General features: G+C 59.5%; 46 protein-coding genes (1 of these 46 cut by a window edge). 21 read left to right on the top strand and 25 right to left on the bottom strand.

Annotated elements, in window-relative coordinates; genetic code table 11:
- The 4 genes from H9S92_RS17515 to H9S92_RS17500 form a co-directional block, all read left to right on the top strand.
- On the top strand, nucleotides 1-6,285 hold the 3' portion of the coding sequence (locus H9S92_RS17515; protein ID WP_187467998.1) for a Kazal-type serine protease inhibitor domain-containing protein. It extends 1,545 nt beyond the left edge of the window; only the last 6,285 of its 7,830 coding nucleotides appear in the window; the start codon falls outside the window, past its left edge; its stop codon occupies nucleotides 6,283-6,285.
- A gap of 210 nt (nucleotides 6,286-6,495) precedes the next feature.
- Nucleotides 6,496-7,581 (top strand): magnesium/cobalt transporter CorA, encoded by a 1,086-nt coding sequence (gene corA, locus H9S92_RS17510; RefSeq protein WP_187467997.1) that lies wholly within the window; start codon nucleotides 6,496-6,498, stop codon nucleotides 7,579-7,581.
- Nucleotides 7,582-7,665: 84 nt separating this feature from the next.
- Nucleotides 7,666-8,643 (top strand): hypothetical protein, encoded by a 978-nt coding sequence (locus H9S92_RS17505; protein WP_187467996.1) that lies wholly within the window; start codon nucleotides 7,666-7,668, stop codon nucleotides 8,641-8,643.
- Nucleotides 8,644-8,699: 56 nt separating this feature from the next.
- Complete coding sequence (locus tag H9S92_RS17500; protein WP_187467995.1) at nucleotides 8,700-10,391, top strand: M23 family metallopeptidase; 1,692 nt, start codon at nucleotides 8,700-8,702, stop codon at nucleotides 10,389-10,391.
- Nucleotides 10,392-10,475: 84 nt separating this feature from the next.
- Here H9S92_RS17500 and H9S92_RS17495 read toward each other — a convergent pair whose 3' ends face one another.
- The gene (locus H9S92_RS17495) at nucleotides 10,476-11,510 is read right to left on the bottom strand and encodes a glycosyltransferase family protein (protein WP_187467994.1); all 1,035 of its coding nucleotides are present in this window, start codon (nucleotides 11,508-11,510) and stop codon (nucleotides 10,476-10,478) included.
- Nucleotides 11,503-14,496, bottom strand: a complete 2,994-nt coding sequence (porW, locus tag H9S92_RS17490; RefSeq protein WP_187467993.1) for a type IX secretion system periplasmic lipoprotein PorW/SprE — start codon at nucleotides 14,494-14,496, stop codon at nucleotides 11,503-11,505. Before porW ends, H9S92_RS17495 begins: the two co-directional genes overlap by 8 nt.
- A gap of 217 nt (nucleotides 14,497-14,713) precedes the next feature.
- Between porW and H9S92_RS17485 the strand changes: the two genes are divergently transcribed.
- The 3 genes from H9S92_RS17485 to H9S92_RS17475 are packed head-to-tail and all read left to right on the top strand — an operon-like array spanning nucleotide 14,714 to nucleotide 17,672.
- Entirely contained in the window at nucleotides 14,714-15,616 is a 903-nt protein-coding gene (locus tag H9S92_RS17485) for a M23 family metallopeptidase (RefSeq protein WP_187467992.1), read from the top strand.
- Between the two features lie 44 nt (nucleotides 15,617-15,660).
- On the top strand, nucleotides 15,661-16,956 hold the full coding sequence (locus H9S92_RS17480; RefSeq protein ID WP_187467991.1) for a sensor histidine kinase: 1,296 nt from the start codon (nucleotides 15,661-15,663) through the stop codon (nucleotides 16,954-16,956).
- A complete protein-coding gene (locus H9S92_RS17475) occupies nucleotides 16,953-17,672 on the top strand; it encodes a LytR/AlgR family response regulator transcription factor (RefSeq protein WP_187467990.1) in 720 nt (239 codons plus the stop codon). The genes H9S92_RS17480 and H9S92_RS17475 overlap by 4 nt, the downstream gene beginning before the upstream one ends.
- A gap of 4 nt (nucleotides 17,673-17,676) precedes the next feature.
- Here the strand turns inward: H9S92_RS17475 and H9S92_RS17470 are convergent, their stop codons facing one another.
- The 5 genes from H9S92_RS17470 to H9S92_RS17450 all read right to left on the bottom strand — a co-directional run bounded on the left by H9S92_RS17470 (nucleotide 17,677) and on the right by H9S92_RS17450 (nucleotide 22,378).
- Nucleotides 17,677-19,020: a PD40 domain-containing protein gene (locus H9S92_RS17470; RefSeq protein WP_187467989.1), complete on the bottom strand. Its 1,344-nt coding sequence runs from the start codon at nucleotides 19,018-19,020 to the stop codon at nucleotides 17,677-17,679.
- 165 nt (nucleotides 19,021-19,185) lie between these two features.
- Nucleotides 19,186-19,608 carry a CBS domain-containing protein gene (locus H9S92_RS17465; RefSeq protein ID WP_187467988.1) on the bottom strand — a complete coding sequence of 141 codons (423 nt, stop codon included), beginning with the start codon at nucleotides 19,606-19,608 and terminating at the stop codon, nucleotides 19,186-19,188.
- A 218-nt stretch (nucleotides 19,609-19,826) separates the two neighbouring features.
- Nucleotides 19,827-20,777, bottom strand: coding sequence for an L-histidine N(alpha)-methyltransferase (locus H9S92_RS17460; RefSeq protein ID WP_222936154.1), 951 nt, complete (start codon nucleotides 20,775-20,777; stop codon nucleotides 19,827-19,829).
- Nucleotides 20,778-20,801: 24 nt separating this feature from the next.
- The gene (egtB, locus tag H9S92_RS17455; protein WP_187467986.1) at nucleotides 20,802-22,091 is read right to left on the bottom strand and encodes an ergothioneine biosynthesis protein EgtB; all 1,290 of its coding nucleotides are present in this window, start codon (nucleotides 22,089-22,091) and stop codon (nucleotides 20,802-20,804) included.
- Nucleotides 22,088-22,378: a DUF427 domain-containing protein gene (locus tag H9S92_RS17450; RefSeq protein ID WP_187467985.1), complete on the bottom strand. Its 291-nt coding sequence runs from the start codon at nucleotides 22,376-22,378 to the stop codon at nucleotides 22,088-22,090. The genes egtB and H9S92_RS17450 overlap by 4 nt, the downstream gene beginning before the upstream one ends.
- A gap of 274 nt (nucleotides 22,379-22,652) precedes the next feature.
- Between H9S92_RS17450 and rplS the strand changes: the two genes are divergently transcribed.
- A complete protein-coding gene (gene rplS, locus H9S92_RS17445) occupies nucleotides 22,653-23,003 on the top strand; it encodes a 50S ribosomal protein L19 (protein ID WP_187467984.1) in 351 nt (116 codons plus the stop codon).
- A 128-nt stretch (nucleotides 23,004-23,131) separates the two neighbouring features.
- On the opposite strand, the gene H9S92_RS17440 is transcribed toward rplS, so the two are convergent.
- From H9S92_RS17440 to H9S92_RS17430, 3 genes are all read right to left on the bottom strand, one after another.
- Nucleotides 23,132-23,890 carry a hypothetical protein gene (locus tag H9S92_RS17440; RefSeq protein WP_187467983.1) on the bottom strand — a complete coding sequence of 253 codons (759 nt, stop codon included), beginning with the start codon at nucleotides 23,888-23,890 and terminating at the stop codon, nucleotides 23,132-23,134.
- 105 nt (nucleotides 23,891-23,995) lie between these two features.
- Complete coding sequence (locus H9S92_RS17435; RefSeq protein WP_187467982.1) at nucleotides 23,996-24,442, bottom strand: hypothetical protein; 447 nt, start codon at nucleotides 24,440-24,442, stop codon at nucleotides 23,996-23,998.
- A 74-nt stretch (nucleotides 24,443-24,516) separates the two neighbouring features.
- Entirely contained in the window at nucleotides 24,517-25,389 is an 873-nt protein-coding gene (locus H9S92_RS17430) for a nucleoside phosphorylase (RefSeq protein WP_187467981.1), read from the bottom strand.
- A 138-nt stretch (nucleotides 25,390-25,527) separates the two neighbouring features.
- On the opposite strand from H9S92_RS17430, the gene H9S92_RS17425 reads away from it, so the two are divergent.
- The 3 genes from H9S92_RS17425 to H9S92_RS17415 all read left to right on the top strand — a co-directional run bounded on the left by H9S92_RS17425 (nucleotide 25,528) and on the right by H9S92_RS17415 (nucleotide 27,820).
- The gene (locus H9S92_RS17425) at nucleotides 25,528-26,184 is read left to right on the top strand and encodes a hypothetical protein (RefSeq protein ID WP_187467980.1); all 657 of its coding nucleotides are present in this window, start codon (nucleotides 25,528-25,530) and stop codon (nucleotides 26,182-26,184) included.
- A complete protein-coding gene (locus H9S92_RS17420) occupies nucleotides 26,181-27,095 on the top strand; it encodes a glycosyltransferase family 2 protein (RefSeq protein WP_187467979.1) in 915 nt (304 codons plus the stop codon). The genes H9S92_RS17425 and H9S92_RS17420 overlap by 4 nt, the downstream gene beginning before the upstream one ends.
- A gap of 125 nt (nucleotides 27,096-27,220) precedes the next feature.
- The gene (locus H9S92_RS17415) at nucleotides 27,221-27,820 is read left to right on the top strand and encodes a TIGR04282 family arsenosugar biosynthesis glycosyltransferase (protein WP_187467978.1); all 600 of its coding nucleotides are present in this window, start codon (nucleotides 27,221-27,223) and stop codon (nucleotides 27,818-27,820) included.
- Nucleotides 27,821-27,991: 171 nt separating this feature from the next.
- Here the strand turns inward: H9S92_RS17415 and H9S92_RS17410 are convergent, their stop codons facing one another.
- Nucleotides 27,992-29,032, bottom strand: a complete 1,041-nt coding sequence (locus tag H9S92_RS17410) for an AI-2E family transporter (protein WP_187467977.1) — start codon at nucleotides 29,030-29,032, stop codon at nucleotides 27,992-27,994.
- 474 nt (nucleotides 29,033-29,506) lie between these two features.
- Between H9S92_RS17410 and icd the strand changes: the two genes are divergently transcribed.
- A complete protein-coding gene (gene icd / locus H9S92_RS17405; RefSeq protein WP_187467976.1) occupies nucleotides 29,507-30,736 on the top strand; it encodes an NADP-dependent isocitrate dehydrogenase in 1,230 nt (409 codons plus the stop codon).
- A 170-nt stretch (nucleotides 30,737-30,906) separates the two neighbouring features.
- Here icd and H9S92_RS17400 read toward each other — a convergent pair whose 3' ends face one another.
- From H9S92_RS17400 to H9S92_RS17370, 7 genes are all read right to left on the bottom strand, one after another.
- Nucleotides 30,907-31,596, bottom strand: a complete 690-nt coding sequence (locus tag H9S92_RS17400; protein ID WP_187467975.1) for a sulfotransferase — start codon at nucleotides 31,594-31,596, stop codon at nucleotides 30,907-30,909.
- Between the two features lie 27 nt (nucleotides 31,597-31,623).
- Nucleotides 31,624-32,292 (bottom strand): hypothetical protein, encoded by a 669-nt coding sequence (locus H9S92_RS17395; RefSeq protein ID WP_187467974.1) that lies wholly within the window; start codon nucleotides 32,290-32,292, stop codon nucleotides 31,624-31,626.
- A gap of 180 nt (nucleotides 32,293-32,472) precedes the next feature.
- A complete protein-coding gene (locus H9S92_RS17390) occupies nucleotides 32,473-33,393 on the bottom strand; it encodes a sugar phosphate isomerase/epimerase family protein (protein WP_187467973.1) in 921 nt (306 codons plus the stop codon).
- Between the two features lie 127 nt (nucleotides 33,394-33,520).
- Complete coding sequence (locus H9S92_RS17385; RefSeq protein WP_187467972.1) at nucleotides 33,521-34,054, bottom strand: hypothetical protein; 534 nt, start codon at nucleotides 34,052-34,054, stop codon at nucleotides 33,521-33,523.
- A 197-nt stretch (nucleotides 34,055-34,251) separates the two neighbouring features.
- Nucleotides 34,252-34,626: a group III truncated hemoglobin gene (locus tag H9S92_RS17380; RefSeq protein WP_187467971.1), complete on the bottom strand. Its 375-nt coding sequence runs from the start codon at nucleotides 34,624-34,626 to the stop codon at nucleotides 34,252-34,254.
- A gap of 222 nt (nucleotides 34,627-34,848) precedes the next feature.
- Nucleotides 34,849-35,649 carry an N-acetylmuramic acid 6-phosphate etherase gene (murQ, locus tag H9S92_RS17375; protein ID WP_187468008.1) on the bottom strand — a complete coding sequence of 267 codons (801 nt, stop codon included), beginning with the start codon at nucleotides 35,647-35,649 and terminating at the stop codon, nucleotides 34,849-34,851.
- A gap of 111 nt (nucleotides 35,650-35,760) precedes the next feature.
- Nucleotides 35,761-38,070: a T9SS type A sorting domain-containing protein gene (locus H9S92_RS17370; protein WP_187467970.1), complete on the bottom strand. Its 2,310-nt coding sequence runs from the start codon at nucleotides 38,068-38,070 to the stop codon at nucleotides 35,761-35,763.
- A 103-nt stretch (nucleotides 38,071-38,173) separates the two neighbouring features.
- On the opposite strand from H9S92_RS17370, the gene H9S92_RS17365 reads away from it, so the two are divergent.
- From H9S92_RS17365 to H9S92_RS17340, 6 genes are all read left to right on the top strand, one after another.
- Nucleotides 38,174-40,144 carry a Na+/H+ antiporter NhaC family protein gene (locus H9S92_RS17365; RefSeq protein WP_187467969.1) on the top strand — a complete coding sequence of 657 codons (1,971 nt, stop codon included), beginning with the start codon at nucleotides 38,174-38,176 and terminating at the stop codon, nucleotides 40,142-40,144.
- A gap of 159 nt (nucleotides 40,145-40,303) precedes the next feature.
- Nucleotides 40,304-40,825, top strand: a complete 522-nt coding sequence (locus H9S92_RS17360) for a hypothetical protein (protein WP_187467968.1) — start codon at nucleotides 40,304-40,306, stop codon at nucleotides 40,823-40,825.
- A gap of 55 nt (nucleotides 40,826-40,880) precedes the next feature.
- A complete protein-coding gene (locus tag H9S92_RS17355) occupies nucleotides 40,881-41,927 on the top strand; it encodes a hypothetical protein (protein ID WP_187467967.1) in 1,047 nt (348 codons plus the stop codon).
- Between the two features lie 28 nt (nucleotides 41,928-41,955).
- Nucleotides 41,956-42,261 carry a BrnT family toxin gene (locus H9S92_RS17350; RefSeq protein WP_187467966.1) on the top strand — a complete coding sequence of 102 codons (306 nt, stop codon included), beginning with the start codon at nucleotides 41,956-41,958 and terminating at the stop codon, nucleotides 42,259-42,261.
- Nucleotides 42,245-42,670 carry a hypothetical protein gene (locus H9S92_RS17345; RefSeq protein WP_187467965.1) on the top strand — a complete coding sequence of 142 codons (426 nt, stop codon included), beginning with the start codon at nucleotides 42,245-42,247 and terminating at the stop codon, nucleotides 42,668-42,670. The genes H9S92_RS17350 and H9S92_RS17345 overlap by 17 nt, the downstream gene beginning before the upstream one ends.
- An 89-nt stretch (nucleotides 42,671-42,759) precedes the next feature.
- On the top strand, nucleotides 42,760-45,861 hold the full coding sequence (locus tag H9S92_RS17340; RefSeq protein WP_187467964.1) for a M1 family metallopeptidase: 3,102 nt from the start codon (nucleotides 42,760-42,762) through the stop codon (nucleotides 45,859-45,861).
- 468 nt (nucleotides 45,862-46,329) lie between these two features.
- On the opposite strand, the gene H9S92_RS17335 is transcribed toward H9S92_RS17340, so the two are convergent.
- Nucleotides 46,330-47,856, bottom strand: a complete 1,527-nt coding sequence (locus H9S92_RS17335) for a GH3 family domain-containing protein (protein ID WP_187467963.1) — start codon at nucleotides 47,854-47,856, stop codon at nucleotides 46,330-46,332.
- A 317-nt stretch (nucleotides 47,857-48,173) separates the two neighbouring features.
- On the opposite strand from H9S92_RS17335, the gene H9S92_RS17330 reads away from it, so the two are divergent.
- Both H9S92_RS17330 and H9S92_RS17325 read left to right on the top strand, forming a co-directional pair.
- Complete coding sequence (locus H9S92_RS17330) at nucleotides 48,174-48,854, top strand: hypothetical protein (RefSeq protein WP_187467962.1); 681 nt, start codon at nucleotides 48,174-48,176, stop codon at nucleotides 48,852-48,854.
- Between the two features lie 140 nt (nucleotides 48,855-48,994).
- Complete coding sequence (locus H9S92_RS17325; RefSeq protein WP_187467961.1) at nucleotides 48,995-49,900, top strand: nucleotidyltransferase family protein; 906 nt, start codon at nucleotides 48,995-48,997, stop codon at nucleotides 49,898-49,900.
- On the opposite strand, the gene H9S92_RS17320 is transcribed toward H9S92_RS17325, so the two are convergent.
- The 3 genes from H9S92_RS17320 to H9S92_RS17310 all read right to left on the bottom strand — a co-directional run bounded on the left by H9S92_RS17320 (nucleotide 49,897) and on the right by H9S92_RS17310 (nucleotide 53,856).
- Nucleotides 49,897-50,709 carry a sulfurtransferase gene (locus H9S92_RS17320; protein ID WP_187467960.1) on the bottom strand — a complete coding sequence of 271 codons (813 nt, stop codon included), beginning with the start codon at nucleotides 50,707-50,709 and terminating at the stop codon, nucleotides 49,897-49,899. The genes H9S92_RS17325 and H9S92_RS17320 overlap by 4 nt on opposite strands.
- Before the next feature lie 403 nt (nucleotides 50,710-51,112).
- Nucleotides 51,113-52,537 carry a DUF92 domain-containing protein gene (locus H9S92_RS17315; protein WP_187467959.1) on the bottom strand — a complete coding sequence of 475 codons (1,425 nt, stop codon included), beginning with the start codon at nucleotides 52,535-52,537 and terminating at the stop codon, nucleotides 51,113-51,115.
- 626 nt (nucleotides 52,538-53,163) lie between these two features.
- Nucleotides 53,164-53,856 (bottom strand): hypothetical protein, encoded by a 693-nt coding sequence (locus H9S92_RS17310; protein WP_187467958.1) that lies wholly within the window; start codon nucleotides 53,854-53,856, stop codon nucleotides 53,164-53,166.
- Nucleotides 53,857-54,137: 281 nt separating this feature from the next.
- On the opposite strand from H9S92_RS17310, the gene H9S92_RS17305 reads away from it, so the two are divergent.
- Nucleotides 54,138-55,418, top strand: coding sequence for an asparagine synthetase B (locus H9S92_RS17305; RefSeq protein WP_187467957.1), 1,281 nt, complete (start codon nucleotides 54,138-54,140; stop codon nucleotides 55,416-55,418).
- Nucleotides 55,419-55,450: 32 nt separating this feature from the next.
- Here H9S92_RS17305 and H9S92_RS17300 read toward each other — a convergent pair whose 3' ends face one another.
- From H9S92_RS17300 to H9S92_RS17290, 3 genes are all read right to left on the bottom strand, one after another.
- Entirely contained in the window at nucleotides 55,451-55,822 is a 372-nt protein-coding gene (locus H9S92_RS17300; protein ID WP_336621979.1) for a 3-coathanger stack domain-containing protein, read from the bottom strand.
- A gap of 257 nt (nucleotides 55,823-56,079) precedes the next feature.
- Nucleotides 56,080-56,667, bottom strand: coding sequence for a hypothetical protein (locus H9S92_RS17295; RefSeq protein ID WP_187467955.1), 588 nt, complete (start codon nucleotides 56,665-56,667; stop codon nucleotides 56,080-56,082).
- On the bottom strand, nucleotides 56,667-57,671 hold a 1,005-nt coding region (locus tag H9S92_RS17290; protein ID WP_187467954.1), incomplete at its 5' end, for an RHS repeat-associated core domain-containing protein. The genes H9S92_RS17290 and H9S92_RS17295, both read right to left, overlap by 1 nt.

Here is a 57,671-nt window from a genome sequence, read left to right as displayed (position 1 = left end):
TACCCCGGTGCAACCGGCGTCCTCATGCAGGGCCCCGACCGCGTCTACACCTTCCAGAAAACTTCTGCCGGCGATATTCAGATTGGCCTCGAAATCATGACGCCCGGCCTTAATATGGACATCTTCCTGCTGCGCGGCGACTGCAACAACTACCAGGTCGTCGGCTACAGTACCACCTCGAATACCCAGACCAACAACGAAGGCATCGTCCTGGAAGACGCCCCCAACGGAACTTACTACATCGTCGTAGACGCCCCTTTCGCCGGGCCCGGAGGAAACTACCGCCTGGAACTCAGCTGCGGATATCTGGATTGCAGCGATCGCGTCCCCCTCACCTGCGGCGTTACCTACAACGGCACCAACGCCGGTGGCAATGACGACGTGAGCGCCTACAGCTGTGGCCCCACCCTGAACGTTGAAAACAACGGTCCGGAAATTGTCCACACCTTCACCGTCACCGAGCCCGGCCTGGTTACCATCGACCTGACGGGACTAAGCGCCGACCTCGAACTCTTTTTGCTTTCGGAATGTGACCGGGGCAGTTGCCTTCAGTTCAGCCAGAACCCCGGTTTGAGCCCCGAACAGATTGTCCGCTACCTGCCGGCGGGTACCTATGTTGTGGTCGTAGACGGCTACAACGGCGCAGTCTCCAATTACTCCCTCCGCGTAGATTGTACGGCCAGCTGCGACCTCAGCTACCAGGTCCTGAGCCAAACGAACACGGGTTGTGGACAGGCCAGTGGCAGCATTACCGTTCAGGTTACCGGTGGCAGCCCTACCTACACCGCTCATTACGTTGGCCCCGTTTGCCGGACGGCCATCAGCTATACGGGAACTTTTACCTTTAGTGACCTGCCTCCGGGAACGTACACGACGGTCATCGAAGACAGCAACGGCTGTGAAATCACCTTCAACTTCACCATTACTTCGGGCAACGGAGGCCTCACCGGAACCCTGACCCCCACCGATGCCGGCTGTGGCCAGGAGGGCAGCATCGGCGTTTCCCTCAACGGCGGCGTAGCTCCCTACGTCGTTTACGTCAGCGGTGCCAGCAATGCCGTACTCACCACTGCCAACCGCAACTTTACCATCCGGCCCCTTAATCCCGGCGTCTACCAAATCACCATTGTTGATTTGCTGGGTTGTAGTCTGAACCGGACGGTTACCGTCGGGCAGTCTTCCGGCGGCCTTGACGTCGACGTCTGGGGCGAACCCGCTGGCTGCGACGACAACCTGGGCGAAATCGTAGTGCGGGCCAGCAGCGGTACCCTGCCCTTCCACGTAACGGTCCGCGGCCCCGTCAACGGCGGCGCTACCGTCAATGGCTACAACTTCCGCGTGCGCAGCCTGCCCGCTGGCCAGTACACCTTCACGCTGACCGATGCTTTTGGCTGTGTGTTCGAGCAGATCGTCACCATCGCCTCCGGAAACCTCCAGGCCCAGGTCTCCGCAACCGCCGCCAACTGTGCTTCCCCCGGTGCCGCCCGCGTCACGATCAGCGCCGGTACCCCGCCCTACACCATTAATTATACCGGTCCGGTGGCAGGCACGGTAAACACCAGCCAGGCCATCACCGTCATCAACGGCCTGAGCAGCGGCAGCTACAATTTCTCGATCTGGGACGGTGCCGGCTGCGATCAGGTCATCACCGTTTTCGTGGGCGACAACGGCGGCAGCCTCAACCTGCTCGTTGAACAACTGACGGCGGCCTGCGACGGAAACAACTCCAGCCTCCGCCTTTCCGTCAGTGGCGGTATCCCCAATTACACCGTAACGTACACCGGAGCGGCCACTGGCTCCCTCACCATTGGCGGTAACGGTACGGCCAACCTCAGCCTCCCCGCTGGCACCTACACCTTCCGGGCTACCGATTTCAGCGGCTGTACGGCCACCTATAACCTGACCGTCAGTGGCGGGCTGTCCAATGCCGGGCAGCAATCTTTTTCCTTTGGGCTGGGCTGTGGGCAACAAGACAACATCCGCACCATCTTCAACGGCGGCGAAGGACCCTACGGCATTACCGTTACCTCCCCGTGCAGCGAACGGGATACGGCATTTACCCTTAATGGCAACACCTTCGAGCTGTACGACCTGCCCAACTGCACCTACACCATTACGGCCACCGACGCCGGAGGCTGCCTAAGCGTACGAACGGTGACGATTGACGTCGATCCCAACGCCGGTATCCTCATCCTTACTCCGCTCGACGGTGCCTGCGGCGGCCTGGGGGCCATTGACCTGGTAGTTTCCGCCGGGGAATTTCCCTACTTCATCACCTGGACGGGCCCGGTCTCCGGCAGCATCAACCTGGCTTCCCAAATGCACCGCGTCCGCAACCTGCCGGCCGGAACCTACACTTTCCAACTGACCAACGCCGACGGCTGTGAAGATACCCAGTCCGTAACGCTGCTCAACGACGGTAGCCTGGAGGTGATCTCCAGCGTCGTAACCGACGACTGTGGGGTACCCTACCAAATCTGGAACGACATCGAAGGCGGCCAGGCCCCCTACACCGTGGAGGTCATTCGCCTCTGCGACAGCACCCAGGCCACCATCACGATCGATACGGCTGGCTTCGAAATTGAAGACATCATCCCCTGCGATTACAAAATCAAGGTGACCGATGCCAATGGCTGTATGACCATGCAGGTCGTCACCATCTTCCCCTACCAACTTTTCAATGCGCTGGTGACCGACGGCATCTGCGGCCAGCCCGGGCAGATCGTCATCCAGGTGATGAACGAGGCGGCCCAAGGTCCCTACACCGTCAGCTACACCGGCCCCCAGATTGGCACCTTCACCACGCCTTCCGGTACGGCTACCATCGCCGACCTGCCCGCCGGAACTTACACCGTCACGGTCACCGACCGCAATGGCTGCACCGAAACCGAAGTGGTGGTGGTAGAAGACATCCCCAGCGACCTGGAACTCCAGACCGCCCTCATCAACGACGATTGCGGCCAGTACAATCAACTCTGGAACGACATCTCCGGCGGCGAGGGCCCCTACACCATCACCGTCATCCGCCTCTGCGATGGCGTGACCGATACCACCTTCACCCAGAATGGCCTGGAATTTGAGTTGATGGACCTGGAAGAGTGCACCTACAAGATCATCGTCGTGGATGCCAACGACTGTATGGTAATGACCACCACCGAGGTGGAAGGCGGAGAACCCGAACTGTTTACCGTCACCCCCATCAGCGGTCCCTGCGGCCAACCCGGCCGGATTGACCTCAGCTTCACCCGGGGCACCCCGCCTTTCCAGGTGACGTATACCGGACCCCAGTCGGGCAACAACACCGTAAATGGCAACGCCCTTTCCATCAACAATGCCCCCGCCGGAACCTATACCTTCACGGTCACCGACGCCAACGGCTGCACGGAAATGGAGAGCGTCACCCTCGTCGCCACCACCAACGACCTGGTGTTGGAAGCCGCCCTCATCTATAACGAGTGCGGGCAGTACAACCAAATCTGGGTAGACATCTTCAACGGCACCGGGCCTTTCTCCGTAGAAGTCATCCGGCTCTGCGACGGGACTACGATGACCGAATTTGTGACGGGCGACGTTGGCTTTGAACTGTTCGACCTGCCCCCCTGCGACTACAAAATCATCGTCACCGACGCCGCTGGCTGTATGGTTATGGACGTCATAACGGTGTTTCCTGCGCCAATCGACCTGTTCGATCTGGAATCCAGCTCCGGGGATTGTAACGAACCCGGCTCCTTCAACGTCCACATCACCCGCGGCCGCGCCCCCTTCCAGATCACCTGGTCCGGGCCCACCAACGGCAGCATCACAACCTCCGATACCCTCTTTACCCAAGGCGGGCTGCTGAGTGGTAATTACACTGTTTTTGTGACGGACAGCCTGGGCTGCATCGAGACCGGGCAGTTTACGATCAATAACACCACCAGCGACCTGGACCTGGAAACCGCGCTGATTTTCAACGAGTGCAACCAGCTCAACCAGCTCTGGAACGACATCAACGGTGGCGTACCGCCCTTCACCGTGGAAGTCACCCGCCTGTGCACCAACACCACGGATACGGTGTTTACCACCACTGAGCGTGAGTTTGAACTGAACAACCGGACACCCTGCGAATACAAAATCAAAGTAACCGATGCCCTCGGGTGCATGGATATGGAGACGGTGCGGATTACCTCCTCCTCGGCCAATCTCTACAATGTGCGGGTGGACAACAGCTGCGACAGCAGCGGCTTCCACCTGGATTTCATTGCCGGCACGGGCCCCTTCCGCGTGGTGATTTCCGGTCCGCTCACCGCCCAGTTCCTCGACGTGACTGAGTCCCTTTACATCGCCGCGCCGCCGGGTGACTACATGCTGCGCGCCTTCAGCGCCGAGGGGTGTACGGAGACGACCTTCAGCGCCGTGACGGGGGGGGGTAGTGGGGCCATTCCCACGGTTGCTTTTACCTCCCAGGGCAATAGCCTGGTGCGGAGCTTCACCAATGCTTCTTCGCCGGGGACTTACGCCTGGACCTTCGGCGACGGCGGTACTTCCACCCTGCGCGACCCTGAGCACACCTACGCCGGGGCGGGCACTTACAACGTTTGCCTGACGGTGACCAACGCTTGCGGGCCCAATACGGCCTGCCAGACGGTACAGGTGGCCAACGCCAGCAACGTCCAGGTAGTCATTGGCGGAGCCAGCAGTTTTGCGGGCAATTCCGTCCGCATCCCCGTCTCCCTGCAAGGGGTGAGCAACCTGGCGACGATTGCGGGCACTTTTGCCTTAGACCAGCCGGGCCTGGCCACCATCACTCACGTCTCCGCCGGAGCCATCTTGCCGCAGTTCAACCCCCAGAACCGGACATTCTCCTTCGTGTCCAACGGCACGGCCGGGGTAAGCCTGAATGGCAACATTGAAGTGCTCTTCTTCATCCACCTCAACCTCGGCAATACGGTAGGCTCTACCGATATCCAGCTCGTCAACAGTCCCGTAAGCCTGGAGATCAGTTCAGTCCAGAACGGCGTGCCGACGCTCCTGCCCGCCAACTACCTGCCTGGCTTCGTGACCGTAGCCGAAAACCTGCTCGGCCACATCAGCACCCAGGCCTACGACATGGACGATGAGGCGATTGACAACGTCGATTACGAACTCTCCGAAGAGGGTGGCAACTACACGCTGACCCTCCCCCAAGACGCCAACGGGCTGGCCTCTACCCTGGCCGGTCTGAACCTGGGCCAGATGTACTACCTGCAACCCGTGCGGGCGGGTGACCCCCGCAACGGGCTCTCCAGCTTTGAGGTTTTCCTGGCCCAGCGCTACCTCCTGGGGCATCCGGTGCCGCAGATCACCTCGCCCTTGCAGGTGGTTGCCGCCGACATGAATTGCAGCCAGTCGTTCACCAACCTGGACCTCTACCTGATGCAGCGCATCCTCATCGGGGACCTCGATGAAATCCCCGGCTGCGGCCCCTGGACTTTCGTCCCCGACCACCACACATTCCCCGCCGACTGGAACCGCGACAACGTCTTCCCCGCCCCGCGCCGTGCGGAGATTATGCTTTCCAGCGACACCCTGGTGATGTTTACCGGCATGAAGACCGGTGATTTGCTCAGCGATGCCGACCTGGCACGCAGCGTCGGGGACTTGCCGCTCGAACTGAGCTGGCCCGCCGCGCCCACCGCTGGCGAGACCTATCTGCTGCGTCTGCGTCTGCCCGAAAATACCGCCCTGGTGTCTTTCCAAGGGCTGCTGCGGGCGGCAGCGGGCATTGAAATCGTCTCCGTTGCAAGCGCAGATTTGCCTGATTTGCAGGTAGGTACGCGTCTTCTGGAGCGGGGCGAGGCCCGTTTGAGCTGGTACAGCAACACCGGCGCATCCTGGGCGCTGAACGCAGGTGCCGGGATCGTTGAAGTAGCCGTGCGTGTCGGGACGGACTACACCCCCGGCGAGTTGCCGCTGTCCTTCACTACCACCCCTGGTTTTGGCAGTGCGGCCTACGATGCGGACTGGCGTCGCCTCACCCCATCCATTCAGCTGGCGACGGAAACGCTGCCCCGCTTCCTGCTTCTTCCGGCCGCCCCCAACCCGGCGGTGGAGTACGCCGATATCCGCTTCGTCCTGCCTGCTACGGAAAGGGTATCGCTGACGGTCTTCGATGCCTTGGGCCGCCCCGTCATCCAGCGCCAGCAAGTGCTCCCGGCGGGCAACCAGTCCTTCCGCCTTGATCTCCGTACCTTACCCGCAGGCGTGTACCATTACCGGGTAGGAGCTGGTGCCGAGAGCGGTGCTGGCCGCCTGGTGAAAGAGTAAATCCCTGAGCCGGGAGGGGATAGCCACGGTGCTGCCCCTCCCGGCGAAAGGGTGGCCGGGAATAAGGTGAGAAAATGAAAGCTTGCGCGTACGAACACGGGGTAAGGGCGGATCGTATAATCACTGTCCCCTACTTTTGGGGCCAAATTGCCCACGAAAAGGAAGGGGCGGGCCATTTGCCTGCGCCCTCTCCAGCACATACTCCGTAGTATGAGAATTACCAGGCTGCTCCGGTCCCGCGATGAAAAAGTGGGCCTGCCCCGCAAAGTTACGGGTGCCCCGCCGGGGACCATCTTCTACACTGGCCGGCGGCAGATGGAGGATGTGCACGTACACCTGACGAGCTACGATGCCGAGGCGTACAACTGTGCCACCACCATCAACGAAATTCCGGCGGACACCGCCCCTGGGAAAATCGACTGGTACGATATGCGCGGCCTGCACCAAACCGAACTGGTGGGCGAGTTGGGCAGCCGCTTCGGCATGCACCCCCTGGCCCTGGAAGATGTGGCTGATGTGCAGCAGCGGCCCAAGATGGAAAGCTACGAAAAGGGCGTTTTCCTCCAGCTCAAAGCCTTTGCCTTCGACTCCGCAACGCGGCAACTCAGCACCGAGCAGGTTTCCATTTACCTGACGGACAATACTGTCGTCACCTTCCAGGAAGACGCGGGTGACCTCTTCGCCCCGGTGCGCCACCGACTGGAAATTGCCTCCGGGCGCATCCGCAGCCGGGGAGCAGATTACCTGGCCTACGCCCTGGTGGATAATGTCGTAGACCGCTACTTTACCGTCCTCGACCAAATCGAGGAAGCCCTCGATGCCCTCGAAGACAACATCCTCAAACGCCCCGAAGTCCAGACCAAGTCCTCCATCCACGACCTGCGCCTTTCGCTGCTGACCATGCGCAAGAGCACCAGCCCGCTGCGGGAAATGGTGGGCAACTTCGGCGACAGCAACCACTACCTCATTTCTGAAGACACCCAGCTGTTCGTCCGCGACTTGCGCGACCACGTCATTCAGGTCACCGACTTAGTGGAAACCTACCGCGACGTAACCAACGGTCTTTACGACCTCTACGTCAGTGAGATCAGCTTCCGGATGAACAGCGTGATGCAGACCCTGACGATCGTCTCGACCATCTTCATCCCCCTGAGCTTTTTGGCGGGCATCTACGGCATGAATTTTATCAATATGCCCGAGCTCAATACCCGCTACGGTTACTTCGTTTTGCTGGGCGTAATGGGCTTGGCCATTGTGGGGATGCTCTACCTTTTCCGGCGGCGTGGCTGGCTTTAGGCGGCGTGGGCGGGTCCGCATCCACTCCCGATTCAAGCATCTTCGGGGATATTGTTGCGGTACTTTGAGCAAATCCCCGGCTTTTTGCGTTCTTTACCGGAGAAAACCATCCTGCTGCAAATGAACAATCGCTCGCTCACCATCCTGGCCGCCATCCTTGGCCTGCTTTTCCTCATCGCTTTGTTTTGGGGCATCAGTCGCAACAGCGCCGCCGGAGACCTGCAAAGCCAAAATACCGAAATCAGCGCGGAAGTGGACCAACTGGCCCTGCTTCGCGACCGGCTTGAGGCCCAGGTAGACAGCATCGGGATCGCCTACGAATCAGCAGCAGCGGACAACGAAGCCTTGCGCGGACAGCTCACCGAAGCCCAGGAAACCGCCAAACGCGCCCTCTACGACATGCGGCAGGCCCAGAAATCGCGTAAAAACGACAACGCCGTAGCCTACCAGATGCGCCTCCAGATCGAAGACCTCATCAATACCCGCGCCAGCCTCGAAACCAGCCTGGCCGAACTCACCGCAGAGAACCAGGAATTGCGCCGCGCCAACGTTACCCTCCGCCAAGACCTCAGTGACGCCAAAACGGCCAACTACAACCTGGAGAAAAAGGCCGATAACCTGGAAACCATGACCAAAAGCATGGAAGCCGAAATTGAAAAAATGACCCTCGGAGCCTTTAAAGCCACCGCCATTCAGGTCGATCTCTTCAAAGGCAAGGGCGACAAAGTCACCGCCGACGCCAGCCGCATCCGCCGCCTCAACGTAAGTTTCGATCTGACGGATGTCCCCAACGAATTCCTCGGAGTACGGCCCATCTATCTGGTGCTCACCGACCAGTCCGGCACCCCCGTCGTTTCCGAAAACCCCGTGCGGGCCAAGGTCATCGTCAACGGTGCGGCCATGGACCTGATCGCTCTGGAGGGACGGGACGTAAACGTGGAGAAAAATCAACGCATCAGCTTTACCCACGAGCTGGACCAAAAGCTGGCCGGCGGTTTCTACCGGGCACAGATTTTTACTGACCTGGGCATGCTCGGCGCAGCCAACGTCCAGTTGCGCTAAGCGCAGGGGCGAACCTTCTCTCTTAGTTGTTGATTGCCATTCTTCCATTTTCACTCTTGCGCGCACTTTTATTTTTCCTGCTTTTACTAGGGGCCGGACTAGGTGCCCAGACGACTTACGCGCCACCGCTGCGGGGGCCATTGCTCATTACGGGAACCTTCGGTGAATTGCGGAGCAACCATTTTCACGGTGGGCTCGATTTCCGGGGGGCGGTGGGTACGCCGGTGTACTGCGTGGCCGATGGTTTCGTCAGCCGCATCTCCGTCAGTGCCGGCGGCTATGGGCAGGCGATTTACGTGGATCACCCCGATGGCCGTCGCAGCGTGTACGCCCACCTGGAAGCATTCCGCCAGGACCTGCTCGACACCGTCCGCGCCCGGCAGTTTGCGGAGGAGGAATTTGCCCAGGATTTGCGCTTCGACAGTACGGCCTTTCCCGTGCGACTGGGCGACCAGATCGGGGAGGTCGGCAACCGGGGATTCAGCTTCGGACCCCACCTGCACTTCGAAATCCGGGAAATTGCGGAAGACGTACCCCTCAACCCCTTTTCCCTCGGCTTTCCCATCGCCGATACGCGGGCACCCCAGATCCGCAACCTGCGCATCTACGAGCTGGACAGCAGCAGGCACGAACAACGTACCCAAACGCTGGAACCCACCGAACTCCCCGACAATCGCTATACTTTATCCGATACGGTGGTGGTACACGCGCCCCGGATCGGACTGAGTCTCAAGGCCTACGACCGGCAGAACGGCCTACCGAACTGGAACGGCATTTACGCCGGGGAGCTGCTGGCCGACAGCGTGCTGGTCCACCAGTTCGCCTTCAACCGCATCCCCTACGACCGGACACGCTACCTCAATGCGATGACCGACTACGCCGACTGGGTAGCCAACCAATCCTGGTACCATCGCTTCTGGGCGCTTACCCCCGAGGCGCTGTTCAGCAGTGACACCACCCGCCTGGGGGCTTTGGACGGGAGCCTCCAGCTGCGTCCCGGCCAACCCCAGTCCATCCGGATGCGGGTGCTGGACTACGCCGGCAACCTTGCTGAACTCTCCTTCACCGTGGTCTTCCAACCCAACACCAGCCCGGTTCCTCCCCGCCCGCACCAGTATTTCCTGCCCGCCGGTGAACCCAGCCTCATCGAAAACGGCGACTTCCGGCTCTACCTCGGCCCTAAGGCGCTGTACCGCGACTGCTATTTCCGCTACGCCCGCCTGCCGGATACCTCGGCGGGGCACCTCAGTGACGTCCACCAAATTCATTCCCCCCTTACCCCCCTGCACGGCCAAGCCACCCTCCACCTGCGACCCCGCGTACCCGTACCCGAAGCCCTGCGCGCCCACGTCTACCTGGGGCAGTGCGACGATGCAGGCAACTACCAAAGCCACGGCGGCGAATGGGAGGAAGACGGCCGAATGCGGGCCGACATTTCTACCTTCGGCGACTACGCCCTGTTTCTGGATACCATCCCGCCCTGGGTGGACATCGAGTATTTCAACACCGACCTCCGCCGTGCGGTGGGCTTCAGCCTGCAACTGAAAGACAACGTGCGGGGCGGCCAACTGCATTACCGCGGAACGATCGACGGGAAATGGGTGCTGCTGGAACACGAAGCCAAAAGCAATCGCCTCAACTACAGCTTCAACACCCAGGACCCCGGCCCAGGAGAGCACCTTTTCGTCCTCACTGCCGACGACAGCCGGGGCAACACCCTGCGCTGGGAACGCCGCTTCCGCCGCTGATTAGGGTCAGCTTGAGGGTGTCCCCCCCCGAATGTCCACGTTTCGGGGGGATGTCCTCAATCGGGAGTTTCGCTGCGCAGTATTTTATGCTCCGAATGGGGGCGTATAACCCACTACGGAGGCGAGATCTACGGCCGATTGGGCGAACGCGGCTATTGCGTCCCCCCTTTGCACCTGCGTCCGCGCCAAAAACTCCTGCTCGGTCTGCCCGGGGGTAGGGATGAAAATGCACTGGCGGCCGGGCAGGCGATCGAGGTCGAGCAAGGTGCTGTAGCCCGGGCGGCAGATGATGAACTCGGCTGCGGGCAGGTGTTGTTCCAGGAAAGCGCGGTTGGCAAAATCGTGGATGGTGACGTTGGCGGTGCTCCGTACCCGGTCGGCAGTGGGGATGCCCCGGACCAGCAAATGCGGTCCCGGAAGGCTGGCCAATTGTCCCAGCAGGATGGCCTCCAGGCGGGTGCGCATGGGCTCGGGCCCGCTGAGCAAACTGAAAGTACGCCAGGTTTTGGGCGGCGGCGTGGACGGAAAGTGCAGCCGGCTGAGGGGGCCAATGTAGCGCACCTTCTCGTAGCCGCAGGCGTCGGAAAGGCGCCCGCTCAGGCGCTGGTCGGCGCTGTCCGGCACCCAAAACTCGCTGAACCGTTGCAGGTAGCGGGTGTAAAGCCCCGAGAGGGGGGCGAAGTTAAAAATCGGGTGCAGCTGGTGGGTGAGCAGGATAGAAGGGACGCCGGGAACGTAGCAGCCGAAGCGGGAATCAGAGATGATGCGGTCGATGCCCAGCGTACGCACCAGGCGGGCAGTCTGCCGGCGTTCGCGCCACACGGTACGCAGCCAGCGCGGTGCCTGCAGCGCTACGTTCAGGGGCATATTTTCGGTGGGGTAACTGACGCCGTAAGCGGGCAGTTCGTATACCGGCGTGCCCGGGCGCTCCTTTTCCAGAAAACGCAGGGCGCTGCCGCAGGATGCAAAGAATACCTTATCGCCAGCCGCCTCCAGTTCTCCGGCCAGGGCCAGACTGCGGGAGGCGTGGCCCAGGCCCCAATCCAGGACACAGAGCAGGGTGCGAAAGGAGCTGGGGCCTTCGCCCGGTGGAGGAGCGCCCAAGCGGCCCTTACTCATAATTCTCCCGGAACCAAGGCTTGTAGTCTTCGATGGAGCGGGCCTTAAGGACTTCGCGGTAGTTGCTCTGGGAAACGGCGAAGAGATCGTAGCTGTACTTGCCAGCGTCGAGGAACTCCTGTTCTTTTTCCCTGGCCGTCTGGAAATACTGCATGGCCTCGGTGCCGGTGAGGTACTTACGCAAGACGAGGACGGGCGTACTGTTGTTGTCACCTAAGTAAACGTTGGTAACCCGCAAGCGATCGAGCTTGTAGTACTTGTTGTTGAACTCGGAGACGGCCACTTTGGCGGCGTTCAGGTCGGTATCCTCCTTATCGAATACAATGATGAGGTAGTGGGCCTCCTTCATGGACTCCTTAAAGCCGCCGCCGATGCTGACGTTGGCCTGGCCGGGGATGGAGGAACCGGTTTCTCCCAGAAGGCGGAGAATTTCCTTGGCGCGGGTTTGCTCGGGGGTATTATCGAACTGGGCCACCACCTGGCGGAGTTCGGCGATGTAGGCCGGGCGACCTTGCAGGTTGCCGGTGGCCATGGCCAGCAGGAGGGCGTAGCGTGGTTTGAGGGGGTGCTGCCCCAGGAGGGTTCCCCGGCCCTTGGCGGCCAGATCGAAGGCTAGCTGGTATTCCCCGCGTTCGAAGGCAGCGTAAGCCACCTCGTAGTCGCGCATGAGTTGGTCTTCCTTGGCCAGCAGGGTACTGGCGTAGGTGGGGTCGTTGGCGAGTTGATCAAACTTTGAACCCCGGTACTTGCCGGAGAGCAGCTTGGCAAATTCGGCGGCCTTGGTGGCGTTGCCCATTTCCCGGTGAATGAGGAATTGGTAGTACCAGCTTTCGGCTTCGGCGTTGGCGGCGGGGTAGCGCTCGTTGAGGGTCGCGAAGGCTTCGAGGGCCTTGTCGTTGTTCTCCAGCTTATCGCGGTACTCGCGACCCAGGTTAAACCAGTTTTCGGCGAGCTGGATGCGCATGGTCGTCTGCGCCGTCTCTTCGGTCGGGATGCCTTGCAGAATACCCTTAATTTCGTCTTCGGTGATCATCGATACCTCCTCGGCGCTGGGGTCGCCTTGGGTGCCGTCGCCCTCCGCTTCAAAAAGGCCCGCGTCGGTGCGTTGGCTGCGGCGCCAGTTGTCCTCCAGGTTGCGCTCACCCCAGCGGCGCTCGAAGTCGCGTTTGCCTTTTTTGACGGCGGAAGGGTTGTAGGCGAAAAAGTCGCTGGCCCCCACCGAGTTACTGGCCAGGTTGCCGCGCTGGCCCGCACTGGCTACGGGATTAACCGGCGCGGCAGCGGCGGCGCGGCGGGCCTCGAAGAGGTCTTTGGCCCACTTATCCCGCTGGGCAACGGGCAGGGTGCCGATGCGCAGGAGGCTATCCTTGAGCTGGATGTCTTGCAGGTAGCCGGCGATGCCCGTGAGTTGGTCGCGGCGGCTGGCCAAGGGGGCGTAGCGCTCGTCCGTTTTCCCCATTACCGTGAGGGTGGAGTCGTAGTACAGCTTGGCGGGCAGGTAGTCGCCGTCAGCGTAGGCGAGGTCGCCCAGCATCTTGTAGGCTTCCAGTTGCTGGATGGGTCCGGCGCTGGCGCTGGCCAGGGCGCGTTGCAGGTAAGCAGCCCCGGTGGCCGCATCGCCGCTGCGCAGGGCGAGGGCAGCGATGGAAAAGAGGATCTGGCTTTCGTAGGGCAGGTTCTTTTCCTCCTTGGCCATCCGTTCCAGCTTCTTGATGGCCTCAGCTGCGGAGCCGGAACCACTGAGGAATTCGTTTTGGGCGAGATTAAGCCGGGCTCCCAGCTCCAGCTCGTAGGCGGGCTTGGCGGCGATGGCTTTTTCGAAAGCGGCAGCGGCACCGGCGGGCTGGCCGAGCTCCTGTTGGAGTTGGCCCGCAATGTAGTGGAAGCGGGCGCGTTCGTTGCGCTCTTCGGCAACCTCTGCCGCTTCTTCGAGGTAGGGGATGGCCTGTTCTGGGTTGTTTTGCTCCAGATACAGGTAGGCCTGGACGGCCATGGCCTTGCGGCGGACGTCGGGGAAGGTCCCCCGGTCCGCCCGGAGGTCTTCCAGGATGATCTGGGCCTGGTCGAAATTATCCCGTTTGATCAAAGACCAGGCGAGCCAGAGGCGACCTTCCTGAAAGGCGGGGCGGTGCTTGATCAGGTAGCTGTCGGGCTTTTTGCCGTAGGCTTCCGTGCCCGTGCCCAAGTCTGCGGCTTTGCTGAAGATGGAGATCATCCCCACCGGGCCCAGTGCTTCTTCTTCCGCTGCGGGTTCTTCTTCGGGTTCGTTGCGCAGTCCGGTGGTGTCGCGCACGATGGGGGCCAGTTTGATGCCGCGCTTGCGGGCCTTGATGCGTGCTTTGCGTTCCTTCTCCCGGCGTTTGTTTTCGGCTTTGCGTTCTTTCTCTTGCTGGCGGCGGATTTTTTCCTTCTCCTTGCGGGCATCTTCCCGGGCGCGGAGGCGCTCTTTGCGTTCCTGTTCGGGGTTGGTTTCTACGTCGCGGCGGCTGACGAAAGCGTCTTCCTCGGGTTCGGCCGCTCCCTTGCGGGCTTTACTCTTTTTGCGCTGGGGGCGGGGGCGAAACTCGTTGACCAGGAAGCGGAAGGTCTTTTCGGCACTTTCGTAATCCTGTTTGATGAGCTGGGCTTGCCCGATGAGGAGGTAGCTATCGTCCACCCAGTTGCTGTAGGGGTGCTTCTTGACCACCAGGGCAACCTTTTCGATGGCCTTATCGAGGTCGCCGTTGACGGAGCTCGTGTTTTCCACCTCCAGAAAGGGAAACATCTTCAGGCGCTGCGTGTAGTTGTCCACGTGCTGCTCCTCCAGGGTCAGGAGGGTGGCGGCCATGAGTTCCTCGGCGTTGAAGTAGCCGTTGTAGTGGGAGTTCATGTTGTGCCAGAGCTTGGCCATGGGGCCTTGCTCGTCCCGCCGCTTGGTGGAGGAACAACTGGAAACGAGCACCTGAAAGGCCAATAGAAGAAGGAAAAAGCGCGTTAAATGCTTCAAGATGTGATGACTTTGGGCTCACACTACGGCGGGGTGGGGAATACCCCGGGGTGAGGAGTTGGGACGGGGGCAAACCCTGGAGGCTTATATTTGCACTTCGCCAGGATGGGGAAAAAGCAGCGCAAAGGTACGGGAAACCAGGAATCTACCTTCCACCCTGAACGCTCGGCACCCCGCCCGAAGTGTGGCATTAATACTAAAAATCAAGACCTTCCGCATGGAAGAACTACAAGGCAAACAGAACTGGTGGCAACGCTTCCGTACGACGAGTAAGGACGAGTACCAGCTCGTGGTCCGGGACGTGAAGAGTTTCCGCGAAATTGGTTCCTACAACCTGACCCCGCTTAACCTCTACGTGGCCATTTCCTCGCTGCTGTTTTTGGTGGCCGTAGCGGTCTTTTTGCTGGTGGCTTTTACTCCCTTGCGGAAGTACATCCCGGGTTACGGTGACGTAGTGCAGCGGCAAGAAATTAACCAGATGGAAGACATGCTGCAAGACATGGGCGCGCAGCTGGAGTCGCAGGCCCTCATGATCGAAACGATGCGCCGCAACATTCATGGCGAGGTAGTGACCAGTGCCGACGTAGAGGGCGAAGGCGGCCAGGTAGATACCCTTTCCACGAAGCCCGTTCCTCCCTCGGAGGCGGAGATTCGCCTGCGCCGGGAAATGGCCCTGGAGCGGGTAGGGCAGAGCAGCCGCGGCCCCTCTGGGCTGGTTCCCACCCCGGGCAGTGCGGAAGTTCCCCTGGCGCAATTGTTTATGGTAGCGCCCGTAACGGGGGAGATCAGCGCTGGCTTCAACCCCAGCGAAGACCACCTGGGCGTAGACATTCTCGCACCGCAAAACACGGCCATCAAAGCCAGCCGCGATGGGATTGTGTTCATCAGTGAATACACCAGCTCGAACGGCAACGTCATCGGCATTCAACACGACAATAACCTGATCACTTTCTACAAGCACAACTCCCAGCTCCTCAAAAAGGTGGGCGACCAGGTGAAAGCCGGCGAAGCCATCGCCATCATTGGCAATACGGGCAAGCTCTCCTCGGGGCCCCACCTCCACTTCGAGGTCTGGCACAACGGTAAGGTACTGGACCCCGTGGAATACCTGCGGTTTTAGGCAAGTGGTTATTGACTGACGACTGTTGAATCCTTCGGGGCCCGTTGGCTTCCCGGACTGCGACCTCCTTTGCGCTTTCAACCGGCATTGCACCTGCGGCCGCGCCCGTCAACGAATTCGACGGACTGAGAACGGATCCCTCGAAAAGCGTGGCCTTGCTGTGCTTCCCTGCCCGGAAATTGCCTTATTTTTCGCGGATGAAGAACGCTGGCGCGCCATGGTGGATAAAGCGGAAAGAAGTACTGGCTTTCTTGGCCTTCTACGGCCTTTCTTCACTGGTGCTGCACACGGTATCCTGGATTTCCTACGGAGGAGTGGCCAATGGGCACGCAGCCTGGTTGAATTCCGAAGAGTTCTGGGCCAGCTCGGGCGCCAAATTTATGGCCAACTTGCTGCTCACGCTACCCATCGCCTACCTGGTCCTCCTGCGCTACCCCCACTGGGCGGGCTGGAAAACCGGCCTCTTGCACCTGCTTTATCTTCCCTTTTTCGTGTTGATGTCCTACTGGCTGGTCATACGCGTGAAAGGATACTTTGGGTGGGTCAATATTTTCGGTGGCCGCAACGTCATCTGGCTCCTCTATATGGACGCTTTATTTTACCTGTTGCAGTTCGGCCTGATGCACGCTTACGTTTTTCAGCGGCGGCTGCAGGGGGAAATGGCCGAAAAGGCAGACTTGCGTGAAGCCGCGCTGCAAAGCCAGCTGACGGCCCTGAAGGCCCAGCTCAACCCCCACTTTTTGCACAATCTTTTCAATACCATCAACGCCTCCATCCCGCCCGAAAACGAACGGACCCGGGAGCTGGTCATCAAACTATCGGACCTCTTTAGGTACCAGAATAAGGCCTCGCAGCGGGAATACACCACGGTGGGGGAGGAACTGGCTTTTATCCGGGCGTACCTGGACCTGATTGAGGCGAGGTTTAAAGAAAAAATTCGCACTGTCTGGGCCATCGCTGAAGGCGTGGACCGCTACCCGATTGCGCCCATGTTGCTGCAACCCTTGGTGGAAAACGCCGTGACCCACGGCCTGGGGCCGCAGGTTGGGGCAGGGGAACTGAGCGTCCGGGTGAGCTGGGAGGGGGAACTCCTGGCCTTCGAGATCCGGGACACCGGAGTGGGGCTGGCCGCGGAAGACCGCGAAAAAATTTTTACCCGGGGCCTCGGGCTGGCCAATACCCGCCTGCGCCTGCAAAGGATGTACGGAACTGACTTACACCTGGCCAACCTTTCCCCCAGCGGCCTGGGCGTCAGCTTTCGCATCTCCGTGGCCACTGCTGCAGAGGGGCTGCCTGCAGTGTCCTTTCACCGGGCAACGGAAAAAAAACTGCTCCAATGACCGAGGTAGTCTTGATCGATGATGAAGCCGATGCGCGGCAGTTGCTGCGGCAGTACCTCGGGGAGCTGCCCGGTTTTCGGATTGTGGGCGAAGCCGCTGACGGCCCTGCAGCCGTAGAAGTCATCAACGAGCGGCGTCCTGATTTGCTGTTTTTGGACGTGCAGCTGCCCGGGTGCAACGGCTTTGAGGTACTTACCCGCTTGAACGAACTGCCGCAGGTGATTTTTTCTACGGCCTACGACGACTATGCGCTGCGCGCCTTTGAGGTGCATGCGTTGGACTACTTGCTCAAACCCATCGGCCGGGCCCGCTTCCAGGCGTCCATTGCTCGCCTGGAGCACGTAAATTCCGTGGCCAACCTGACCGAAAGTCTGCTGGGCAAGGCCGCCGACTTTCCCGCCAAGGTCATCCTGCACAAGGGGCAACGCCGGGTGCTGGTGCGGGTGGAAGACATTCTCTCCATTGATGCTTACGGCGATTACTGCAAAGTTCACCTGGCCAAAGAAACCCTCCTGGCGGGATCGGGCATCAGTGATCTGGAGCGCAAACTGAATCCAAGGCAATTTTTGCGGGTGCACCGTTCCCATTTGGTGAACCTGGACCACGCCAGCGAATTGGAACGCAGCGGTCGCTATTGGCACCTGCGCCTGGGAAACGCGACGCGGGTGCGTGTCAGCGACGCCTACCTCGGGGAAATACGGCGACTGATGCTTTAGGCTTTCAATCGACGGGGATGGAGGCGGTCTCCAGATAGTAAATGTTCCAGATGCGTTCTCCGTCGGCACTGCGGCCTTCCCCCCGGTCGCTGCTGAAGTAGAGGTATTTGCCGTCGGGGGAAAAGGCAGGGCTGCTTTCGTAGTGGCCGGAGTTGATGACGGGGCCCAGGCTTTTGGGGGCCGACCAGCCACCGGGCGTGCGCCGGGCGTAGTAGAGGTCTTCACCGCCGAAGGTGTCGGGGCGATCGGAAGAAGCGAAGATGAGGTATTTGCCGTCGGGGGATACCACTGCCCCCAGGTCATAGCCCGGGGAGTTGATGGGGGCGGGAAGTTCCGTTGGAGGCGCGAGGGTGCCATCGGGCAGCCGCGGGGCCACGAAAATATTGGTGCCCCTTTCGTTGCTGCCCTTAGACCAATAATAGAGGTTGCCTGCGGAGTCTTCGGTGGGGCAGGTCTCGTAGTTTTCGGGCCAGGACGTAGTGGCCGCCATAATCTTGTTGATAGAAGGGGGAAGGGGAGTGGGGGCCGACCAGCCGCCGGGGGTTTTCTGCATCACCCAGAGGTTCATATCAATTTTCGCCGTGGTGGGCCGCCCGGGGATGGGCCGGAAGCTGGCGAAGTAGAAGCGCTCACCGTCGGCGCTGATGAAGGGTGCCTCGTCCGTCGCCGTGGAAAATGGCGCGATGCTGGGTACGCCCCAGGTACCGTTGGTCTTGGTAGAAGTGTATATTTTCTGGGCCACGGTCCCGGCGGCGCGGCGGCAGAAGTAGAGGGTATTCCCGTCGGGCGTAAAGGTGATTTTCCATTCGTTGTTCTCCGGAGTAGTGATCAGGCCGGGCAGGAAAAGAATGGGTTCGTTGATGACGCGTTCGCCATTCTGGTAGTACTCCGTGGCGGTGGGCGTACCATTTTGGTCGTAGCGGCTGAGTTGGCCGTGTAATTTGCCCCGCAGGTAGGCCGCCTCTTCGGCAAGCGCCCCGTTGGGGTGATAGGTCCGGCTGAGACCCGTGGGGAGATCGTTTTCGTACACCAGTTCAACCCGCAGCTGGCCATTGGGGTAAAAGTATTCCCATTTGCCATTGCCCAGGCCGGCCGACCACTGGGCCCGGTAGCGGAGGTGGCCGTTGGGGTACCACTCCCGCCACCGACCGGAAGCCTGCCCATTGGTCACTTCTTTCCAAACGGCCGGCGAACCATCCCCGAAATCATCAGCAACGATGCCCGTAAATGCTACCGAATCATTTAACTCCTCGGAGCGCAGCGTGGGAACTGGGCCTAACTGCGCGAAAAGGGGAAAAGCCGAAAATGAGAGAGAGAACAGGAGGTAGAAGAGGAACCTGCGCGACATGGCGATGATGTTTTGGTACGGAGACCAAAGAAAATCCTCCCGGCTGCCAGCGAAAAGAATTATCCGCTGAAACGGTTTATCAGGCGGTGAATCCGCAGTGCACGCACTTATCCCCCTGCCAAAGCAAACTCCGGCCAGCACCAACCCATCTCCCTGCGAGGCCCACTAGACCAGGCGGTCGGCGTAAAGAATGGGCTCGGGGTACTCCTTCTTGAAGCTGTAGCGGATGATGTCAAAGGCAGTAACTACCCCCTTCAATTCGCCGGCCAGGTTAACTACGGGCAGGGTCTTGAACCGGCGGTCCATGAACAACTCTGCGGCCGTACCTACCTTGTCTTTCGGGGCGAGGCGGACGACGTTGGTGGTCATCACGTCCCGGACCTTATCCCCGGCACAATCGGGGTTGTTGCGGCAGTTTTTCCACAGGTCGAAGGAGGTAATGAGGCCCACCAGCTTACCATTTTCCACTACGGGCAACTGTTGGAGGCGCTTGCGTTCCATGATCGCAAGAACGTCGTTCACCGTCTGCTCGGGCGAGACGGTGGTGACGGCGGTAGACATAACGGTGCGGACTTCTTCATTCATCATAGGTTGAATCTTTTGCGGTCCTTCGGGGTGCGTCTAAGGTAAGTAATAATTTTCCTTATTGCAAACCGCCAAAGAAATTATTGCCGCCAGAAAAAATTCAGCCCGCCGTTCTTTAAGACAAGCGCTTAGTGGGCCAACCTGTAAGTATCGTTCTATTAAGTCGACGTCAGCGCCGCGCTGGCTAGAGCTGGGTGTAACAGGACTTGCAGGTTGGCCCACTAGCTTACCCTCCAGACGCTATCGGCAAACCAGCCCCGGGAGTCTTCCAGGTTCTGAACGAAAGTATAGCCCGCTGCGGCGGCCAGGGCGCGGATTTCTTCGCGGCTGTACTTCTGGCTGATTTCTACGCAGATGGCTTCGTAGGCTTCGAAGGTGATGGAATGGTCCAGGTCGGGCAAGTGAACCGTCTGCGGCCCGTCGGCCACCAGAAAGCTGCGCGCCGCTCCGCCGGCGGGGTCGTAGGTTTCCCAGTGTTTCCAGGCGCTGAGTTGGAAGTCGGCCCCCAGCTCGCGGTTGATGCGCGCCAGGAGGTTGAGGTTGAACGCGGCAGTGTGCCCGGCCGGGTCATTGTATGCGGCCAGGATGGTGGCGGGGTCTTTCTTCAGGTCGAAGCCCGTCAGCAGCAGGTCGCCCGGCCGGAGGAAGCTGCGCAGGTGGCGAAGGAATTTCTCGGCTTCGGCCCGGTTGAAGTTGCCAATGTTGGCCCCGGGGAAGAGCACCAGCCGCAGGTGATCGGTCTTGCTTTGGCCCAGGCGGTTGAGGGCCGTAAAGTAATCGGCCTGGATGGGCTCGAAAGGCAGCAAGGGCCAGCGGTGGTGGATCAGGTCACCCAGCAAATCAATGGCGTTGGCGCTGATGTCGATCGGCCGGTACACAAAACGCGCACCCGCCGCCAGGAACTGCTCGATCAGGTGTTGGGTCTTGGAACCGTCGCCGGCGCCCAGTTCGATCAGGTCGAAGGGGCGGCCAGCAATGATGGACAGCAGGGCCGGACCACTCCGCTGGAAAATTTCCCGCTCACAGTCGGTCAGGTAGTACTCCGGCATCGCCATGATGGCCTGGAAGAGGGCGTCGCCGCGCTCGTCGTAAAACCACTTGCTGGAAAGGCGCTTGGGCTGCTCGCTCAGGCCTTCGATGACTTCGGCGGCAAAGGGGGAAAGGGTGGGCACGGGAATTGTTTTTGGCATGGGGGCTTAAAGCGGTGCGTCTTTGGCCAGGCGCAGACCGGTAAACTGCCAGCGCTTATCGGCCTGGAAAAAATTGCGGTAAGTGGGGCGGATGTGGCTCTGGGGCGTAGCACAACTGCCACCCCGCAAGACCATTTGGTTGATCATGAATTTGCCATTGTACTCTCCCAAGGCTCCCTCGGGGCGGGGGTAGCGGGGGTAGGGGAGGTAGGCGGAGTTGGTCCATTCCCAGACCGTGCCCAGCAGCTGGGACTCATCTTTTGCGGGCGCTTGGGGGTGCAGCTGGCCGGCATCCGACCAATTTTGCCCTGCGTGTACTTCGGGGTCCAGCTGGCGGCAAGCCACCTCCCACTCAAATTCAGTGGGCAGGCGGCACCCGGCCCATCGGGCGAAGGCATCGGCTTCGTACCAGCTGAGGTGGGTAGCGGGCTGGGCCGGGTCCACCACCTGCAAGCCGCCGCGCAGCTGGTAGTGAAACCAGTTGCCTTCCGCATCCTGGTTCCAGTACAACGGCGCTTTTACATCCAGGCCGCGTGCCCACTCGATGCCCTCCATTTGCCAGAGCTCGAAGCGTTCGTAGCCCCGGTCTGCCATGAAATCCAGGTACTCGCCGTTGGTAACCAGGCTCTTTGCCAGCTGAAAGTCATCCAGGTAGACTTGGTGAACGCCCAGCTCATTGTCCCAGCAAAAGCCCGGTCCCCGGTGGCCAATCGTGTGCAACCCGCCCGCGATGGTGTGGAAAGCTGGCGCTGGCGTCCCTCGCCCTTCAACGGGCCCGGCACCTGCGGCCGCGCCCCCGTAAGCGGGATAAAGCGGGTTGGTGCCGAGGATGTATTTGATGTCCGTTACCAGCAACTCCTGGTGCTGTTGCTCGTGGTGGATGCCCAACACGATGAGTTCGCTGATCTGGTCCAGGGCCGGGTGATCGCTGCCCAGCAACTCCAGCACGGCTGCATCAACGTGCTCGCGGTAGGCCAGTACCGTAGCCAGTTCGGGCCGGGTCATGTTGCCGCGGCTGCTGCGCAGGATACGCGGCCCCTGGCTCTCGTAATAACTGTTGAAAAACCAGTTCAGGCGCTCGTCGAAGCGCACGTAGCCTTCCACAAATTCGGCCAAAACAAAATTTTCGAAGAACCAGGTGACGTGGCCTAGGTGCCACTTCGGCGGACTCACGTCGGGGTGCGGCTGCACCACGTAGTCCTCCGGCCGGAGGGGCTGGCAGAGGGCCACACTCTGGCGGCGCACGGCGCTGAAATGGGCTTGCAGGGAAGCAGTTTCGGGTATTTGCCTGGTCATGTTCGCTCACTTACGGTGACGCCTTTCCAGAAGGCTACCCGGTCGCGGATTTTTTCGGCGGCGGGGAAAGGATCGGCGTACTGCCACACGGCATCGGGGTTTTCCTGACCATCCACCACCAGGTGATAGTAGCTGCACTCGCCCTTCCAGCCGCAGTAGGTGGTGGTGGTGCTGGGCCGCAGGTAGTCTTGCTGCACGCTCTCCAACGGGAAGTAGTGGTTGCCTTCCACCACCACCGTATCGTCACTTTCGGCCACGAGATGACCATTCCAACTGGCTTGCATCATTGTTTTTCTTCTGTTCGTCCATTCAAACGCAGACGCGGCACTTGGGTTCTCGCAGCGGGCAAGATGGGCCGCAGGGGAGGGGAATTCGTCGTTTTCCGACACATCATGTACGCCCAAAACGGCCTCCGTTGGTTGGGCGCGGCCGCAGGTGCTCCCCCCCGGCCCCCCAACGGGGGGAGTCAGGATAAGGAGCAATGCAAAAAGCGCTTGTGTATTTCCCGGGAAAGATTTACCTTTGCGGGCCGCAAGAAAGCGAGTCTAAAATTTGTTAGCCATGGACGCTATTTCCTTTATCCACGAGCAGATCAGCAAAAAGCCCGAATTCCCGGCTTTTCGCGCCGGCGATACCATCATCGTCGACTATAAAATTGTTGAAGGCGATAAGTCCCGGATCCAGCAGTTCCGGGGTGACGTCATCCAGATCAAGGGTGAAGGTCTTACCAAAACCTTCACCGTTCGCAAAATTTCCAACAGCATTGGCGTAGAGCGGATCTTCCCAATGTCCTCCCCCAACATCGCTGGCATCTCCATCGTCAAGCACGGCAAGGTGCGTCGTAGCCGCCTGTTCTACCTCCGCGACCGCGTTGGCAAAAAGGCCCGCATCAAGGAGCGCCGCATTAACTAAAAGAAGGTCCCTGGATTTTCTTCCCAGAAGCCCAATTGCCCCCGCCCAGGCAGTTGGGCTTCTTACGTTGGCCTCGCGTGGCCGGGAAAACGAGCCTCCCGGAGTGTTTCTTTTGAAGCACCGTCCGTTTAAGCCAGTCGCCGCGCTCGGCTAAAGTTCCAGGCCCCCATGCCCACAAAAGTTACGGCTACCGCTGCCGCCAGGAAGCCCAGCGTAGGAATGCCCTCCCAGTGGCGGGTGGCGAGCGCAACGAAGGCCCAGACCACCACTGCGGCGTAGGCCGCATCCCGGAACACGTAGCTCGTGTAGCCGGCAATCAGCGCGGCAATGATGATCATAATAACCGTCCAGTTCACCGCCGCGAGGCCAAAGCCCTGCCAGTCGTAAAAAGCCAGCGCAGCCGAAACGTTCAGCACCGTGGCCAAGGTCACCCAGGCGAAATAGAGGCTGAATACCAGCCATTCCACCCAGTAATTATAGGGGGCACCCGCCGCCGCAATACGGCCCAGCAATTGATTGATGCGGAACAGCGAAAAGAGCATGAACACGATCACGAGGACCGTAAGCCACTGCCAATCGTAGGAAGCAAAGACCAACCAGACGCCGTTGGCCACCACGTTGGCCGCAAACCACTGCCGCAACGGAATCCAGGCGGGGTGCCCATCCCGCCGCTTGAAGAGCTGGAAGATGGGAAAGACGATCAGCCCCAGGTAGATCGGTCCCCAGATCGCAAAAGCGTAGGGGGGCGGAATGATGAGCGGATCAACGTCGTTGGAGGTACTGCCCACGGGGTTGGGGCCAAACCAGCCAGCGGAAGTAAGGCCATAGAGGGCCAGCATGATGAGCATGGCGCCGAGGGCAAGGTAACGGGAAGTGGAGTGTGACATGGGTGCGGGTTTGTGCCAGTGGCAGGTGGAGCGGTGTACCTGTTGGCATTCACCATTGCTAACCACCACCGTTGCCCGCATGTTCTATCGTGCCAGGGCGCGACCTTATTGGTTGCCCGACCAGTGCTGCCCCAGTCCGTAACCCGTGAAGACCACGGGCGTGGCGTGTTCCAGATCGGGCAGGCGGGGCGCTGCCGAAATGGTCAGGGCCACGTAGAGGGCGCTGTCGTCGTCGAGAACCAAAATGGTTTCCCCCGCAAAAACGACGGTTGCGTTGGTGATGTGGAGGGGAAAGAGATGGTCCAGTTCATCCGCCTTATCCCGCTGTAGAATGATGCGCAGCTCCTTACCATTGGCCACGAATGCTTCGAGTTCTTCCCGTTCGTTGATGCGCAGGGAAACGGGGGCGTGCTCCACGCGGATCCAGTCGCACATGGCGTGGTCAGCGTTGTATTCGTTAATGTAGTTGGTCAGGGCGGCGTGCGCTTCCTGCCCGCTTAAGGAAGGAGCTACGAAGCACAGGCAACAGAGGGAAAGGAATAAGAAACGCATGATGTAAGCTTTCAATCCGGACTAGTCCAATAGAAAACGTACGGTAGCGCTAAAAATTGTCGGCTCTTCCGGGCCTAGGTGTCCTGTAAGATCAGCTCCAGGCCTTTGCTGATGAGGGCATCAACGGTCTTGGCGGGCTGGCGGCTGAAGGTGCCGGCGGCGCGGTTGGCCAGGAGGGCGGAGAGGGAAACGGCACGGTGACCCAGGGCGGTAGCCAGTCCGTAAATACCGGCGGTTTCCATCTCGATGTTCGTCAGGCGCAGCTCCTCGTCTTGCCAGGTACGCAGCGCCTCCAGGAGGCGGGGAGAGAGGCCCGAGGCCAGGCGGATGCTGCGTCCCTGCGGAGCGTAAAAACCCGCCGCCGTGAGGGTCATGCCCGTAGGCAGTCCCGTCGCCGCGAAGGCCGGAGGCAGGTCTGGCCGGACGATCAAAACGGGCACGGGCAAGCGTACGCCTGCGTCTTCCAGGTGCTCGTACAGGCTGATGGCGGCCGGGTCAGGGCTGCCTTGGTGGAGATAAAACGGCAGCAAGCCATCCATCGCCAGGGCGGCTGTGGAGAGCAAAAAACTGTCGAGGGGCAAGTCGGGCTGGAAAGCCCCGCTGGTGCCCAGGCGGACGAACGTGAGGCGGGTAAGTTCGCTTTTGATCTCCCGCCGGGCCAGGTCTACGTTGAAAAGCGCGTCGAGTTCATTAAAGACGATGTCGACATTATCGGTGCCAATGCCCGTGGAAACGACGGTGAGGCGGCGGCCATCCAGCGTTCCCGTGTGGGTGACGAACTCCCGGGCCTCCACCCGCAGCTCCACCCGGTCAAAGCGGTCGGAAACGGCCCGCACCCGCTCGGGGTCGCCGACGGTAATGATGGTTTCGGCCACTTGGCCGGGGAGCAGGTCGAGGTGGTATAGGCTGCCGTTGGGGCGGAGGATGAGTTCGGAAGGGGCAAGCAAGGGGAATCGGTTTTGAGAAATGCTAAGGTAGGGCGGCTGCTCTGAACCACCCCGCCAGCCTACGATTCTGCGGAGCTCCGCACGCCCCAAAACCCTGGAGCCGGGCTACCGGTTTACAAGGGCCAAGCACACCACTTCTTGCCGTACTTTTTCCGTCGCCTCCAGCTCGTTTACCGCTTTGCACCGCTGCGCCGCCGTCGCCTGCGGGCGGCCTGGGCGGGTGGGCGGCGGCGGGAGTGGCTCTTTGCCCTCCTTGATCTGCTGGGCTTTTTCGACCTGTGGGAAGCCAGCACCAACACCCTGGGCTGGCGTATCCGCCCGCTGACGACGGGGGAAATTGCCCGGCTCCGTCCGTTTTTCGGGGATGCCGTTCCTTACGACCTGGTGCGCATTGACGAGCACGCCTGGGTGGGGCCGCGCTGGGGGAATTTTTGCTACGTCAGTTTTTTCACCATCAACAGTTGGGGCCCGATGGCGGATCCTACCCTGGTGCACGAGATGGTACACGTCTGGCAATACACTCACCGGGGTGCAGCGTACATCCCCCGGGCCTTGGCGGCGCAGCGTTCGGCCATGGGCTACAATTACGGTGGCCTGGAACCTTTGCGGCGGGCGGCAGGCCTGGAAAGTTTCAACTACGAACAGCAGGCCGACCTGATCGAAGACGCCTTCCGCCTGGCCAGCGGTTACCCCGCCCAGTGGGTGCCCGGGCGGGGGCCGGAGGTGCTGCCCTACTATTACCCCTTCCTGCGGGAGGTGCTGGCTGCCGCTCCACACCCTACCTTTGGGGGATGATCTCCGTTTGCCTGCCGGTTTACCGCTACGACGTTCGCCCACTGGTGGAAGCCCTGCTGCGCGAGGCCAACGCGTTAGCGGCGGGCATTGAATTGCTGGTGTACGACGATGCCAGCCCGGACGACGGCGACTGGGGCAAAGACATCCTCCGGGAAAATACCGCCCTCCGCTACCGGGAGCTGACCGAAAACCTCGGCCGCGCCGCCATTCGCAACCGTCTGGTACAGGACGCCAAAAACCCCTACGTTTTGCTGTTGGATGCCGACGCTGGCCTGCCGCCCCGCTTCCTGGCCAACTACCTGCAGAAAATCCACGCTGTACCACTTCATGACCAGGACCGTCTCGTTGTGGTAGGTGGCCGCCGCTACGCGCCCGGGCCGCCGCAGGATTTTCGCTTGCACCTGCACTGGTGGTACGGCACCCGGCGGGAAAGCCGCGTTGACCCGACCGACTGGCAAAATTTCCACTCCAACAATTTTCTGGCCAGCCGCGACCTGTTGCTGGCTTACCCTTTTCCGGAGGATTTCAGCGGCTACGGCCACGAAGACACCCTCTGGGGCCAGCAACTCCAACGCCACGGCCTGCCCCTGCTGGCGGTGCCCAACCCCGTCGTTCACCTGGGCCTGGAGCCAGCAGCGGTTTTTCTCAGCAAACAGCAGGAGGCCCTGGCCAACCTCCACCGCCTGCGCAACCAAACGCTGCATCCCGAAGGCCTCCGGGACTTTCGCCTGCGTACGCGCCTGACCGATTTCGCCGACCGCTACCCCCGCCTCACCCGCCTGCTGGCCCACTGCCCCGAAGCGGGGCTGCGGCACTACCTCACGCATACCACCCGGCCTGGCCTCTATGCCCTCGATCTGCTCAAACTCCGCTGGTGGCAACAACTCACCAGCCGGGAGCACGGCACGTAGCGGGCGCGGTCGCAGGTGCACGCTCGCGGACAAGGAGCGGGGGGACGCCCCAGCGCCAGCTCCCGCCGGAAACCGATACTCCCCGCCACAGCGTACCTTGCAGGCACTCAAGCCCCTCCTGCCGTATGCCCGCCCTGATTCTGTTCATCAAAAACCCCATTCCAGGCCAAACGAAGACCCGCCTGGCCGCCGAAGTAGGCAATGAAATGGCCCTGAAAATGTACCACGTTCTGACCGACTGGACGCGGCAGCAAGCCCTGGGCCTGGCCAACGCCGAACGCTACCTCTACTATTCCAGCGAAATCACCGTGGGCGACAAATGGCCCGAAACCGATTTTCACAAGCGCCTCCAGCACGGTCCTGGCCTGGGAGAACGCATGGAAAACGCCTTCGCAGAAGTCTTCGCCGCCGGCCACCACCGGGCCATCATCATCGGCAGCGATTGCCCCGGCATCACCACGGCCTACCTCGAAACGGCTTTCGCCGCCTTGCAAGACCACGACCTCGTCATCGGGCCAGCCCTGGACGGCGGCTATACCCTACTGGGCTTGCGGCAACCCGCTCCGGAATTGTTCAAAAACATGGCCTGGAGCACTACCGAGGTCTTACCCACCACCCTCGCCAGGGCCGCCGCCGCAGGCCTGAGCGTAAAACAGCTCCCCCCCCTTTCTGACGTGGATTACCTGGCCGATTGGCAACACTATGGTTGGCCGATGCCGGAGTAGGTTGGTTCATAGTTCATAGTTCATAGTTCATAGTTCATAGTTCATACGTTACCAGCAAACTACTACACCACTAAACTACAATACTACTGAACTACTGAACTACTGAACTACTGAACTACAATACTATTGAACTACTGAACTACTGAACTACAACACTACTGAACTACAGCACTAATCCCGCTTCACATCCCCATCCCTGCTCAGTAAAATGGCGACGCTGCGCGTAGCGGGGAACTGGGCGCAGACGATGATGATGGCCACCGTGATCGGCACGCTGAGCAACATCCCCACAATGCCCCAGAGAATGGACCAGAGGATGAGGGAAATCACGACTACGAGCGGACTGATGTTGAGAATATCCCCCATCAAACGGGGTTCAAGGATATTGCCTACCAGTACCTGAATGGCCGATACGCCAATGACGATGACCAGGAAAGGCGTCAGGGTGTCAAACTGCACAAGCGCTAATAAGCCGGGCAGGAGGGTTGCGGTGATGGACCCTACGGTCGGGATATAGTTAAACAAGAAAATGAGGAAGGCCCAGAAGATGGCGTAATCCACTCCAACGAAGAAAAAAACAATCCAGCTGAGCACCGCCGTGAGGATGCTGGTAAAAGTCTTTACCCCCAGGTAGGTGCGCATGGCGGTGTTGATCTCTTGCAACGTGTGGGAAAGGCGGTTGGATTCGCGGAGGTCGAGGCCCAATGCGCTCATCTTTTTGCCAAAAGCTTGCTGCTCAATGAGGAAAAACAGGGCATAGAGCAAGACCAGCAGCAGGCTTTTGGCGAAGTTCGTCAGTCCGTTTAGGAGCGCCGCCGAGTAAGTCCACAACTGTTCGTCGAGGCGAAGGCCATCAATCGTGGGCGGGATGCCGTCGGGGCGGAAGGTGGCGTAAACGCGGGCAATCTGGGCGTCGATCCGGGGGATGTACTTTTGGCTATCGACCACAAAACCCTGGATGGTAACCACGATGGTATCCCCCAGCGCCCAAAGGGCAAGGCCGATGAAGAGCAAAGACATGCCCAGGGTAAAGGCATTGGGCAGGTGCTTGCCGAAGAGGGGGATTTTCCGGAACTGGTCGTTGAGGGCATTGACTAGATACCAGACCACCAAGGCCATAAAGATGGGTACCAGAAAATTTTTGCCTACCACGATGAGGGTCAGCAACAAGCCAATGGTAATCAGCCAGGCGGCAACGTTAATGATTTTCATGGCGAGGTTCGGGGGGATAGAAACTTCAGTGGCCTGCGAAAAGGATGGCAGGCCTGGATAAAACCCGGACAATCCTTGCGGGCGCTACCGGGTAGGTAACCACGGCAATCGCAAAGAAATTGTCCGTTGGAAGGGGGACAGTAGTTGGATGCAGCGCCCGAATGGTCCACCGGGGAGGAAAGCAGCCGAATTTGCAATAGTTTTGGGTTTAAACGCACCGGGGGGGCGGGGTATCGAAACGCAAAAATGCCCCGAAGCGCTGCTTCGCTGGTGGCGGAACGGACTTGTCCTTTTGCCCACCAGAAAGGTATTGGGAAGATTGTGGCGGGCTGAAAAGGAGAAAGTAGTCCAAATCTTACCTTTCCCCTCCGCTGGGAGCTTGTCCCACTTGTCGGGCGGGCAAATTTTGTTATTTTTGCCCGCCTTTACCGGGCCCAGCGCCCTTCTCATCATCAACAAAATCAGGCACCAGCCATGAGTGGATCCAAAATAAGCATTGCGAACGGCAAACTTCAAGTTCCTAACGACCCCATCCTGCCCTTCATTGAAGGCGACGGTATTGGCCCCGACATCTGGGCGGCCGCCAGCCGGGTGCTCGAAGCAGCCGTTGCAAAGGCCTACAACGGAGAAAAATCCATCGTCTGGAAGGAAGTGCTGGCGGGGCAGAAGGCCATGGACACGACCGGAGAATGGCTCCCCCAGGCCACCCTCGACGCCATCGAGGAATACCTCGTGGCCATCAAAGGGCCCCTGACGACCCCCGTTGGCGGTGGTATCCGCTCCCTCAACGTCGCCCTGCGGCAGCAGCTCGACCTCTACGCCTGCGTACGCCCGGTGCAGTACTTCGATGGCGTCCCCAGCCCCGTGAAACACCCCGAGGAAGTGGACATGATCATCTTCCGGGAGAATACCGAGGACATCTACGCCGGCATTGAATTCGCCGAAGGTACCCCCGAAAATGCCGCCTTTCTGGACTGGCTCAAGGAGAATTACCCCGATCGCTACGCCAAAGTCCGCTTCCCCGAAACCACCGGCATCGGCATTAAGCCCGTTAGCCAGGAAGGTACCCACCGCCTGGTTCGTGCGGCCATCCAGTACGCCATTGATAACGACAAAGACAGCGTAACCATCGTACACAAGGGCAATATCATGAAGTACACCGAAGGCGCCTTCCGCGACTGGGGCTACGAGTGTGCGGCCCAGGAGTTTGGTGGAGAAGAGCTCGACGGCGGCCCCTGGCACGTCATCACCACCGAAGCGGGTAAGCAGATCATCGTTAAAGACGTCATCGCCGACGCCATGCTCCAGCAGATCATCCTCCGCCCGAAGGAGTACAGCGTCATTGCCACTCTGAACCTCAACGGCGACTACATCTCCGACGCCCTCGCCGCCCAGGTTGGTGGCATTGGCATCGCTCCCGGCGCCAACATCAACTACAGCACCGGGGTCTCCATCTTCGAGGCCACCCACGGCACCGCCCCCAAGTACGCCGGCCAGGATAAAGTGAACCCCAGCTCCGTCATCCTCTCCGGCGAAATGATGTTCCGCTACCTGGGCTGGACGAAAGCCGCCGACCTCATCATCAAAGGCCTCAACGGTGCCATCGCCAAAAAACGGGTCACCTACGATTTCGAACGCCTCATGGAAGGTGCCACCCTGCTGAAGTGCAGCGAATTTGGCGACGAAATCATCGCTAACATGTAATCCACTTGCCCCCGCAAGGAAAGTGCTGCCCGAACCTGAGCTGGTTTACAAGCAGTAATTAGAAGAGCTCCTGGCTGCGGCCGGGGGCTCTTTGCCGTTGGGCGGGGGGAGTAGTTCATAGTTCATAGTTCATTAGTAAACCACCGACTACTAGACTATGAACTACTAGACTATGAACTAGGATAATCCCCTACCCGGACGGCCAGCACGGATTCGGGCAATTCCCCCAGCCCCAGGAAGGCGGCGATTTTGCGAAGTTCCTCCGGCGCGCGTGCGTCACAAAGGGCTGCGTAATCGAGGAAGTAGGTGCGCTCGGGCAACAGGTGCTGCCGGGCCAGGGCCAGGTGCTGATGGTAGTTGTGGTGGAACAGGGCCTGGTCTTGGTCCGTTTGGATCATGTCCAGCTTGCGGGCGGAGGCGAGGCATTCCTCGTAGTCGCGCACCACGTACATTACTTTGGCGTCGGGGAGGAAGTGTTGCCAGAAGACGAGGCTTGCCGGATGCCATTCGGGAAACTTCACGCCCCACTCGCGGCGGCCGTACTCCTGGGCGGCGGCTGCGAAGCCAGCACAGAGGGCCTTTAGTGCCCCTGCGTGCAGGTCCAGGTACGTATCGGTGCGGGGCAGTAGATCGGGGATCCAGTGGTTGACGTCTCCCGCCACCACGCGTTCCAGGATCTGGTCGCGCCACTGCTGGTGGTGCGGAGCCATCTGTTGTTTGTACTGAAAGAGTTGCCCGGCCTGAGCCAGGTCATTGGCGGCCGTTTCGCCGAAGATGATGGCTTCGCCGGTGGCGGAGCAGAGGCGCTGGAGGAGCGTGGTGCCCGAGCGGCGGACGGGCGAGGAGATGAAAATGGGCATAGTGAAAGTGGTCGGGCTAAAAGACCATTAAGCCGGCAAGCTGCGCCGCACCAGTTCCAGTGTAGCCAGGCTCATCAGGAGTTGCTCTTCTTTGTCGTTGAGGTCTTTGGGGATAAACTCGAAAGCCCGTTGCCCCAGGGGGTCGGCCTTGGAAGCTTTCCCTGCCGTCAGGGAGCCCACCTCGCGGTTGCCGACGCTGATGGGCAGGTAGTTTTCCCGCGCCTGACCTGCAATCTGGGCCAGGGGTTTGCCCGTGCGCGCACCGAGTAAGACGCCCTTATCGATGGAGCCTACGGGCTGGTCGTCAATCTCCAGCGTGGTTTTGCCGTTTTCCGTCCAGTACACATAATCGTGTTCGGCGGTGCGGGCGTAGAGGAGTTCATTGACCTGTTTGCCGAGGTAGCGGCGGTAACTGTAGCTCACTACCGGTTCGTGGAAGATGGTGGTAAAGGTGCCCTTGGCCGAAGCACCCGCACCGGTTTTTACCACCTGCTTATCCTGAGCGAGGCTGAAAAGGTCCAGCTCTTCTTTGTTCAGGGGGACGAGCTCGGCCGTCCAGGTGTCCATCTCTTCTTTCAACTCCCGTACGGCGCGCGCCCGTTGCTTTTTGCCGGGCATGCGATTGGCCGACCAGGTGCGCAAAAGCAACATGACGGCAACCAATAATACGACGCTGAGAATAGTCAATGGAATCATAGCAGATGGAGGCGCTTGGATAATGGAGTACGCTTAAGCAGCGCTGCTGGTTCTTTAGTTGGTCGGTTTGCGGGCGGAGTTGGTCGCATTCCCGCAAAAAAAAGTGCCGGGGGAAGATCACGACGGACTTTGCCGTTCCGCTTCCCCCGGCACCTGCGACCGCGCCCGGTGCGCTATCGTCTACTCAAAGCCGATTTTTTTGAGGCCTTCGTGGCTGATGGCAATAGCCTCCATCGGGCTTTGGTCGAAGGTCATGTCTTGTTCCACCAGGTAGAATTCCATGCCCGACTGCTCTTTCTGGGCCAGGATGCGGCTGAAGTCGATGCTGCCAGTACCCACGGGGGCGAAGCGGCCTTCGGCGTCCATGTCCTTTACGTGCCAGGCTTTGAAACGGCCGGGAGCTTTGGCAAAGTAGTCGAGGGGGTCCGCACCGGCTTTTGCCACCCAGTAGAGGTCGAGCTGGAAGTTCAGTTCGTCGGGGTTGGAGTTTTCGATGAAGTAATCCATCGGCACCACGCCATTGGCGTCGGGCTTGAACTCAAAATCGTGGTTGTGGTAGAGGCACTTGAGGCCCGCCGCCGCCGTCTTTTTGGCGATCATGTTGATGTTGTTCATCACCGTTTCCATGTCCTGCTTCATGCTCAGGGTCCGCGTGGCGGGGTCGAAGGCGAAAGCGCCCATCGGGGGGACCGGGATGACGAGGTACTCGAAGCCGGCGGCCTTGACGTGGGCGATCGTGGAGTCAAGATTTTCCACGGTGATGCCGCTGTTGTGCGAGCTGATGGGTTTGAGGCCCACCTCGGCGAGGTAGTCGCGGAATTCCGTGGGGCTCATGCCGTAGAATTTGCCGTCCTGGTAGCCCGCAGATTCCACGTAGGCGTAGCCCAGGTCGGCCACTGCCTTGAGTACGCCGCGGGGGTCAGCCGCCAGGGTATCCCGCAGGGTGTAGAGGGCCAGGCCCCCGAAGGTAGTTGGAGTCATTGCCGTAGTGTCGGTTGCCGCCGTCGCGTCGGTGCCTTCTCCCGCGCCGCCGCCGCAGGCGAAGCAGGTCAGCAGGAGCAAAAGCGAAGGAAGAAGGATGGAAAAGCGAAAAGTCTTCATTAGTGAGTGTGTTTTTTTTGCGCAAACGCGGCAGCAAGGTACGGAGAGTCTTGTAGTTCATAGTTTAGTAGTTCAGTAGTATTGTAGTCGGTGGTTCACTAGTGAACTTTGAACTATGAACTATGAACTACAACTTCCTCCCGCCCACCACGCGGCCCGAGACGTCATTATCCCGCAGGCGTTTGAGGGGGATGAGGAGGCTGGCGTAGGCATCGCTGCTGTTGACGCGCCAGGTTTTGCCGGCGTAGGTGACCGTACCGCTGTTGCGGTTCCAGTCGCTGGCCAGCAGGGTGTAGCGGTCGCCGGCCTTGGGGTTGGGGCCGAAGACGAGGAAGTCTTCGTCGTTGCGTTCAAAACTGATGCCCATGCGCTGGGTCTTGGGGCTGAATACGAAAACGCCTGGGGTGTTGCGCTTAAACACCATCTGTTCCACTTCGCGGCCATCAACGATTTTGACCTGCCCGTTGCGGATTTCGGAGTTGCCGTTGCGCAGTTCGCGCGTCAGCACCAGGTCTTCGGAAAGGTAAAACTGGATTCTTTTCAGTTCGTCTTCGCTCCAGTTCTGGTCGTCGATCAGGCGCTGGGTGAGGGGACTAAGGCGGGGCCCACAGCTGGAAAAAAGCAGGAGAAGAAGGGCGAGAGCGGGGAGTAGTCGGATCATCGTTTGCTGGTTTGGTTTACAAAAGACGCGCATGCCTGGCCAGTGTTTAGTGCCCGCCCCGGTCTTTAATGGGAATTTAACGCTTGTTGTTAAAGATACGCAAGGGGCATATTGCGGTGCCGTATTTCTTGTGGGGCGCGGCCGCAGGTGCATGGCAAGTCTTTTTAAGCGCAAGGCCCCCGCCGGAGCAGGTGCTATCAGTGTCCCTGCTCGATTTTCAGTAGCATGAGCCGGGCGATTTGCTCGGCGCGGTCGATGGCCAGGGTAGCCCGTTCCCCGGCAAAGCTGGTGTGCACGCACTGCCGCCACAGCGCCAGCCAGCGTTCGAAGTGGACTGTAGTAAGCGGAGCCCTGGCGGCCAGCTCCAGGTGGATCAGCATAGGGTTGCCCCGGTACACGGGCTGGCCGAGGAGGACGGACTCCCAGAAATTGCCGATCACGGGCAGGTGGGTTTCCAGGTTCAGTGCGACGACCTCGGTAAAGAAATGGCCAATGCCAGCGTCGGCCATGGCCAGGGCGTAGAAGTCGGCCAACAGTTTATCGATGTCTTGGCGGGTGGTCAGGTCGGGCACGGGGAAGTAATTGAATGTGAGGTTGAGGCCTTGGCGATAATCACCACTAATTGGTCTCCAACGGATTTTGGAAGGCAGGAATGTAGTGCTGTAGTTCGGTAGTTTTGTAGTACTGTAGTTCGGTAGTACGGTATTGTCCACTACCCAACTACAAAACTACCGAACTCGAAAGGGGACTTACTTTGCGCTTTGGTCCACCCCCCGGCATCCTGCGGCCGCGCCCTATCCGGCTTCGAGAACGGCCCGGACGCTCCCTCTGAGCAGCAAACGGCGTTCGGCCTCGGCGTAGTCGATGCCCAGGCTCTCGACGATCATTTTGGTGCCGCGGTCCACGAGTTTGGCGTTGGAGAGCTGCATGTCCACCATCCGGTTGTCTTTGACGCGGCCGAGGCGGATCATGGTAGCGGTGGAGATCATGTTGAGGATCAGTTTCTGGGCGGTGCCGGACTTCATGCGCGTGCTGCCCGTGACGACTTCCGGGCCAACTACGGCGACGATGGGGTGGTCGGCGTGCTCCGTGACGGGTGCGCCGGGGTTGCAGGTGATGCAGGCGGTAAGGATGCCCCGTTCCCGCGCCGCGCGCAATCCGCCGATGACGTAGGGCGTGGTGCCCGATGCGGCGATGCCGATGAGGATGTCGCGGTCGTTAATGCCGTGGGCTTCCAGGTCCTGCCAACCCCGGTCGGTGGCGTCTTCAGCGGCTTCCACGGGATGGCGCAGGGCCCGGTCTCCACCCGCAATCAGGCCAACGACCCACCCGGGCGGCACCCCGAAGGTGGGCGGACACTCACTCGCGTCCAGCACGCCCAGCCGGCCACTCGTGCCCGCGCCCGTGTAAAAGATGCGCCCGCCGCGTTGCATCCGGGGGACAATATCTTCCACCAGCGCCGTCAGTGCCGGAATGCACCGCTCTACCGCCAACGCCACTTTCTGGTCCTCGCGGTTGATGTTCGTCAGGAGTTCTTCCGTAGTCTGCCGCTCCAGATGCCGGTAAGGGCCCGCTTGTTCCGTTATTTTTTGCATGGTGATGTGCTGGCTTTTACCCGGTAAAGTTAGTCGATAGTTCACTAGTCGTTAGTTTCCCTATCAACTACTGAACTATGAACTATGAACTATGAACTATGAACTACTGAACTATCGAACTACCACCCGCCGCAAGGCCACCCCGGCAGGGCCACTGGCCCGTACGAGGTAGACGCCGGGTGGGTATCCGCCCAGGGGCCAGCGCAGGAAATCGTTGCCGCTGGCGTTGGGCAGGGTGGTACGTTGCAGGAGCCGGCCGGTGACGTCGAGCAGCTCCAGCGTGGCAACGCCGCCCGCCGGCCACCCGGAGAGGGTAAGCACATCTACTGCGGGATTCGGAAAAACCTGGAAGTCAAAGCTGGGGGGCTCCGCCGCAAAGAGGCCCACGGCAAACTCTTCGGCCAGCGCAGTGCGGTAAAAACTAACGCCGCCCCGCTCGTTGCCCAAAACGAGGTCGAGCAGGCCATCGCCGTCAAAATCCGCCAGGCCGGGGTTGGAAAAAGTACCTACATCCAGCCCCCCGATGGCTTTGGTGAGCAGCTTAAACGGCGCGGTGTGGGCGGTATCAACGCCAAAGCGGTAGGCCTCAATGGTACCGCTGCGGTTGCCGCTCAGTACCAGGGTGTGGTCGCGGTACTGCAGAACCCAGGGGTTGGGGTGGCCCGTGCTGACCCCCGGGGCGTTGGTATTGATGCCCCCGAGTTGGAGCATATTGCCCGGTGCGGTGGGGTCGGGGTTGAAAACGGGGTTGGTTCGCGAACCGACGTTGCGGTAGAAGCGGATGCGGCCATCGAAGCCGCCCACCAGCAGGTCGGTACGGCCGTCGCGGTCGAGGTCGGCCAGAAAAGGCTTGGAGAACTGCCCGGCATCGATGTCTTGCCACTCGAATTGCAGGGGCGCGAAGGTGGCGGGGTTGCCCTGGCCGGCCGTGTTTTCGCCGTAGATCAACCTGCCACTGCGTTCGCCGAGCACTACGTCGTCGTCGCCGTCACCGTCTAAGTCGCCGAAGGCTGGCGCGAAGGCCCAGGTGGTGCTCATGAAGGCGGTGAGCCCGAGGTAGTCGCCATCGGCCAGGGTAAATCCCCCCGCGCCGTCGTTGCGGAAGAGGCGGAGCTGGCTGGAAAGCAGGTTGGTGCCTGTGTAGGCGTTGTTGTTACCGATGACGAGATCGGGGCGGCCATCGCCGTCGGCATCAAAGACGGAGACGTTGGCGGAGGTGCCGAAGTCGATCATATCTTCAATGAGGAAACGCCGGGTCTGGAAGCGGAAGTCGGGGGCGGCGTCGCTGCCCACGTTGCGGTAGAGCCAGGTGACGTTGACGTCCTCGCCGTTGAGGATGATGGAGGGAGAGACGATGAGGTCGCGCGCGCCGTCCTGGTCCGCATCGAGGTGGAAGGCGGCGGGAAAAGAGTTGATGTTGACGGCCACGCCGTTGGTGTTCCAGACGGAGTCCTGGCTGGTGATCCAGGCTTGATCGCGGGTGCCGGTATTGAGGGCCAGCACCAGGGCATCGAAGGAAATATCGCCCAGCATCAGGTCCGTCCGGCCGTTGCCGTCGTAATCGAGGGCCAGCATGGTGGAGCCTGAGTGACGGGGTCGTCCGCTGCCCAGTAAGCCGTCGGAGCAGGCGTCCGGGCGGTCTGCCAGGTCCAGGGCCGTGGTCAGTCCGCTTTCAAAGAAGCCGCCCCAGCACTGGTCTTCGAGGGTGTAGATGAGGGTATCGGCCCCGAAGCCTCGTTCCACGGCTACGTTGCGGTAGTATTCAACGTGGCCCCCCGCAACGGCGAAGGTGAGGATATCGAGGTCGCCATCAAAGTCAACGTCCTCCACGGCGGGGTAGTCAATGCTGGAAACGAAGACGGGGGTACGGACTCCCGAAAAAGGAAAGTAAAGTTGGGGTAAGGGGTCGCCGAAGTCGACGAGGGTAAAGCCCAACAGGCCATCACTGCGGCGGTGGCCCCGGTATACGGCAATGCCATCCACGGCTGCGGCGTAGGTGAAGATGTCGGGCACGTCGTCGTGGTTGTAATCGCGCAGCATCATCCAGTTGGTGATCTCGGGGGGGAAGTGGGCGGTCAGGGCGGGTGCTTCGTCGTAGCGGTCGCCGCCCAGCCCTCGGAGGGCCAGGGCGATGTTGCCGGCTCGGTCGAAAACGAAGAGGTCGTCGGTGCCGTCGCCGTCGAGGTCAGCCAGCTGGGGTTGCGGACTGTTGAGGCCGCCAAACCAGGCCAGGGGGAGGTCGCGCCCTCCCGTGGTGCTGACCGGCGGGTAAGCGGGAATCAGCGGCGTAAGCTGTCCGGTGGCCGGAACCGCCCCCAAAAGGGCTGCCAGCAGAGGAAAGAACTTTCGTACCACCCGCCAACCGGGCCAGGCGAAAGGAATGAAACGGGGCGGAGGCGGGAGTACAATCGTGCTTTTCATGCGGACAAACGTGGAGGGCTTGGGGCCAACTGCTGCGGTGACCAGGGGTAGTGCAACGATACATCACTGCGAGTCCCTATATTGCCACGATTAACCTTACGCTATGTCCCACCCAAAGTTTACTGCGTTAACCTTATTTATTGGTCTGCTGCTCGGCATATCGCCATTAATGGCCCAGGAGGATGCGGCAGATTGGCTGCCCCGGCTGGAGTTTACCCAGGATGGGCTGGCCTTTCCCGCTACGGCGGGGGTGGTCACGATCAATGGCGACACCGTTGCGCTGACGGACCAGAATGGCCGCAAGTACGTGATGATCGAACCGGGTTTGCACCTGGTGAAATCCGGCGGCAACAGCGCTTTGTATCACCTGAGCGGCGGAGTGGGTAGTGGCCCTGAGCGGCTGCGGCGCATTCCGCTGTGGCTCTCGATTTTGCCTCCGCTGATTGCCATCGGCCTGGCCCTGGTGTTTCGGGAGGTGCTCATTTCCCTGTTCGCTGGCGTATGGGTGGGCGCTTTTCTGGCGGGCGGACTGCGCTTTGAAGGTTTTCTCGGCATCATCAAGGCCTTGCTTTATTCCGTGGAGCACTACGTTGTGGAGGCTTTGAACGACGGCGGGCACCTGGCCATCATCGTCTTCAGCCTGCTGGTGGGGGGCATGGTGGCCATCATCAGCCGCAACGGCGGGATGGCCGGAGTAGTGGAGCGCCTGACGAAGTACGCGCGCACGCCCAAATCCGCCCAGTTCATCACCTGGTTGCTCGGGGTGGGCATTTTTTTTGACGATTACGCCAACACGCTCATCGTGGGGAATACGATGCGTTCGGTCACCGATCGTTTCCAGATCAGCCGCGAAAAACTGGCTTACCTCGTGGATTCTACGGCCGCGCCCGTGGCCTCCATTGCCTTTATTACCACCTGGATCGGGGCGGAGCTGGGCTACATTGGCGATGGCATCAAAGGCGTGGTAGGGCTGGAAGACCAGACGCCCTACGCCGTTTTTCTGGAAAGCCTCAAGTACAGCTACTACCCGGTATTTACGTTGGGCTTTATGCTTTTCCTCATAGCCACGCGGCGTGATTTTGGTACCATGTTCACCGCCGAACGACGTGCGCGCAGCACCGGCCAGGTGAAAGCCACCAGCACGGAGGCGGAAGAAGTGGTGGAAACCGAAGACCTCAGCCCCGTAAAAGGTGCTCCGCTACGGGCCCGCAATGCGATTTTTCCCGTACTCACGGTGGTGGTCATGACCATCATCGGGCTTCTCGATACGGGGCTGGCCTCGGTGTACGGCGGGCTGGAGAACCCTCCTGCTTCGGATGGCTGGGGGGCCACCTGGGCGGCCATGGACGGCAGCTTTTTCGGGAAACTCGGCACCGTCATCGGCGCGGCAGATAGCTACGTAGCCCTGCTCTGGGCATCGATCAGCGGCGTAGTTGTTGCCATTCTCCTTACCCTCGGGCAGCGCATCATGAACATTGAGCAAACGATGGGCAGCCTGACTTCGGGTTTCAAGGCCATGTTCTCGGCCATCATGATACTTACCCTGGCCTGGGCCCTGGCCATCACAACGGAAGACCTGCACACTGCAGATTTCCTGGTGGACCTGCTGGGGGGGAGCCTGAACCCTTACTTTTTGCCCCCCATCGTCTTTGTACTGGCCGCCCTGATCAGCTTCAGTACGGGGTCGAGCTGGAGCACCATGGCCATTCTCTATCCCATCGCCATCCCCCTCACCTGGGCAGTAGCCACCGCCAATGGCTGGGAGGCCGAAGAGGCCCACCGTCTGCTCTACAACGTCATTTCCATTGTCCTGGCCGCCAGCGTGCTGGGCGATCACTGCTCCCCAATTTCGGATACGACCATCCTCTCGAGTTTGGCCTCGGACTGCAACCACATCGATCACGTCCGGACCCAACTGCCTTACGCCCTGACGGTAGGCGCGATGGCCATCACCATGGGTTTCCTGTCCACCCTCTTCGGCGGAGGCTGGGTGCTTTGCCTGGGCCTGATGGCTCTGGGGCTGGTTTTGCTTTACGGCATCGTCCGTTGGCGGGGAAGGGTGGTGGAAGATTAAGGGACCGCCCGGGCCGCCCAGCGCGGATCCGTCGATTTGTCTCCGGGGCTGGTCTAGCCATGGGCGGTAAAAGTCGGAAGTCCGCCCCGTGGCCCGTACATTTGCCAGGACTACGAACGTTACTACACCATGTCCAATTTAAGCAGAGCCTTTAATACTATGTCCCACGACGACGATCGCTTCGCCAACGTACTCATGAAAGCCCTGGAGGATAAAAACCTGGAAGGGTTCGATTACCTTGAGTTCAAGCAGTCCGTAGCCAAACTGGAAGAACTCGGCATCGACCACGATACGGCCATCCGTTCGGCCTTTTCGACGGGCAGCACCGTAGGGCTGACGCTGGAAAAACTGATCAAGACCGCCAAGTACTACACGGAAGTGCTCCAGGATGAGAAGTCGAAATTCCTGAACAGCATGGAAAAGCACCTCATGAGCAATGTGGAGGGCAAGGCCAAGCAAACCGGCGAACTGAAGAAAAAAATTGCCAACTGGGAAGCTAAAATTGAGCAACTCCAGGCAGAGGTAGAAAAAGCGAAGCAGGAAATCGCTTCGGCCGATCAGCTCATCAACTCTGCCAAGGACAAAGCCGTTATGAACCAAAAGGGATTCGACGACGCTCTCGACATCATCACCGCCGCCATTCGGGAAGACGTAGCAGACATCACGCGCGTCCTCGGCTAAAGCGGACCCGTCGCCGTCTTTTTCCGCCCGTTTTTTATTCCGCAACGTAAGACCCATGGCCGATTTTCCCACTGAAGCACTGGCAAAAAAATCCTTCTGGAAGCGCCCCGAAGGCATCACTGGCCTTTTTTTTCTGGTTCTCCTGCTGGCGGGCGGTGCCTTTTTGGTGTCGACTTTCTGGACCTTACTCAGCAGCTTCATCGCCACTACCATTGGCCTGGTGGTCAGCTTGGCCGTATTGGCTACGGTGGTTTTCGCCTTCGTTGACCCCCGTACCCGCACCCTGCTGAGCTACCTCTACAAAGGTGCGATGCGGAAGATCACCGGTGTTTTTGTCAACATCGACCCCATCGGCATCCTCAAAAGCTACATCGAAGAGCTGGAGAACAACCTGGTGGAAATGCGTAAGCAGATCGGTGTACTGCGCGGGCAGGTGCGCCACCTGAAAACCCTGGTAGAGACCAACGAATCGGAAATCCAGAAGCAGCTCAAGCTGGCCAAACTCGCCCAGGAAACGGGCAAAAACCAACAGATGATCCTCTCCAGCCGCCGCGCCGCCCGCCTGCGCGAAAGCAACGAGAAATACAATGTCCTGCTGGCCAAGATGGACGTCCTCAACCGCGTCCTCAACCGCATGCACCAGACCTCCGAGGTATTGCTCGAAGATACCCGCGACCAGGTCGCCATCAAGATCGAAGAACGCAAGGCCATCCGCGCCAGCCACGGCGCCATGAAGTCGGCCATGTCTATCATCAACGGCGACCCCGACCAACGCGCCATGTTCGACGCGGCCATGGAACACATTGCCGATGACGTGGCCAATAAAGTCGGCGAAATGGAACGGATGATGGAACTCAGCAAAGACTTCATGTCTTCGGTAGACCTCCAGAACGGCGTTTTTGCCGACGAAGGCCTGCGCATGCTCGAGGAATGGGAACGCAAAAGCGAACTCCTCCTCACTGGCGGCCACCTCAATACCGAAGGGAAAGCCAAAACCAATAGCAGCACCGACGAAACTTTGAACCTGGACGAAATCCCCCGCCGCGAAAAAGACGCGCAAACCCGGGGCAAAAGCGACGGGTACGATAAGTTTTTTGAGTAGAAGGGTAGCACGCCTAAAAACTTAACCCATGCCACAATTCGAATGGGACGAAAATAGAAACCAGTCGAATCTCGAAAAGCATTCCATTGGCTTTGAAAAGGCTAAAGAGGTGTTTGAGGATAAAAATGCGCTCGAATTTCGAGGAACCTTTGGGTCGGAATTGCGGATATTGATCATTGGTAAAACGTTAAGCAGAGTATTAATCGCACTGGTTTACACCATGCGATCAACCGTGGTCAGGATTATCTCAGCAAGGAGTGCGAGCAACAAGGAGGCAAAATCCTATCTTGAGCATAATTTATCTAAACAGTCGCAGGATGAAGATGAACATTGAAGAGGCCATAGCACTTGCCAGGAGCAATAAAAGCTTGCAGGGTGTTGCGATAAAAGACTTGCAAGATGTTCAGGTCAAGGCCGTTGACGCCTTGATCCTGGCCGAACATGGGATAGTGGTGCCAGAACAGAACATCTTCTACGATGATGGAGACATCGCTTACGATCCGGATTTTGATGAAGTTGAATGGAGTCAAGCACCCGTTGAATTGACTTGGGATGAAAAGGCGGAATTGGCCCGGCGGTTGAGCGGACAAGCGGAGGAAGCAGAAGAAATATCGATGCAGATAAAAATTCAGGATGTGGAAGTCCGCAAATGGATACGCGACAATCAAGACAAAGTGGGGGAAATACTGGGGCGTTTTGTGGTGGATATTTACAATGCCACTAAGTTGCTCCAAAAACAATAAATCTGCGGTGTAACAGGTAGCGACCTCCGCCGGTGGTCAAAATTCAGTGGCACCAATTACTGAATTGTCCCCTCCAACCCAACCAGCCGATGAAAGCACCCCATTCGTTGCCGACTGCCCTCGTGACTCTGTTCTTCTGCTTCAGCGCGCTGCCCGGTCTCTTGACCGCCCAGGCGAATACTTATTTCCAGCAGCGGGTGGATTACGACATTTCGGTTGCGCTGGATGACGTCCGTCACCAACTTTCGGCCCAGCTTCGCCTGACGTATACCAACCATTCGGGCGATACTTTGCGGGAGATCTGGCTGCACTGCTGGCCGCGGGCTTATGGTTCCGACGCATCAGCCTTCGCCCGGCAGCAACTGCGCAATGGGCAAACGGACTTCCACTTTGCGTCTGCGGCAGAGCGGGGGACGCTGGATAGCCTCCGCTTCACGGTGGATGGCGTAGCGGCCGAATACACGTTTGGAGATTCCCCCGACCTCCTCTTGCTGCAACTGCCCTCGCCCCTGGTGCCCGGGGGTGTGGTGGTACTGGAAACGCCGTTTCGCGTCCAAATTCCCGCGTCTTTTTCCCGCCTCGGCCACGTGGGCGAGAGCTACCAAATCAGCCAGTGGTACCCCAAGCCCGCCGTTTACGACCGGGCGGGCTGGCACCCGCTGCCTTACCTCGACCAGGGGGAATTTTTCAGTGAGTTCGGTAGTTTCCGGGTACAAATCACGCTGCCTGAAAATTACGTCGTTGGGGCCACCGGTGTACTGCAGGAGGCGGCGGAACGGACCTGGCTACTGGAAAAAGCGGCTACTGACCGGGCGGCCCTGGCGCAACGCACGGACCTTTCCGAGGGCTACGTCCGCGAGCCCTTTCCGCCCTCGGCCACCACGCGCAAGACCCTGACTTACCTGGCCGAAAACGTGCACGACTTCGCCTGGTTTGCCGATAAGCGCTTCAAGGTGCTGCACGATACCTTGCGGCTTTCGGAGGTGGGCGCGGCCGCAGGTGCTCCCCCCCGACCCCCCAAAGGGGGGAGTTCGTTGGCCCCCCAACCCCCCAAGGGGGAGCAGCCGGGGACGACCGACGTCTGGGCTTTCTTCACCGAGAGCCAGGCCGGACTCTGGCGGGAAGCGACCGACTACCTGAAACGGGCCACGCGATTTTACCATCAGCACATCGGTCCTTACCCCTACCCCCAGGTGACGGGGCTGCAATCGGCCCTCAGCGCGGGCGGTGGAATGGAGTACCCCATGATCACCGTCATTGGCCTGAGCGAAGACGCCGCTGCGCTGGATGAAGTGCTGGCCCACGAAGTTGGCCACAACTGGTTTTACGGCATTTTGGCCAGTAACGAACGCGACCACCCCTGGCTTGACGAAGGCGTCAATTCCTACTACGAGCAACGCTACATGGCCGGGTATTACCCCGACCGCTCGTACACCTTGCCCCTCTTCGGTGCCATCGACCTGAACCGCCTCGGTTACCACTTTCTGGCGCGGCAGGGCAAAGACCAGGCCCCGGACACCCGCTCCGACAGCCTCTCTTACCTCAACTACGGCGTGGGGGCTTACAGCAAGCCCAGTCTGGCCCTCCACGAACTGGCGGCCTACGTGGGGACGGAGCGACTCGACGCCGCCGTGCGGGCGTACTACCAGCGCTGGCAGTTTCGCCACCCCGGGCCGGAAGATTTTTTTGCGGTCCTGGCGGAAGAATTGGGCGAAGACTTTGGCCCCTGGTTTGCGGCGGCGCTGACTTCAACGGCTACCAGCGACTGGCGCGTGGGGCCAAGGACTAAGGCGGGCACGACTTCCCTTGCGCACCGCGGACCGCGCCTGGCACCTGCGACCGCGCAAATCAGCAGCCCCTCCGGCTCCCTGGATACCGTCCGCCTCCACCCCCAGCAGCGCACCCTGGCTACCGGCGATGCCCGATCCGTACTCCTGCCCCCGGCCGGTAATCCCCTGGATTTGTACACGCACAACAACCAGCGCGGCGGCAAAAGCTGGCAATTGAAACCCGGGACCAGCGCGGAACGTACGGACGCAAAGCAACTGTTTGTTTCCCCCCTGCTGGGCTACAACGCCCACGATGGCTTGCTGGCCGGCCTGGCCCTGCACAACCGGACACTTGAGCCCCGCCGCCTGGAGTGGATCCTGGCCCCGCTCTACGGTACCCGCAGCAGCGAGCTGGCGGGGATGGCCGGCGCGCGCTACCGCCTGCTGCGCCCAACGCCCGGTATCCAACAAGTTTTACTGAGCCTGGGCACGCAACGTTTCAGCGACTTCACGCTGCCCCAAACCGACCAGGCCTACGCCTACCAACGCCACGCCCTGAAGGCCGAAGTCTTCTTCGCTGACCCTCCGATCACGGGCCGCGAACGCCGCCTTTTTATCCAAATCATCGACCTGCGCCAAGACCGCCCCCGCTTTGAGAACAGTCCGCAACCCGTGGGCACCCAGCGACAGGGCAACCGCTTTTACCGCCTGGGTTATACGCAGCGCCGCGACCGGGAACTGCGGCCCACGGAGTGGTCCGTCGCCCTGGAATACAAAGACCGCGACGCGAGCGTGAGCAGCAGTTTCGAGGCCAGCCACCTGCGGCTGGACGCCAGCTTCCGGGGCGGCTACCAGTACGAAGCCGACCGCTTTTTGCGCTACCGCCTCTACGGGGGCTACTTTTTGGTGAACGACCTGCGCGAGCGGGCCACCTACCCGGCTTCCGCCCTGGCGCTGGTGGATAATGGCATAAGCGACTACCGCTACGACGACCTCTACTTCGGTCGCAGCCTCAACGCCAGCCAAAGCAGCTGGCCGGGCCAGCAGTTGGAACAGCGGCAGGGCGGCTTTCGGGCACCGATCGGGCCAGCCTTCGTTTTTGGGCGGAGCAACGACTTCCTGGTAGCGCTCAACGTGGATGCGGATCTTCCCTTCCGCCCCCTGCCCCTGGGGCTTTTCCTTGACGCGGGTTACTACAGTTTCAAGGCAACGAGCGTGGAGCCGCAGCAGGGCATCTTCAGCTGGGTAGGCGGGGTTTCGATTACGGCGGCCGCAGGGCGGATGGGGTTCTACCTCCCCCTCGTTGCCGACCCCACCACCCGAAACCTGCTGGACCAAAACGGCAACGTGCTAAACCGGCTCAGCTTCCGGCTGGCGCTGGAGGGGTGGTTGCCCTGGCGGTGGGTGGATGGGCTTTTTTAATGAGTGAATGAGCGAATGAGTGAATGAGTGAATGGGCTACCGCACGAGGCAGGCAGGAGTGACCGCCGGGGGCAGCAGCGTAGCTAATGGGCGCTGGTGGATGCAAGGCAAGTTTGGTGCAATAAGATAATTTTTGCTGGTTGTTTTAGTGGCAAATTTTGAGGTAAGGAATTGACCGTCAAGGGTTTTTCGATTTTCTGTATTGAAACCTAGGTGTTTTGGGAGGAACAGCATTTTCCAGAATGCTGTTCCTGCGCTGCTGTCTATCGGCGGTCACTTATTTGCTTGGTCACCCTTGCTTGTTTCGTGCAGCGGGGTCGTTCGGGTGGGGACACCCTCAACCGGGGTGCTTCATGTGCGGTAGCGTGACCCGTGCGGTAGCGTGTCCCGTGCGGTAGCGTGTCCCGTGCGGTAGCTTATGAGCTGCGCTGCTGCCTACGGCGGTCATTTATTCGTTTATTCCATTATTCAACCCTTCAACCCTTCCCCCAACAGCTCAAGCCAGCGCGCCTTGGGCTCCCCTTTGAGCACGCGGGGGATCTTGCTTTGTCCGTTGACCTGCCCGCCGCGGCGTTGCCATTCGTAGAAGCGCTGGAGGGGGACGACGGTTACTTTGATCTGGAGGGCGGTTTGGCGTTCGGAATGGTAGTCGTCGTTGACGCGGCCGAGGGCGGCATCGAGCACGGCGGTGGCGGCGGCGGCGTCGAGCGGGTCATTGGTGCCGAGGTACCATTCGTGGGCGATGTACTGGTCTTCTTTGACGGGGATGATGGTGTATTCGGGGACGCGGACGTCGAGTGCTTCCTCGACGGCGGCGACGCCGGCGTTCATGTTATCGACCGTCAGGTGTTCGCTGACCAGGTTGATGTAGTGCTTGGTGCGGCCGCTGATCTGGATGATGGCCTGTTCGACGTCGAGAAAGCGGATGGTATCGCCGATGACGTAGCGCCAGGCTCCGCTGCAGGAGGTGGTGACCAGGGCGTATTCCTGACCGGCCTCAACCTGGTTGAGCGTAAGGGCGCTTGCACCGGGGCGGGGGTTGCCGTCTTCGTCGAAATTGCTTTCGTTGAAGGGGAGAAACTCGTAAAAGATGCCGTTATCCAGTAGCATCTGCATCCCCTGCGCGTCGGCACTGCGCTGGAAGGCAAACATTCCTTCGCTGGCCAGGTAGGTATCCATGTAGCGAATGGGGTGACCGATGAGGCGGGTGAAGCTTTTTACGTAGGGTTGGTAGGCGACGCCGCCGCTGACGAACAGTTCCAGCTCGGGCCAAATCTGGGCGATGTTATCGAGTTGGTGCATCTCGACGATGCGCTCCAGGGTGAGTTGTACCCAGTGGGGGATGCCGACGATGATGCCGATGTTCCACTCCGGTGCGTGACGGGCGATTTCCTCCAGGCGCTCATCGAAGTTTTCAATGCTGGCGATGCGGCGGCCGGGCTTATAGAAGCGGCGGGCCCAGATGGGTTGCTCGCGGGCGTTGATGCCGCTGAGGTAGCCGAAGCGCCGGCCCTTATCGACGTCCAGGTGGGTCGTTCCACCGATGGCGAGCCAGGAGGTGGAGTAGACGTCTTGGGAGAGCGGATAATCGGGGAAGCTGGAGAACATCCGGAAGCCGCCCTTGGCCAAAGACCGGATGGTGGCTTCGGTAACGGGGATGTACTTGGTATTGGCGTTGCTCGTGCCGCTGCTGAGGGCGAAGTACTCGGCAGCCCCCGGCCAGGTGATGTTCTCTTTGCCTTCGTAGACGCGGCGCCACCAGGGGTCGAACATGGCGTTGTAATCAACGACGGGCACGTTTTGCTGAAAAGCCGCCACGGGGTCTTCCGCCGCCAGGATGCCCGTGAAGTCGTAGGCCCGGCCAAATACGGTCTTACGGGCTTTTTTCAGCAGCTTACGCAGGGTGCGTTGCTGGGCGGGCCAGGGTGGCCGGCGACGACGGGGGAACTTTTCAGCGGCCCCCAGGCCCAATTCGATGACGCGGTCTAACAGCATTACGGCTAAAGGATAGGTGGTAAGTAAAAACACCCGGGTAGCGGGCAAAATCGTTCCCTCCGGGGTCAACCCACCGTACACGCCCCAGGTTCAGAGCGCCCTCAAGATCGGGCTTCTCCCCCAGTCGGGCCGTTAAATTTCTCCGCCCAGGCCACTTTCCCCCGCTCTTCCCCGGGGGCGATCTCCCCCGGCACCTGCGGCCGCGCCCCGCCCCATACCTCTTCGCAACAAAATTTTTCGGGGGGGAGGCGACAAAAAAGCAGGCTCCAGCGCACAACAATTTGCCCGATGCGTATCTTTAAAGTCTCCCGTTCCCATTGACCAAGCGCGCCAATATGCCCGGCCATCCCCAATCTCAACTCTACCGCCAATTACGTGACGTCGATCCCCGCGACTACCACCGCACCATCCGGCTGTACGAGGAAAAGGAGGCGGAAATTGGCCGGCTGGAGGTGTACGAATACTTCGAACTGACGGTACACTACGCCAATGCCCTCTTCGCCACGGGGGCTTACCGGCAGCATTTACTGATGGTGGACCTGGTGATCAATGCCTGCATCCGCCACAACATCACTGCGGTGGCAGGGGTGGAGGGCGACGTTTTCCAGCACCTGCTGTTTACCAAAGGAGTGAGTGCCTACCGGCTGGGGCAGCACCCGGTGGCCAGCCACGTAATCGGCGAGCTCATCCGCATCGATCCTTACCGGCCGCTGCCTTTTCGCTTTTTGCGGACCATTTTTTTCAGCCAGCAGAAGAAGACCTTGCAGGCCGGGCGTGCCATTTTCCTGCTTTGTATGCTGCTGACGGCAGCCATCATCACGCTCGATCTGCTCTTCATCCGTCACTTTTATCCCGCGCTCACGCCGGGCTTTCAGCTGGCCTCGGCCACGGCTTTTGTGGGCGGGCTGGTCTTGCTGGCCCTCATCTACGGGCTGGCCTACGCGCGGGCGCAGCGGCGGGCTGCGCAATTCCGGGCGGCGGCAAAAAAGAAAGGCTGAGCGCCTTTTTACGGGGCGCGGCCGCAGGTGCAGGCAACCAAGCTGGCGAGCGCGGGGGAAGCAAAAAAATCCACATTCGGGCCGGGAAGTCGGTGGAGTCCGCCCCGGCATGATTACTTTAGCGGCAAAACCATTGTACCGTGACCAAACCTACCTTAGTAATCCTCGCCGCCGGTATGGGCAGCCGCTACGGCGGCCTCAAGCAAATTGACGGCGTCGGCCCCAGCGAAGAGGGCATCATCGAATACTCCATTTACGACGCCATCCGCGCCGGCTTCGGCAAGGTCGTCTTCGTCATCCGCAAAGACATTGAAGCGCCCTTCCGCGAAAAATTTGACGGCAAGTTTGGTGACCAGATCGAGGTGGCCTACGCTTTCCAGGGTATGGACAGCTACGTTCCGGAGGGCGTAGACCACACCAAGCGCGAAAAACCCTGGGGCACCACCCACGCCATGCTGGTGGCCAAGGAAGTTACCCATGAGCCCTTTGCGGTCATCAATGCCGACGACTACTACGGCATCAAAGCCTTCCAGCAAATGGCTTCTTTTCTGGTGGCCGAGGCCAGCCCGAAATTGTTCAGCATGGTCGGCTACGTCCTCCACCGCACCCTTTCCGACCACGGCACCGTCAACCGAGGCGTCACGGTGGTCTCTCCCGATTTCTTGTTGCAGGACGTTAACGAGCGCCTCAAGATTGAGCGGGGAACCGACGATGGCGTCACCTACCTGGGCGAAGACGGACACCGCTACCACCTGGCCGACGACGCCGTGGTATCGATGAATTTCTGGGGCTTCCACCCCGCCATTTTCGACGACATCCTAAGCGGTTTCCAGGAATTTGCCGTAGCCAACCAGGGGAACCCCCGCGCCGAATACCTCATCCCCGAGCTGGTGGATGGCATGATCAAAAGCGGCGCGGCCGAGGTGAAGGTGCTCGTATCCGACGACCGTTGGTACGGCGTCACCTACCAGGAAGACAAACCGGAGGTCCAGAAAGCCTTCGCGCTGCTGGTCGATCAGGGCGTTTATCCTAGCCCTTTGTTTTAGGCAGGCGTAATCCACTCGCTCCAGCTACCGGGGTAAAGGGCGGGCATTTCGCCAAAAGCGTAGTAGTACGCCAGGATATTGTGGCAGGCGGTGACGCCGGAGCCGCAGTAAAAAACATTATGGTCCGCTTCGTCGCGCAGGTCGGCGAAGCGGATTTTTAGTGCCTCGCGCGACTTAAAGCGGCCGTCCTGCAGGTTTTCGGGCCAGGGCAGGTTGATGGCACCGGGGATATGGCCCGCGATGGGGTCCACGTCTTCCTCTTCGCCGCGGTAGCGGGGGGCGGTGCGGGAGTCGATTAAGAGAAAATCGGCGGGCAGGGTGGCTACTTGGGCGCGGTCGCAGGTGCTTAGTTGGTAATGGGGAGCGAGGTGAGACGGGGGCGCTCCTCCGGGCCGGTTGACGGGATTGGCATCGGTGGGCAAGCCCGCCGCTACCCAGGCGGGGTAGCCGCCGTCGAGGACCATTACTTTTTCGTGGCCCAGCGCGCGCAGCAGCCACCAGGCGCGGGCGGCGATGCCTCCGCCTTTATCGTCGTAGGCCACCACAGTGTGTTCGGGGCGCAGGCCGAGGCTGCCCATTAAGGCCCGGAATACGGCGGGGTCAGGCAGGGGGTGGCGCCCCGTTTCCCCGGGGATGATGGGGCCGGAGAGGTCTTCATCGGCGTGGAGAAAGTGGGCACCCGGCAGGTGGGCCTCCGCGTGCGCCTGCCGACCGGCGGCGGGGTGGTAGAGGTCGTGCCGGCAGTCCAGCAACAGCAAATCGGCCTGGCCGAGGAGGGCGGAGAGGTCGGGGGCGGAGATTAGGGGCATGAGTGAGCGAATGAGCGAATGAGTGAATGCGTGAATGCGTGAATGGGCTGCCGCACGGGATAGGCTGCCGCACGTAATAGCCCCTTGGCTGAGGAGGGTGTCTCCGGCCCGTAAAGGTCCGGCTGAGGGTGTCCCCACCCGAACACGCCCGGCTTGGATTTTTCGGCAAAACACCCTCGGCTCGGATTTCCCGGTTGAGGGTGTCCCCACCCGAACATCCTCCGGCTGAGGGCCCGAACACCCCCGGCAGCGAACAGGCAGGAGTAAGGGTGTAAAGATGAAAAGGAGTAAAGGCGCGACCTCGGCAGGCAGCAGCGAAGCTAATAACTGAATAATTGAATTATCGTCCAAGTCGCTTGCGGCAGCCCATTCCCTCATTCACGCATTCACGCATTAGTAGAGGCTAGCTCCCCAACAACAGCAACGCAGCAGCGAAGAGGCAAACCCCCAGCAGAATCGCTAAAAAATTGACCAGGTCATTCGTCATCCAGGGGAAGCCGGAGAGGAGCTGGGGGCTGGGCCCGGGGGTATCGGATACGGCGGTGGGGCCGGGGTGGACGTACTTCGCTTGCCAGCGGCTGCCGAGGGCGCTATCGAGCAGCATTCCCAGGAAACCGGCCAGGGCGATGCCGGCGTAGCCTGCGGGGGTGATGCCGGGGTGAAGCCAGCCGCAGCTGCCGCTCAGAAAGAGGGCTCCCGCCAAGCCAGCGGCGCTGCCCGCCCAACTGACGCCTCCGCTCAGCCCCGGAGGCACCCGCTGGCGGCGGAGCAAGTCGTAGGTAGGCCGCCGAAAATACTGCCCCAGCTCGGACGACCAGGTGTCGGCCGTAGCAATAGCCATGGCCACCAGCAGGCAGTAGGGGAGGACGTCTGCAGCCCCGCCCAGCCAGGGGGGATTCCAGCCAGCCAGCAGGGCCAGTCCGCCGTAGACGCCGCCGTTGGCCATTACCTGGGTGGCGTCGCGCGGCCTTTTTTGCTTGGCGTCGCCAGCGGCACTTTGGCTGGGGAACAAACGGCCGAGCAAGCTGCTGCTGCCCAGGAAAACGAACAGCGGCAATAACCAGACGGTGCCCAGAGACAGCGCCACCACCAGGCCCAGTAAGGCCGCCGTCAGCGCACCCCCCGGGGTCAGGCTCCGCCGGGCAACCAGTACATAACAGAAAGGAACAGCTAGGGCTAGGAGCAGGAGGAAAGTCCGCTCCAACTCCGGGGCAGCGCCCAAAGTGGTGAGCAGAAAAGCGACGAAGAGCGGGACGATCAGGTTATCGAGCCCCCGCGAGCCGAGGGCTTCGCCCGTGGCCAGTACCAGGCCTATCCCGAGGAGGGCTGGCCAGGAAATCCCCTCCCACGCGCCGGGGAAAAAAGCCGCCAACGCCAGGAAGACGAGCAAAAAGGCCAGGTTGCCGGGTAAGGATTTGGGGTCGCCGGTCAGGGCATACGTCCGCCGGGCCAGCAACTTGCCCGCCACCGTCGCCGCCGGATCACAGAGGGCCAGTACGAGCATGGCGAAGCACACCATTTCCGGGTCCGGTACCGCCAGGAGCAGCAGCAAAAAGGCCAGAGGAAACCATACGATCCCCCAGGCGCGGCGGCCCGATTCTTCCCGCATGAGTTGGTTGGACAGGATAAGCCCGAGCAAGACCAACTCCGCCCCCGCCACGATGCCGATCAGCACAGGCCGGGCCATGGACAGCGTCGCCAGCGCACACGCCCCCACGGCAACGACGTGCAGCACCTTGCGGCTTACCCAGTAGGGCAGGTAGTTGCGGCGGGCGGCGAGCTCGGTGAGGAGGGTGGTTAGGATGACGAGGGCAATTAAATTTAACATTTACAATTAGCTGCGCTGCTGCCTACGGCGGTCAACATGTAGAATTTAACATTTGCTTCGCAAGAGGGGAGATGTTTTGACCGAGGTCGAGAGATTTAACGGGGAGTGAGGTCGAGACGTTTCACGTCGAGGGAAGGGCGTTTTTGGGCGCTTCGCTTCCTTTTTTGAACCACTAAGGACACGAAGATGGACTAAGATAAGGGCATTGCTGCGACGTGAGGTCGAGACGTTTCACGTTGAGGGGCGCATGAGTGTTTTTGCTGCGACGTAGAACGTCTTGACCTGAAAAAACTCCATGCCACTCCATGCTCCAACTCCAGGCAACTCCATGGGCTAAAAAAGCTTTGCCGGACGGGACGTCCGGAACCGGGCTGGGGCAGCTGCGACGTAGAATGTCTGGACCTCACGGAGGTTTTTGGGCGCTTCTCTTCCTTTTTTGAACCACTAAGGACACGAAGATGGACTAAGATAAGGGCATTGCTGCGACGTAGAACGTCTGGACCTCAGCAGGGGTATGCAGTCTCTCCCGTGCGGCAGCTGTCCCGTGCGGCAGCTGTCCCGTGCGGCAGCGCATTAACTACGCTGCTGCCTACGGCGGTCACGCATTCAATCATTCACGCATTCATTCACTCCTTCCCCCGCTTGGCAATGATTTTCTGTTCGTTGTTGGAGTCGTAGATGCAGTAGGCGTCGTAGCGGGTGCGGTCGGTTTCGGCCCAGATGTCTTTGCCGATGTCGCAGACTTTGATGAGTTCTTCGTAGAGGAGGTTGCCGATGTCGATGCGGTTTTCGACGGCGATGTCGCGGTCGGCGACTTTATCTTGTTGGATGTTCATGGCCAGTTCGAAGGCGTGGCAGGCTTTGGAGAGTTTTTCGAGGTGGCCTTCGTTGAGACCGGTTTCGGCCAGGAAATCCCACTGGGCGCGGGCTACGCGGATGACGCGGCGGCCGCAGAAGAGGAGTTGGGCGTCGGTCATATCCCCAATTTTGGCGGTGCCGAATTTGCGGTAGCGGCCGGTGCGGTTGCTGAATTGGAGGCGGACGCGGGTCATGACGGAGCGGATGGCGTGGCGGACTTTTTCGGCGGCCTCGTATTTTTTGTCGGTCACCACCATTTGGTCGCCGAGCAGCTCGTCGTCGTCGGGCACGTCAATGAACTTCTGGCAGCGGGTCAGGAAGCCTTTGAGGCGGTGCGCGTCGTAGTCGTAATCCTTAAAGTGTTCCAGGTCGCGCTGGGCCAGCCGGATGGCGTCGGTGCACATCTGGTAGAGGTCGGCGTCGGGAAAATTGTACTTCCGGTTTACCTTTTGCTTCTTCATGCGTAGCGGGCGTAGCGATTATGCTGACAAATGTAGGTATTTTTCCGGAGCAATACAAATTGTTTTAGGCGCGGACGCAGGTGCTCCCCCCCGGCCCCCCGAAGGGTGGAGTTGGGACGAGGAGCAAGGGGACGAAGAGGAGCTGGCCGGTGACTTGCATGGCCTTTCGACTTCCACGGCACCTGCGGCCGCGCCCGAGTTGCCCACTGCGCACACCTATTTGCCCGCTTTTGGCGTTATACACCCACTGACTTCAATTCAAGCTAAGCCCCCCTGACGACATGGTATTGCGTAAACTTTCGATCCTTTTTCTGCTGCTTTGCGCCACTACGGTGGCCCGCGCTTCGACGATTCTCATCCCGATGGATGACAAACAGAGTGACCACCTGAAGGCCTACGGCATTGCGTACTGGGTGCTTAGCAACGAGATCGACGCCTGGTGGCTGCTCAACTACCGCGGCGGCAGTTTTGCGTTTACCCACAGCCGCGCTTTTGAGCGGGAATGCCTGACGCGGGGCGTGAAATACGAGGTGATCCCCGACGCGCAATTCAACGCCATTTTGGCCGAAATTGCCGATCCAGAGCGCAATATGGATGCGATGAAGCTCGAAAAGGCCCCAAAAATTGCCGTTTATACCCCCGAATTTAATTTTCGGGAGGGCTCGAAAGTCCAGCCCTGGGACGATGCCGTAACCCTGGTGCTGACCTACGCGGAAATTCCCTACGAGACCGTTTACGACGACGAAGTGCTGAAGGACCGCCTGGCGGAATTCGACTGGCTGCACCTCCACCACGAGGATTTTACCGGGCAACACGGGCGCTTTTACCGCAGCTTTCATACGGCCGACTGGTACCGCCGGCAGGTCGACTACCTGGAGGAAACGGCCGCCCGCAACGGCTTTGAAAAGGTGAGCCAGCTGAAGTTGGCGGTGGTGAAAAAAGTCCGGGAATTCGTGGGTGGCGGCGGCTTCATGTTTGCGATGTGTTCGGCGACGGACAGTTACGACATTGCCCTGGCGGCAGACGGGGTAGACATTTGCGCACCCTACTACGATGGCGATGCGATTGACCCCAACGCCCAGGAAAAGCTCGACTTCAGCCGCACCTTTGCCTTTGAGAATTTTAAACTGCAGCGCAACCCCCTGGAATACGAATTCAGCGACATTGACCACAACCCCCGCAATGTTTCGCAGGACCAGGATTACTTTACCCTTTTTGAGTACAGTGCGAAGTGGGATCCCGTCCCTACCATGCTGACCCAGAACCACAACAAAACGGTGAAGGGTTTTATGGGGCAAACGACGGCTTTCCGGAAATCGACGATTAAATCAAGCGTCCTCATCCTGGGCGAAAACAAACCGGCCGACGAGGCCCGTTACCTCCACGGCAACTTTGGAGAAGGCTTTTTCAGTTTTTACGCTGGCCACGACCCCGCGGATTACCGCCACCTGGTGAATGACCCCGAAACCGACCTTAGTTTGCATCCGAACAGTCCGGGTTACCGCCTGATCCTCAATAATATTCTTTTTCCGGCGGCTAAGAAGAAGAAGCGGAAGACGTAGGGTATTTTGTCTGAATTAGGATTTCTTGGATTTTAAGATTGGAGGATTTGGGGGAGGCGTGGCTTATACCCATACCGCTGCTCCACGCCCGGCTCCGCCAGCCAGCCCCCGCGCATCTCCATGCCAAAGGGGTAGTAATGGTTTTCTTGCAACACTTCTGTGGCTTCAATGAGGTTGTTGCCGTTCTCGTCGGCAAAGAGGACGCGGTTGTTGCCCAAGTGGTCTTGCAGGAAATATTCGTACTGCCAGGCGGCACCGCCCGCGCAGGGGACGATGTCGGCCGTGAAGGTGGCCCCGGGTTGTACCTGGAAGTTGGCTTCGAGCACGATTTGGGTTTTTGCTTGGGAAACGGTGGGGGTAGGGGGGATATTGGGGGTGGAGGTGATTTTGTTGGCTGATTCAATGTTGCTGGGGTCGGAGGAATGATGCGTAGATGCCTAAAAACGCTATCCATCTTCCCCATCCTCAAATCTACAAAATCCCAATTCAGACAAAATGGGCGGGTGGATTGCCGCTGGTTTTTTGTCTGAATTAGGATTTGTTGGGTTTTAAGATTGGAGGATTTTGGGGAGGCGTGAATTGTAATAACTCGAACGTGCAAACTTTATCCACATTACCCACTGCGTTCGCGCCGATCTTAGGGCGGATCAATACAACAAATTTAGTTTGGACTTTCAACAGGCACCAATACACGACACACGGAGAGATCTGTTGCAACGGGTGGATATTGCCCCTCATTTGGGCGCTTAGTTTTAGTAGCTATATGCGCAAACTTGTGTTTTCCGTCTGTGCCTCTAGCAGAGACAATAAACTTGTTGACTATTGAATTAGGAAAGCCACTTCTCCAGAATTTAAATGTGTAAATTGATGTTGAGTCAAGCACCTCAGCAATGAATGGCGTGAAGAGTGACAGCTTGTATTCCTTTACTTCGCCGCTTAATATAGTGTCTAGCTTAAGGTTAAAAACGTCAGTTATGGACGAAAGTCTTATCTCTCCCGTCGCGCAGAACAAACTATCGTATGCGTAAATCCCATTGTAATCGAGTTCGCCATCTTTCGTCAATGTTGTGATGTACCCATCTTGGGAGTTATTTGTGATATTAGCAAACAACTCTCCATGCCGTTTTTCAACAGTCATTTTAATTGTACTACTATCGTTTGTCTCTTGATGGTCTGAGTGCGTATCGCCGCAAGATGAACATAAGATAAGACAGGTAGTAGAGACTAAGATCCATATAAAATCTTTCATTATCTGTAATTTAGGTATTCAAGAATGCGACGTCTGACCCCTTCTGGAAGCATTAGGCGTGAGTCGTCTGTTCCAGGTGCTCCTCCACTGTTCAAAATGTTTATATTGCCATTATAGTGCCCCCCATCATTAAAAGGATAGCTACTCATATTTCCAGGTATGGCCATTCGTGAATGAATATCCAACTGATGAAATAACTCATGTGCTCCAGCGTATGCAAGATTCTTAATTTCTGAACCCCACCAGCCTCTGAAATTTGGATCAGTAGCGCCACCTTGTCCCACTCTAAATTTATCTACATCAACTCCGGTATGAAAAATCTCTCTTCCCGTTTCTAATATACTATAAAATCCAATGTTACCTGTAGGCGTAAGTTTAGTAGCCCCTTCTTTTGTACCGAACATCCGATTAGTGAGCGCTAAGAATAGAACTTTATCTCTATGACTAGCAAAAGAGCTAACATAAGTAAGGTCTTTTAACAAAGTGTAGTTCACATTTTCACTTATTCCATTCTTATTCATAATGGAGCTAACCTCATTGACAAAGCTAACTAAATTTTTAGTAGTTAGTCTAGTATTCGCATTTTGATCATTGTAAATGAATACATCCAAGGTCGAAGTTTGTCGAGTAGAACCGTATACCGTTTCCCAGTTGACTTTTTTACCTTTTGAGTTTTCATACTGCTGAGTTTCCCAGTTATATTTATACGGTGAAAGACCAAGCGGGTCAATATAAGAAATGGGATTATTGTATACGTAATTGTACGGACTCCAGCTATACATCATTTCCGATAGCGGGTCTATGTTTGCCCATCTTCCCACCGCCGCATCATACCACCGCGCCCCATAATCATGCCACCCCACTTCCTCATTCAACTCCTTCCCATTATACCCATACCGCTGCTCCACGCCCGGCTCCGCCAGCCAGCCCCCTTGCATCTCCATGCCAAAGGGGTAGTAGTGGTTTTCTTGCAACACTTCTGCGGCTTCAATGAGGTTGTTGCC

Source organism: Neolewinella lacunae (assembly GCF_014349155.1).
Lineage (GTDB): Bacteria > Bacteroidota > Bacteroidia > Chitinophagales > Saprospiraceae > Neolewinella > Neolewinella lacunae.
Note: the sequence above shows the minus strand (reverse complement) of the source record. Positions and strands in the feature narration are given on the sequence as shown.

Coding starts and splice junctions, on each gene's coding strand:
- H9S92_RS17355 (WP_187467967.1), top strand. CDS start 40,881: ATGGCCGATTTTCCCACTGAAGCACTGGCAAAAAAATCCTTCTGGAAG.
- H9S92_RS17385 (WP_187467972.1), bottom strand. CDS start 34,054: ATGATCCGACTACTCCCCGCTCTCGCCCTTCTTCTCCTGCTTTTTTCC.
- H9S92_RS17410 (WP_187467977.1), bottom strand. CDS start 29,032: ATGAAAATCATTAACGTTGCCGCCTGGCTGATTACCATTGGCTTGTTG.
- H9S92_RS17350 (WP_187467966.1), top strand. CDS start 41,956: ATGCCACAATTCGAATGGGACGAAAATAGAAACCAGTCGAATCTCGAA.
- H9S92_RS17320 (WP_187467960.1), bottom strand. CDS start 50,709: ATGCCCCTAATCTCCGCCCCCGACCTCTCCGCCCTCCTCGGCCAGGCC.
- H9S92_RS17485 (WP_187467992.1), top strand. CDS start 14,714: ATGGAAGAACTACAAGGCAAACAGAACTGGTGGCAACGCTTCCGTACG.
- H9S92_RS17335 (WP_187467963.1), bottom strand. CDS start 47,856: ATGCTGTTAGACCGCGTCATCGAATTGGGCCTGGGGGCCGCTGAAAAG.
- H9S92_RS17400 (WP_187467975.1), bottom strand. CDS start 31,596: ATGCCCATTTTCATCTCCTCGCCCGTCCGCCGCTCGGGCACCACGCTC.
- H9S92_RS17390 (WP_187467973.1), bottom strand. CDS start 33,393: ATGAAGACTTTTCGCTTTTCCATCCTTCTTCCTTCGCTTTTGCTCCTG.
- rplS (WP_187467984.1), top strand. CDS start 22,653: ATGGACGCTATTTCCTTTATCCACGAGCAGATCAGCAAAAAGCCCGAA.
- H9S92_RS17315 (WP_187467959.1), bottom strand. CDS start 52,537: ATGTTAAATTTAATTGCCCTCGTCATCCTAACCACCCTCCTCACCGAG.
- H9S92_RS17395 (WP_187467974.1), bottom strand. CDS start 32,292: ATGATTCCATTGACTATTCTCAGCGTCGTATTATTGGTTGCCGTCATG.
- H9S92_RS17495 (WP_187467994.1), bottom strand. CDS start 11,510: ATGAGTAAGGGCCGCTTGGGCGCTCCTCCACCGGGCGAAGGCCCCAGC.
- H9S92_RS17360 (WP_187467968.1), top strand. CDS start 40,304: ATGTCCCACGACGACGATCGCTTCGCCAACGTACTCATGAAAGCCCTG.
- corA (WP_187467997.1), top strand. CDS start 6,496: ATGAGAATTACCAGGCTGCTCCGGTCCCGCGATGAAAAAGTGGGCCTG.
- H9S92_RS17450 (WP_187467985.1), bottom strand. CDS start 22,378: ATGATGCAAGCCAGTTGGAATGGTCATCTCGTGGCCGAAAGTGACGAT.
- murQ (WP_187468008.1), bottom strand. CDS start 35,649: ATGCAAAAAATAACGGAACAAGCGGGCCCTTACCGGCATCTGGAGCGG.
- H9S92_RS17415 (WP_187467978.1), top strand. CDS start 27,221: ATGCCCGCCCTGATTCTGTTCATCAAAAACCCCATTCCAGGCCAAACG.
- H9S92_RS17440 (WP_187467983.1), bottom strand. CDS start 23,890: ATGTCACACTCCACTTCCCGTTACCTTGCCCTCGGCGCCATGCTCATC.
- H9S92_RS17310 (WP_187467958.1), bottom strand. CDS start 53,856: ATGAAGAAGCAAAAGGTAAACCGGAAGTACAATTTTCCCGACGCCGAC.
- icd (WP_187467976.1), top strand. CDS start 29,507: ATGAGTGGATCCAAAATAAGCATTGCGAACGGCAAACTTCAAGTTCCT.
- H9S92_RS17295 (WP_187467955.1), bottom strand. CDS start 56,667: ATGAAAGATTTTATATGGATCTTAGTCTCTACTACCTGTCTTATCTTA.
- H9S92_RS17345 (WP_187467965.1), top strand. CDS start 42,245: ATGAAGATGAACATTGAAGAGGCCATAGCACTTGCCAGGAGCAATAAA.
- H9S92_RS17305 (WP_187467957.1), top strand. CDS start 54,138: ATGGTATTGCGTAAACTTTCGATCCTTTTTCTGCTGCTTTGCGCCACT.
- H9S92_RS17470 (WP_187467989.1), bottom strand. CDS start 19,020: ATGTCGCGCAGGTTCCTCTTCTACCTCCTGTTCTCTCTCTCATTTTCG.
- H9S92_RS17475 (WP_187467990.1), top strand. CDS start 16,953: ATGACCGAGGTAGTCTTGATCGATGATGAAGCCGATGCGCGGCAGTTG.
- H9S92_RS17365 (WP_187467969.1), top strand. CDS start 38,174: ATGTCCCACCCAAAGTTTACTGCGTTAACCTTATTTATTGGTCTGCTG.
- H9S92_RS17370 (WP_187467970.1), bottom strand. CDS start 38,070: ATGAAAAGCACGATTGTACTCCCGCCTCCGCCCCGTTTCATTCCTTTC.
- H9S92_RS17435 (WP_187467982.1), bottom strand. CDS start 24,442: ATGCGTTTCTTATTCCTTTCCCTCTGTTGCCTGTGCTTCGTAGCTCCT.
- H9S92_RS17340 (WP_187467964.1), top strand. CDS start 42,760: ATGAAAGCACCCCATTCGTTGCCGACTGCCCTCGTGACTCTGTTCTTC.
- egtB (WP_187467986.1), bottom strand. CDS start 22,091: ATGACCAGGCAAATACCCGAAACTGCTTCCCTGCAAGCCCATTTCAGC.
- H9S92_RS17420 (WP_187467979.1), top strand. CDS start 26,181: ATGATCTCCGTTTGCCTGCCGGTTTACCGCTACGACGTTCGCCCACTG.
- H9S92_RS17465 (WP_187467988.1), bottom strand. CDS start 19,608: ATGATGAATGAAGAAGTCCGCACCGTTATGTCTACCGCCGTCACCACC.